The organism is Nonomuraea jiangxiensis (assembly GCF_900099965.1).
Classification (GTDB): Bacteria; Actinomycetota; Actinomycetes; order Streptosporangiales; family Streptosporangiaceae; genus Nonomuraea; species Nonomuraea jiangxiensis.
The window spans coordinates 56,175-112,282 of the sequence record NZ_FNDJ01000030.1 but is presented as its reverse complement, the minus strand read 5'-3'; the positions used below and the strand labels follow the sequence as shown (position 1 = coordinate 112,282).

The window sequence follows — 56,108 nt, the reverse complement described above, 5'->3', positions numbered from 1 at the left end:
GCTTCGCCACCAAGTCCGGCAAGAACCCCGATCCCCTCAACAACGGCCACCTGGCCGAGCCCAACCCGATCTACGACGGCCTCCGCCGGCGCCTCGCGGGACTCATGGGAAAGCAGCCCGCCGGCGACCCCGCCGCTGCCGCCCAGGCCCTCCTGAAGATCGTCGACTCCGGCAATCCGCCCCTGCGGGTGCTCTTCGGCCAGGGCTTCTACCCGATGCTCCAGCAGGTCTACGCCGACCGGCTCAAGACCTGGGCCGACTGGCAGGACCTTTCGGCACAGGCCCATGGCCAGCTCGGCCAAGAAGATCGGTGACCCTGCGCCGGGTCTATCCGCACACTCAACGTCGCCAGAGGTCCCCCTGGTCCACATGGACGTTGAGGCCAGTGGCCCAGTCCAGCAAGACCGGCGTTGAACAGTAACGGATCGCCGCGGCAGTTGTCGCGGATCGATCTCACCAACCTGAGCGCCCACCGGTACTCTCGGCAGCCCGACCGAGGTCGACAGGATGTCGCGAGTGAGCGTCGGCACGTCGACCTCGATGCGGAGCAGCTGCGGCACTGAGGCCGGCGGGCTGCTGGCGTGCGACCGCATTGCCTGGGCGGCGCTGTGCTGCAGGCGCTCGTGTGCCTTGTCGTCGCCGCTGGCCAGCACGGCCGTGGATGGTCATGTCCCGGGCGGTCGTGCTCTTGCCGCGGACCGGGAAACGCCGGCCGTCCGAGCTGGACATGGTGCCGCCGCCGAACACCTTATGCGCGCTGGTGTGGCATGACGTGCTGTCGATCGTGCTGGTCGGGTTCTTCGTCACCAACACGCTGCACGCGGTGAACCATCGCGGCCGATCTGGACCGCGGCGGCAGCCCGGACAACTGGTGGCAGCTCGATCTCGTCTCGCTGCTGGCTTTGGCCGGCCTCGTGGTGCACCGCAGGCAGCTCCGCCGCCGGTCACGGGCTCACGTGTAGCCAGGTCAGGACCAGCCCGCTCCAGTGGAGCTCAACCTGGAAGACGCCGGGTACGTGCCGATGCTCAGCGTCGACGGCCGCCCGTCGGCGAGCTGCGCCTCGCGGTCGTAGCCGTGCACTTGCAGCGTGTCGGCGGCGACGACGGTGGCGCCCAGCCGGCACTTCACGCGCTCGCCGGGCGCACGTGCCGCAGGCCGTCCCGGCAACTCGGATACTCCGGCCGCCAGCCCAGCTCTCGCTTGGCCTTCTCGTTGGACAGCCGGATCCGGGTGCCCGCCATGAGCGCGTACATGTAGGGCGCCGGCCGCAGCAGCCCGCTCGGCACGGTGATCGGCGCCGGCGCCCCAGCCGCCTCCGCCACGGCGGCCACGAAGTCCGCGAACGTCACCGGGGTGTCGTCTACGACGTTGTACGCCTGCCCGGCCCGCCCACGGTCGAGGGCCGCGACCGTGGCCTCCGCCGCGTCGGCGATGTGGATGGGCGAGGTGACCCCGGATGGCCTCGGCGCCGGCAGCATGCGCTTCGAGGCCATCGCCATCAGCTTGCGGGTGCCCGGCTCGGGGCCGTAGAAGAGCCCGTAGCGCAGCGCGATCCCGTCGACCCCCGGTGTGCCGAACGCCAGCCGCTCGTTGGCCCGCATCGAGCGCAGGTGCCGCTCGAAGGCGCCGCGGCCGGTCGGCGCGAACGGGTGGTCCTCGGTCAGCTCCGCCTCGCCGTGATCGCGGTAGCCGTAGCCCAGGAAGAACGACTGCGTGACGAACCGGTGCGCGCCGACCAGCTCGACCGCCCGCAGCAGGTTCGCCGTCCCCTGCTCGCGCAGGTCGTCGGTGGCCTGCAGGTCCCGGTGCCGCAGCGGCGTGCCGGTGATCGCGGTCGCCTGGTGGATCACCGCGTCGGCGCGATGTCCGCGCAACGCGTCCAGCAGCCGCCGCTCGTCCATCACGTCGACCACCCGTGTCTCGACGCCGGCGTCCTCCAGCAGGCGCGCCTTGCCGGGGGAGCGCGTCAGGCCAAGCACCGAATGGCCGGCGGCGAGCAGTCTCGGCACGAGTTCGCCGCCGAGGGTGCCCGTCGCTCCTGCGAGCACGACCTTCATGTGCGGCCTCCTTCTGGCTGGTGGTGTGTCATCGAGCACGTTCCCTTCCCACGGCCACGGCCACGGCCGGAGTGCCTGGCCGCTCTACGATCAGACGCTGGAGCGCCGCGCACTGTGACACGGTGTTTCGCCGCGGTCGACCAGTTCCGCAAGGTGCGCAGGCTGCGTGCGGACTACATCGGCCCGTGGCTGCCGAAACCGCTGTGGACCGAGGAGAGCGCCGACGGGCGGGAGGATCGCTGTGGCGCCGCGTTACCGACGGGACAGTGGAGCTGGCCGACGCCCATCGCTCCCGCCGCCGGGTGCGGGCGGCCATCATCCCGTCCGGCCGGACGGCTATGTGGCGGTCCGCCCAGGTCACGATGGGCCGGGCGTTGGTGTTGAGAAGGGCGATGACCAACTCTTCGGCGACCAGGATGTCGTGTGGATCTCGGGCGTCGGTGTCCCCTCGGGGTGGGCTCGTTCGTCGTTGGGGTGACAATGAACACGGCAGAGGAGATCATCATGGAAGCGCGACTCAACACCTCCGAGAACCCGGTCCGAGCAAGCTGGCGAAGTACATCATCTCCGCGAACAAGGTCGTGCACGACTCCGCTTTGCCCGCGGTGACGCAGGAGTCGGTGGCCTTGCGTGTGAGCCAGATCAACGGCTGCGCCGCCTGCGTCGATATGCACCCAAGGACGCCGCGCACGCGGGGGAAACGTCAGTGCGGGTCAATCTGGTCGCGGTGTGGCGGGAGGCGACGGTCTTCATGTCCCGCATCGCCCTCATGAACAACTGGAACTGTCTGAACGTCATCACCCAGCAGCCCCCCATGACCGACTACCAGCCGGGACAGTGGGGATAGCGGGGTAGCGGCGGCGTTTCGCGCCCAAGTCGGATGAGGGACGCGCGCTCCGCAGTAGGTCTCATCCGGCCTTCCGCGACCGACCCCATCCCCGCTGCCGTCGGCCAGTGGCTTTGGTCGGCTTGGCGGGGGCCGGGGGGTGGCTGGGGTTCCTACATGCACCTCTGAGGAGGGGAGATCATGGGCGTCCTTCACCACCTCATGCACCTGGTGCTCAACCGATGTGACGCCCTCTCAGGCATCGGCCGGCAGAGCCATGACCCATATCACACGCCGGGCATGTCACGTTCCCGGCAGCTCATCTCGTTCGCGTAGTGCGCAACCGGCCTATCACTCGCACGGACAAGGGGACCATTCGTGTTCGCCGTCTACCTCGTGAGCAGTGTCAGCGCCGTCACCGAAACCGGTGCCCTCGTGGTTCCCTCGGTCAGCGGAAGCCAGCTGCCCGCCTACTCCGGCGACGCCGCTCACGCGATCTGGATCGCCGGCGCGCAGAAGCTGGTGCCCGACCTGAGCGCCACCCTGCGCCGTGTGGAAGAGCATGCCCTCCCCTCGAAAGCGACCCCAGCGCAGAAGGTCTACGGGCAGCCCAGTGCCGTCAACCGCATCCTCAACGCGCAACCCCACCCGGGCGCGGCACCGTTCTGCTGCTGCGCCAAGCCATCGGATTCTGACACCACCAGCAGAACACGCCGCCCATCCCCCTCCACACCACCGACATCCATCACCTCAGGCCCTTTTAGATACAGCCACCAGACCTAGACGTTCAGTGAAGCGCTGCTGGTGCGGACGCACCCTGCAGCACCCTCTGGCAGGAGCCCGATGCCGTCATCCATCACGTTCGCAGGAGAGAGGAAACCGATGAGAGATCTGCAGACTATCGCCGACCGCGTCGAGATCGAGGCGCTGCGCGGCGAACACGTCGACGCGGCAATGGTCGGCGACTACGACCGTTTCGCGTCGCTGTTTACCAGAGACGCGGTGTGGCGGATCCCTCCCGCCAACGTCGAGTTCACCGGGCGGAAGGAGATCCGTGCCGGTATCGAACGGCTGCAGGGTGCGTGGGAGTTCTGGGTGCAGACCGTGCACCCGGGCACGATCCAACTCGATGGTGACACCGCCACCGGCCGGGAATCCATCTTCGAGATCGGTCGCCAGCGCGACGGCAGGTCGGTCGTCATGTACGGCCTGTTCCACGACCGCTACCAGCGCACCCCGGATGGCTGGAAGTTCACCGAGCGCGTCCTCGAACCCAGGTACCTCGACACCACTGCGCTGACGGGTTCGCCTCATGTGACCTGGGACCCCGTCGGCCCAGAGGCCGGCAACACCTCCTCTGCCGAAGAAACCCGATAACCGCGGCTAAACCGATCTCCCGACGCCCTTCCGCATCTGGACGAGCCGCATCAGGGATGTGATCCCGCTGGCTGATCCGGCAACGCAACATCTCGGAAGGTGAGGCGACCTGTGGGGCGACGCGCCAGCCTCACAGGTTCGCTCCACTGTCCTGTCGAACTGCCCGCTGGTATGCCATGTCCCGGCAGCAGCGGGACGCCATCGCATCCCCCGGCGGCTGGTTGACCACGGTCGCCGGTCGTACCTGCATGGACCTGCTCTCCTCGCCACGCGTCCGGTGCGAGACTCACGTGGGCGAATGGATCCCCAGCCGCTACCCGAGCCCGGGGAGTGGATCAGCGGCCGGTCGGACGGCATCACCGTCGACCGGGCCGACCGGGTCACCTTGGATGAGTCGGTCAACATGGCTTTCCTCGTGATGCTCGAATCAAATGCCCTCTGAGAGTAGATCAGAGGTTGAGGATATGCTGCTGGACGGTCGGCCATTCCATCCCAAGAGCTTCTTTGGCAAGCTGAAGCGAAGACAATTTGGGGTCGCTCTGTTCGATCTCTCTAAGCGCAACTCGGATGGCAATCCCAGCCCTCCATCGCAACCTCATGAACTCAGAGTTCGCAGCGGACGATTCATATTCATTGGTAGCCTCCAGCCAATCTCGACCGAGGCGAAGTGTGCGGTCCATGACCTCTGTGTGGAGCGCCTCCTCGGGGACATGCCCTGAGCCGTAAGCGCTACGAGCCTCTGAAATTTCCGGCCATTCAAAGCCGAATTTCGTGACAAGCAGGTCAATAATCCACAAGAGAAGTCCACACTTCTTGCTGTGCGGCCACGCATCCGGAGAATTCGGAATAGTTGGTTGTGAAGCGATGGCACCACTGTGTGCCGAATCGCCGTCGCCGACCGGAACGTCGACGTAGACGACTTCGTGGGTTGAATTCAGCCACTCTTCGGTTATGCGGAGTCCTGACCGAGCTTCCAGGATTGCCAGCGCCGCCGCCTTTTGCGCGACGACGCCAGCAGGAGCGTCCTCGGAAAATTGGTGGATGAATTGCAGCTCTTGGCTAAGTGCTTCCGGATTGGTGCCGCCAGCGAGCTCGCGCGAGAAACCTTCGGGGAAATGCGCGACGATATCCCCATCCTCGGCATACGTAATTGCCTCCCAAGTTTTGCCGCCCCACTCGATTCCCAGCACCGACGCACCGCTGCTCAGAGCGCGGCAATAGCCTCTCAGAGAGGTGGATTCAGAGGATAGGTTGAGGATCGATACCGTCCCATCTCCTGCGGATCGATGGACAAAGAATGCCACTATCGGACAGTGCAGCGTTATTGGAAGTTCGTATCCGTCTTCTTGGCGAACCTCTGGCGGAGTCCCACCTGCGAGAACTTCGTGGATATCGTCGATCTCAATCGATTGATGAGCTTTTGGCGTGACAGAGATCCACCACATTCGATCGGATAGCCACTGAACAGAGCTGGAACGCAGCAAAGGCAGGTAGTAGTTGATTGCAGCAAGATCGTACATGATGCCCGGATACTACTCCTCGATAAGTCGATTGGGAACATGGTTCACGTCGAGCCGGCCCGGGAGCGCTGAAGCTTCCATTTTGGGCACCCGGGCCAGCTAAAACAGGGTGTGCTTATCGCTTGACGCTAGAGGGCGTCGCCCGATGCTCTACCGTCTGCGATCATCCCAATCCTGGTATGCCGGCTCTTCGAAGTTTGGCGGGGTTGAGGTGCCCGCGGCTGCGTCGGGTGGTGGCGCAGCGGGTGCGTAGCCGTTGGTTTTCGGGGTTGCGGAAGCCGTAGGCGTCACGGGCGACGGTCTTGATGACACGGTTGGTGCCCTCGGAGCCGGAGTTGGTAATGCCGGTCCGCAGGAAGGCCAAGATCTCGGGCCACCAGGTCTCAATGGTGGTCGCCAAGCGTTCGAGTTCGGGCAGGCCGGAGGCGGCGCAGCGGTCGTAGAAGCGAAACAGCCGATCGGCGATCACGCTGCGGTCGGGGTGGGTGCGGGCCAGGGCGAGCAGGTCCAGCAGGTCTTCCTTGGCGTTCCAGGCGGCCAGGATCGGCCGACCCAGCCGAGCCGGCAGCGCGTGCAGGTCATCGACCATCGGATCGAGCTGGGTGCCGTGCATCCGGGCGGCGGAGCGGGTCAGCCGGTTGCGCAGTTCCCACTCGCGGTTGCCTTTGCGGCCGCGCCGTCCGCGTACCTGGACGGTGAGGCGGCGGCGGACCTCGGTCAGGGCCTGGTTGGCCAGCTGCACGATGTGGAAGTGGTCGACTACCAGCACAGCGGGCGGCAGCACCTGCCGTACGGCGGCCTTGAAGATGGTGCACATGTCGATGGCGACGAAGGCCACCCGTGCCCGCCAGGACGCCTCCCGCCGGGCGAGCCAGCCGGTGACAGCGGCGATGGTACGGCCCTCCACCTGCCCGAGCAGCCCCTGATCGCCGGACAGATCGACGAAGCCATGAGGTGAACCGCCTCAACGACGTTGACACCTCGCGCACGGAAGGCGTCGCGTCTGTTCCCTCGCCTGCGCGAACAGGAGCAACGTGGCGGGTCACCGCGGTCGGTGTACGAGCAGTCCGGCCTCTTGCGTCGTCGGCCGATGCGTCCGCGTAACGGCGGGATGGCCTCGCCCAGATAGTCGCCTTTCATCGACGCTCATCGCGAGGAGTTCGGCGTCGAGCCGATCTGCCGGGCGTTCGCGGAACTCATTGAAGGGCATCTCAGCCCCATCTCGGAATTGGCCCCCGTGGTCCGCCGTTTCGTGCTTGTTCGGGTGTCGCCGTTCTCCTTGGTGGTCTGTTCGGTTGCGCACCAGTCGGAGGATCCAGGTGGCCGCGGCCGCCCGTCCGTGGAGGGCACGCGGTCTTGACCGTCGCAACCATCCATGTCTAGATCGAACAGATTTGGCTCGCCCATTACACCCCGGAAGGACACCACATGGCCGCAGCAGCGACTCTCGCGCAGTGATGACCAGCCGCGATGATGCGACCACCCAGCGGCGTCACCACCGCGACCAGTCGTTACGGATTTCCACGGTCTTGGCCGGGGTTCTCCACCTCGTCCTCGCCGCCCTTCTGATCGGCGTTCCCGCCAGCTCTCCCACCCTCGATGAGGTGCCTGTCCCCGAGGACGACCACGCCGCATCCCCTCCGGCGGCGCTCTCCAGAGATCCCGTCGTCACACCGGTCCGGAGCGCCGCACCAGTTCAGGGCGCCACACCTTCGCGCCCGTCCGGTGCCTCCGTCACTACGCCGACGAGACGTCCACGGCCGACGCCCATCACCCGCCGCACCCGCGCCACACCGCCCGCAACCGCCCGGATCACGCCTCCACGGCAGCAGCCGACCGTCGCGGCCGCGTTCGATGGCCTTCCCAGAGCAACGACACGCGCCATCCGGCCTACCAAGACCGCGACACGACCCCCACGGCCAAACCCGTCACGCGAACCGACCCCTCGACACACCCCACCCGGCCAGACCAGGGAACCACCGGGCCAAGCGGCCAAGTCAGCACGCGGGCTCAGGGACGAACACCCGGCCCGGCGGCCGGACATCCCACCCGGGCAGCTGCGCAAAATGGACATCACCGCAGCATCACCAGAGATGCCCGCGGCGTCGCATCCGGCATCGCACGGGGTGGGCCGCGGCAGAGCTCGTTGACGGTCGTTGGCCAGGCCGTCCCGTCGTCGAGCGTCGGGCCCCCGGCAATTGCCGGAGGTCCGACGCTCGACCGGCTACCGCGACCCGGGGACCTTGTCCACGCGGTTCACGCGGCGCCGCTCGCTACCCGGCTACTGGGTCTCCGGGATGTCGTCGTACCGGGTGGGGTCGATCTGGTTCACCGCACCGGTGCCCACGGCTTCGATGATGGCGTCCAAGCCCTTCTCGACCGTCTGGATCAGCTGGCCGCGCTGCTTGGCGCCCCAGGTCTGGGTCTGTCCTCGTACCTCGAACAGCACGGTGCCAGAGCCGTTGAGCGCGAAGGAGCCGAGCCCGGTACCTGGCAGGTCGATGTCCTGCGGGTAGAGGGTCAACGATCCGAACGGCGACTGGCCGCGTACCGACAGGCCGTCGTACGCCGCCAGGGTCAGCTGCTTGGAGTAGTCGAGCCGGTAGCCCTTGTTGTACTCCTGGTGGTTCTCCACGTCGACGAACTTGCCCGACAGCGACATGGTCACCTGGTTCTCACCGCTCTCGTCCAGGTCGCAGGGGCCCTGGTGGTGCAGATCGACGTAGGTGTCCACGGCGCCGAACTCCGCCCTCAGCGACTTGTACAGGTCCCTGACGGCCCGCGACTCCGGATGGATGTACCAGCCGGCCTCGGAAGAGGAGCCGGGGAAGTCTTCGGCTCGCGGAACGTAGTCGAGGTCCGGGTGGTAGTCCCGGTTGACGTCGAAGCCCGGGCGGGTCGCGTAGTCGTCTCCCGTCCGCGGCTGGTTGTAGTAGTTCCACGCCGGCCGCGCCCCGGCGAGCTGCGGGAACTCCGCGACGACCTCGGCCCAGGTACGGTCGTTGCCACGCCGGTCGAGCTCCGCCGCGTCCGGGTTCATCTTGGGCACGGCGACCAGCGTGACGAGCGAGCGCAGGCGCTCGGCGGCCGGTGTGCCGGCCGTCATGTCGCGCAGCAGGGAGAGCACGGCGTCGGTGCCGGTCTTCTCATTGCCGTGGATCTCGCTGGTGACCAGCACGACCTTGGGGCCGGTACCGGTCCGTGCGGCCCAGATCTCCCGCCCCCGGTTCGACGTGCCGATCTGCGTCACGTCGAGAACGTCGGAGCGCTGCGCCTGGAGGCGCCGCAGTTCCTGGCCCAGCTCGGCATGGCTGGTCCACGAAGACGAGCCGGTGTCCCCGGTGGACGTGCCGCAGTGGGCGTTCGCGGGCTGGGCGGCCGCGGGCGTCGCCACCGGCAGGGACGCGACGAGCAGGGCCGCCACTGCCAGGCCCACTCCGGCCAGCTTCGGCGTTGCGGCACCGTACGCGGTTCGGTTCCTTCTCGTCATGGCGTTCGTCACTCCTCGTCGTCCTGGTCGATCGGCTCGCCACGGTCCGGGATGGTGTCGGCCAGCGCCGGGTCGACGGCGGCGAGGCTGCCGTCGGCGGCGGCCTGAAGCAACGCGGCCATGGAGGCGTAGGCCGTGCGGATCAGGTAGCCGCCGGACTTCTGGCCGAGGTCACCGCGCAGCTCGACCAGCAGGCTCGCGCTGCCTTGCAGACCGAAGGAGTTACGCGCGATGCCCGGGAGGGAGTCGCCCGGGTAGAGGCTGACGTTGGCGAAGCCGTACTCTTCCAGCGAGGTGTACACCAGGGCGGCGACCCGCTTACTGTCGGCGATGACCTGCGGCGCCACTCCGGCGTTGGTGGGCCACAGGATCGACGTGGTGTCCATGGAGCCGTCCGGCTGGCGGTAGCTGCCCTGGTGGTGGTAGTCCACGGTGATGTCCGGCCGCCACGAGCGCACCATCCGCTGGATCGCGGCCGATTCCGGCACCGGGTTGGCCTCGGGGGACATCGCGGGGTCGTGGTAGCGGTTGATGTCGAATCCCACTCCGGCCCGGCAGAAGGCGCCGGAGCAGTCCGGGTCGACGTTCTGCCGCTGGAACCGTTCGGTGCCGTCGGGGTTGGCGCGCACGACGATCCGAAGCGTCACGTCGTCGAGCACGTCGGTGGCCCACTTGGCCTGTGAGGCGCCGATGCGCTGCAGGAGTTGCAGCGCCGCCTCCGTACCCAGGGGCTCGTTGCCGTGCTGCTGGGTGATGTAGAGGACCTTGGTCGGTCCGGTGCCGACCGTCGCGGTCCAAATGTCGCGGCCCTCGTGCGTCCTGCCGATCGACTCCACGTCGATCGCGCCCTTGGAGCGCTGCTCCAGGCGCTGCAGCGCGGTGGTGAGCTCATCGTAGGTGTGCAGTCGCTGGAGAGAGACCTGCTGCGAGTCCTGGACCCAGGGGCCACCCGGCTTCGTGGGTGCAGCGGACGCCGTGGCCGCTCCCCAGATCGTGAGGCTCATGACGGTGGCCAGAACGACAGCTGCCCGTCGTCTTGTGAACAAAACAGTCTCCTTCTCGGTGTACGTCAGCGGCGGCGGAACCATTTCAGGCCGCACTCCACCACCACTTGAGATTGCGAGGTCCCGGCGCACGAGAAAACCCGGTTCCCGATGCGCTGCGCCAACTGGAGAAGGCCCTCATGAAGGGCGGAAAGGGGTTATCGAAAGAACACTGCCTGCTCCTCGCGCCGCTGCCGTAGCCGGTGGCTGCCGAATGCGTATGAACCGGATAGGGCCGTGGGCGTCAGGGTCGCCCTGGTTAGGCGAGGCGGAATAAATCGTCCTTCCTTCGTTCCTGCAACAACACGACCGGCGCGGGTCGCAATGACTCTTGTAACAAACCCAAACGAGTCTGACAAGTGTCACAGTGAGTAGTCAATTGGCACCATGCCGTCATCTTCTTTGGGTATCTCGGGGTGTGCCGCGGGACATCATTGCAGATGAACGAGGTCATTGCGGCACGTGGCGCCGCGCCGGCGGAGGCTTCCGCGGCACTCTCCACGCAGTGGAAGCCCCGTAATCAGGGACCGGTCGCGGGCACCGTGAAGCGCCGGGACTCCCGAACACTCAGGAAACTGACAGCATTCCGGTCTTGTTCCGGGCGAGGACGCCATGGAAACGTCATTGGTAACTTGCCGCCAGGGGCGTCGGCAGGTCCTGGCGGTCCGGTTAATGAATGCAAGGAGCAGTAGTGCATCTGCGCAAAAAGCTTCCAGGAAAAGCCGAGGGGAATGCGGAAAGCCCGACGCCGAGGTACTTCAATGGCCGGACGAGCATGGTCGCCGCCGCAATAGCGATGGCTTTGACAGCGTCGATCGTCGCCGCCTCGCCCGCGCGAGCGCTGGACGAGGAAGGGCCGGGAAACTGCAAGACCCAGGAGGATCCCTCCTGGTCGGGCTGGTCCAACCACGAGCAGGTGGGCGACGCGCTGGCGCAGATCGAGCGGACCAGCAGCGGGCGTGTCGATGTGGAGGTCGTCGGCCATTCCTCACAAGGCCGGCCGCTGTGGGCAGCCCGCGTCGGGACCGGTGACCGTGTTCTGCTGGTCACATCGGCCATCCACGGCAACGAGCGCACCGGTACCGAGGCACTGCTGGCGATCCTCAAGGATCTCGGCAGCGGCGGCGACGCGCGGACGACGCAACTGCTTGAGGACATCACGCTGGTCGCGATGCCGATGGTCAACCCTGACGGCGGCGAGCTGAACCGGCGCATCAACGTACTGTCGTGGGACGACACGGTGGCCGCGTTCCCGCAGCTGCAAGGCGCGCCCAGGGCCTGGTACCACAGCCTGCGCGGGGACGGTATCGACCTTCCGGGCTACGACCTCAACCGGGACTTCAACCCCGATCTCGACTACGTGCCGCGGGCCGCGGACCTGCCCGGCGAGGACACCGACGCTGGATTCTTCCTGGCTCCGGAGTCGCGCGCGATCCGAGACGTGTACGTCGACCTGCGCCGGGAGAAGGGCGCTGTGGACGCCTATGTCGACCTGCACCACATGGGTCCGTGCGATCGCCTCACCGGCGGATCCCAGGACGGCGACCTCATCACCTTCTCGCTGGACTACCCGCCCCTCGGTGTACAGGACGGCGCCGCCTACAAGGCGGAATGGCCGGCTCTCGATCAGGAGAAATCCCGCCGTTACGCGCTTTCGGTCTACAACGGACTTATCGCCAGCTATGGCGCTCAGTCGCCGCTCACAGCCGTCGGCCGCTACTTCCACCCGGACACCCGCGAGTACGCCGGGCAGGGCCGATCGGCGTTCGCCCTGAACGGCACCGGCACCGTCCTTTTCGAAGTACGCGGCCAGCAGGACGATCTGGGCCAGAAGCACAAGGGCATGTTCGTCAAAGCCGTGCGCACCGGGATCGAGTCACTGATGAACGGGCTGGCCACCGGCAGCGCCGACACTCTGGACGGTGACGACTTCTTCGACCTTCCCGACTACGGCTGGGACACCACGGCCGACTGATCCGTCGTCAGCCCGGTACGACACCAGGCAGCCGCAGGACGAGACGTCCTGCGGCTGCCGCCTTTTGGGATGCCCCAAGGTGCCCGCGACAGCCCCATCTCCGACCGCCGGCCGGCCAGGGGTGACGGACTGCCGCACCGTTCGCGCCGCCGGTGGTCGAGGGGTCAGCTGACGAGTTGCCAGGGGCGCATCATGTCGTTGTCCTCGTGTTCCAGGATGTGGCAATGGTGGATGTAGTCGGCGGGGAACGTGGTGCCGGTGCCGTCGATCCCGGGTATCGGCGGCGCCTTGGTGTATTGGGCGATGATCCTGTTGACCATGCCCGGGTAGGCGATGAAGCTGTCCCGCCAGCCCTGTTGTTCGGGTTCTGGAGGGAGGGGCGGGCCGACGAGGTAACGCGCCAGTTGGGGCTTGTGGTCTTTGGGGCGGCCCTTCGCGAGCCACCGCCCGTAGTCGGCCCGGTATCGCTCCGCCTGGAACCGCTGCCGGTTGTGGATCTGGAACTGTACGAGGTGCACATGCATGGGATGGGCGTCCTCGGTGGTGTTGATGTACTCCCACATCTCCGTGGAGCCCTCGCGGATGAAGTCGTCCACCGGCTCGAAGAAGTAGCGGCCGTTGATCTGCAGGTGAATGGGGTTGTCGTGGCGGTCGGTCGTCTCGGTCAGCACCCGTTCGCGCCAGTACGTCCCGCTGTCCGGCCGCAGCCGCTCCAGCGGCGGCAGATCCAGCTCGTCGGGCGGCGTGGTCGTATCGCGGCGGCTCAATGGCTCCGTCACCCGGAACTGCATGATCTGCGGGATGGCCGGCCCGCCACCCCCGGCGGGGTACGGAGCGGGAGCGTCGTTCATCAGCGTGACGGTGTGGCCGCGGGGGACGGTCGAGAAGTCGACGATGACGTCCAGGCGGTCGGCCGGGGCCATCAGCAGGGTCGTGGTGCGCAGGGCGTCGCCCCGGAGCCCGCCGCCGAGCCCGATCAGCCACAACGGCAGCCGGATCCGGCCGTCGCCCAGCCACAGGTGGTAGAAGCGTGAGTTGGACCCGTTGAGGAGGCGCAGCCGGTAGCGGCGGGGCTCGACCGTCAGGAAGGGGTAGGCCTTGCCGTTGACCACGGGGGTGTCGCCGAAGAACTCCGGGGACCAGATCGGGTGATAGTCGGTCACTCCCTTGACCGGGTAGGAGAGGGATCCGTCCCGGTTGAACGTGCGGTCCTGCAGGACCAGGTGGATCTCGAAGCGGCCCCGCGGGAGACCGAGCGCCTCTTCCGCCTCGTCCCGGATCACGTAGAGCCCGGACAGGCCGGCGTAGTTGTTGAGGTGGGTGAGATCCATCGCGTGGTCGTGGTACCAGAGCATGGTGGCCCGCTGCCGATTCCCGTAGGCGTAGATCGCCTCATTGGGCGCGGCGCCGGGCAGGGTGGCGTACAGCGGGCCGTGCCGGCCCTGCGGGCTGAACCAGGCGACCGGGTTGCCGTCCGACTGCGGCGGGTTCCATCCGCCGTGCAGGTGCACGACGTTCCACACGGTGAGGTCGCTCGGCATGTCCATGTGACGGCCGCCGGGCGGATCGGGTGGCACGCCGGGTACGTGCCGCCACAGCGTCTGGTCGATCGCGCGGTGCAGCAGGTGCCGGGTCGGCAGTTCGTTGCGGTATCGCACGATCGACGGCCGGCCCCGCCGGGCCATCAGGATGGGGCCGAGGCAGCCGAGCCCGGCGGGAGCGGCGCGGCCGGACGGGTCGGAGGCCCAGTAGCCCCAGGCGGCGGTGGTGTTCAGGTCCGCGTGGAAACGCCATGGACGCTCCCGCATGGTCATCACATAGTGGTCGCGGCCCGGATGGCCGGACGTGTCGGGCACGGCCACCGGCAGGAGGGGCAAGGGGTCGACGTACTTGCGCAGACCGCGAGCCGTCGTCCCCGCTTCGCCCGCTCCGGCGACCGCGGTCACCGCCGCCAGGCGCATGAACTCCCGTCGGGTGAACATCACCGTGCCTCCGGGTGATCTCCGAGTGGCCTGCCTGTCCCTCTGCCCCACGCGGGGCGGCGCTCGGTCAACGCGCCGCAAAGTCCCGTTCGGCAATCGACGATTTCCTGCCCGGAGCCGGGGCAACGGGCACGGGGTGCGATCGACGGCGTACGGATGGCCGGAGGGTGCCTGCGGCGCCCTCCGGCCCCGGTCCCCGTCCCGTGCGGGTGCGGCCCTGTCAGGGCTGCAGCCGATCCAGCGCCTGCTGGAAGGCGCGGGCGTGCCCGGCCTCGTCCTCGGCGTTGTGCGAGAACCGGTCGGCTGCCTCGGTGTCGCCCGCCGCCGTGGCACGCTTGGCGAAGGTCGGGTACATGGTCTGGGACTCGTACCGCTCGCCGGCGATGGCCGTCTTCAGATTGTCGCTGGTCGTCCCGACGAACCCGGCCAGCTTGGCCTCCTCGGCGAGGTGCTCGCGCCGTTCCACGTCGGCGTTGCCGCGGAACAGGCGCGCCACCGCGGGATCCTTGGCGTTCTCGGCGTACAGCCGGTATTTGGCGTAGGCGAGCGCCTCGCCGTGCATGGCGGTGTCCAGGTCGCGCTTGGTCTGTTCGGCGCTGACCGCCGGCGGGCCCTGCGGCACCTCCTCCGGCTTGACCTGCGGTGACGCCGGGACGGTGCCCGTGCCGGATTCGACGGCCCGAAGCGCGGTCTCGAACGCCTGCGCGTGCGTTCCCTCGTCGCGGGCGATCTCGGCGAAGCGGTCGGCCGCCTCGGTGTCGCCGGCGGCCTTGGCCTGGTCGGCGAATCCGGGATACATCGTCTGGGACTCGTAGGTCTCTCCCTTGATCGCGTCCCGCAGGTGCTCCGCGTCGCCGCGTACCAGGCCGCTGAGTGCGGCCTCCTCCTTGAAGTGCTCGCCGAACTCCACCTCGGCGGTGCGCTCGAACAGCCGGGCCACCGACGGCAGGTTCTCCCGCTGGGCCTGGGCCGCGTAGAGCAGGTAGGAGGCATTGGCGAAGGCCTCGCCGCGCATCGACTGCTCCAGGTCTTTGCGGGTCTGCGGGTTCAGTTCCTCTGCCTTTCCGGCGGGCGGGGCCGCCGGTGTGGTCGCGGCGAGCGCGCCGCCGATGGGCGTGCTCAATGCGATCGTGAACGCACCGGTGACTAGTGCGCGTGCTGAGAAGCGGACCATGTCTCGACCTCCCCGGCCGGGGTTGGGCATCCACGGCCTTGCTGGAAGGGCTTACCTGGTCAGGTAGCCGGTAACTGTCCTACGGGCAAAGCCATGCTTGCCAGGTATTCGACATACTGAAGGGTGTCGTCGCGGTCAGAGCAGGGCTTCGGCTGTGATCGGGAGTTCGCGGACGCGGCGGCCGGTGGCGTGAAAGACGGCGTTGGCGATGGCGGGCGCCACGCCGATGTGCACCACCTCGCCGAGGCCCTTGACGCCGATGGGGTCTGCCTCGGGGTCCGCGCCCTCCAGAAAGATGGCCCGCAGGTCGGGAACGTCGGCGTTCACCGGGACGAGGTAGGAGGCGAGGTCGGCATTGACGATCATGCCGTCGCGGTGGTCCGTGATCGTACGCTCCAGCAGCGCGGCGCCGATGCCGCCCACCATGCCGCCGAGCGCCTGGCTCTCGGCGAGCTTGGGACTGATGATCCGCCCCGCGTCGTAGACGCCGAGCATGCGCAGCACCCTGACCAGGCCGAGCCGGTGGTCCACGGCGACCTCGGCGAACGTCGCGCCGTAGGCGGCCGTGGAGAAGCGGGACTCCCCCGGTTCGAAGAGGCCGAGTGTTTCCAGGCGGGCGCGGCCGTGCCGGGCCAGGAGCCGCTGGTAGGTCTCGCCGCGCGCGGGGTCGGCCGTGACGTGCAGCCGGCCGGCGCTGACCGTGACGTGACGGGCGTCGACGCCGTGCAGCGGCGATCGCCGGTCCCCGACGGCCAGCTCGATCGCCTGGCGCCGCAACTTGTCGCAGCCGTCCTGGACGGCGGACCCGACGCTCGCCGTGGTCTGCGAGGCTCCGTGCGCCGGGGTCCGCGGCATGCCGGAGTCTCCGAGCCGGAACTCCACGGCCCGCACCGCCAGGCCGAGGGCGTCGGCGGCGATCTGGGTCATGGAGGTGTACGTGCCGGGGCCCATGTCGCTGGTCGCCGCCTCGACCAGCGCGGTGCCGCGCGCGTCGAGCACGACCCGGGCCTGGGCCGGGTTCCGCACGGTGCCGTGGGCGCCGGCGGCCATGCCCATGCCGATCAGCCAGTCTCCGCGGCGCGTGGACCGCGGTTCGGGGGCGCGGCGCTCCCATCCGAACTCGCGGGCGCCGACGGTGTAGCACTCGCGCAACCGCCGGGTGGAGAACGGCATCCCGTTCGACTCGTCCTCGGCCGGTTCGTTGCGCCGGCGCAGCTCGATCGGGTCGATGCCGAGCTCGTGGGCGAGTTCGTCCACCGCCGACTCGATGACGTAGGCCGCCGTGACGTGACCGGGGCCGCGCATGTACAGCGGGGTGTTCACGTCCAGCGGCACCGTCCGGTACGTCTGCCGGACGTGGGGCATGCTGTAGAGCGTCTGCCCGGCCGCGAGGACGTTCTCCCTGAAATCCTCGTACGACGAGGTCTCCGCCCTGATGTCGTGGACCATCGCGGTCAGCCGGCCGCGCCGGTCGCTGCCCAGGCGCAGGCGATACTCGTACGCGGGCCGGTAACCCGTCCCCGAGTAGAGCTGCCCGCGGGTGAGGACGAGCTTGACGGGGCGGCCCACCATGCGCGCGGCCAGAGCCGCGATGGTGACGTGCGGCCAGGCCCGCAGGCCGCTGCCGAACGCCCCGCCCACGAACGGCGAGATCACCCGCACGGCGCTCAGCTCCACGCCGAACACGGCCGCGAGCTCCCGCTGAGTGCCGACGACCCACTGGGTCTTGTCCCAGACGGTGAGCCGGCCGCCGTCCCAGCGGGCGATGGTGGCGTGCGGCTCCATCGCGTTGTGGTGGTTGCGGGCGGTGCGGTAGGTCATCTCCAGCCGTACCGCGGCGGACCCCACGGCCAGGTCGGCGTCGCCGCGCGCGTAGGTCACGGGGGCGCTCGCGGGGGCCCCGGCCAGGTCCGTGGACGGCTGTTCGGCGTCGTAGCGGACCACGACCAGGCTCGCGCCGTGCCGGGCCGCCTCCGGCGTCGTGGCCACCACGACCGCGACCGGCTGCCCCCGGAAGCGGACCCTGTCGTCCTGGAAGACGCGCAGCCGCTCGCCGGTTTCCGGGTTGTTGGAGCTCGGATTGCGGTGGTAGGCCAGTCTGGGCGCGTTGCGGTGGCTGATCACCTTCAGGACGCCGGACAGGGCCGAGGCCGCGCGGGTGTCGACGGCGGTGATGCGCCCGCGGCTCACGGTGCTGCCGACGATGACGGCGTGCACGACCCCGTCGGCGGGGTGGTCGGCGGCGTACTTCGCCTGTCCGGTCACCTTCAGGCGCCCGTCCACCCGGGACAGCGGCGCCCCGACGGCTCGCCGGCTCATGCTGTGCCTCCTGCGAGATCCCCCACGACGCGCAGTTGGCGTTCGACGGTGCGCTTGAGCAGTTCGATTTTGAACCTGTTGTGTTCGAGCGGGCGAGCCCCGTCGGCCGCCCGCTCGGCGGCCTCGGCCCACAGCGCCTGTGATGGCCGTTCGCCGATGAGGAGGCGTTCGACGGCAGGCAGCTTCCACGGCACGGTGCCGACGCCTCCGGCGGCCACCTTCGCCTGGTGGATCACCCCGTCGCGCAGGTGCAGCGCGACCGCCGCCGAGGTCAGCGCGAACTCGTACGACTGCCGGTCGCGTACCTTGAGATACCCGGACCGGAGCGGGCGCGGATGGGCCGGGATCTCGACGGCGGTGATCAGCTCCCCTGGACGCGCGGCCTGTTCCCGCTGCGGGGTGCCGCCCGGCGGCAGCAGGAAGTCGGCCAGGGCGACGCTGCGCTCCCCGTCCGGGCCCAGCAGGTGGACGTTCGCCTCCAGCGCCGCGAACGCCACGGCGACGTCCGAGGGATGTGTGGCGGCGCAGTGCTCGGAGGCGCCGAGGATCGCATGGGCGCGGTTGAACCCGCCCAGCGCCGCGCACCCCGCGCCGGGTTCGCGCTTGTTGCAGGCCGCCGTCACGTCGCGGAAGTAGGGGCATCGGGTGCGCTGCATGATGTTGCCGCCGATGGTGGCCATGTTGCGGAGCTGGGCGGAGGCGCTCGACTCCAGTGCCTGCGAGATGACGGGAAAGGCGGCGCGTACCGAGGGGTGGGCGGCGGCCTCGGCCATCCGTACCAGTGCGCCGATGCGCAGCCCCCCGCCCGCCGTGGCGGTGATCTCACCCAGCGGCAGGGCACTGATGTCGACCAGGACGGAGGGACGCTCGACGCTCTCGCGCATCAGGTCGACCAGCATGGTGCCACCCGCGAGATAGCGTCCGCCACGACGCCCGGCGGCGAGCGCGCCGGCGAGGTCGGAGACCTTGGTGTAGGAGAAAGGATGCATCGGAGCCGGATCTCACGTCGTCCCGGCGGCCTGCTCGACCGCTTTGACGATGTTCACGTAGCAGCCGCAGCGGCAGATGTTCCCGCTCATCCACTCCCGGATCTCCCCCGGCGAGCGCGTGTGACCCTCCTGGATGCAGCCGATGCCGGACATGATCTGGCCAGGGGTGCAGTAGCCGCACTGGAAGGCGTCCTGCTCGATGAACGCCTGCTGCAACGGGTGCAGTTCGTCGTCCCCGCCCGGGGCGAGCCCTTCGATGGTGGTGACCTCGGCGCCCTCCAGCCGCACCGCCAGCGTCAGGCAGGCGTTGACCCGGCGGCCGTCCACCAGGACGGTGCACGCCCCGCAGGCGCCGGCATCGCAGCCCTTCTTGGTGCCCGTGAGCCCGAACCGCTCGCGTAGCAGGTCCAGCAGCGAGGTGCGGTTGTCGATCGTCGCGGTGCGCCCCTCGCCGTTGACGACCAGCGAGACGCGACCGCTGACCGGCGCCCCGGTCGCCTGCGGAGACGGCTCCGGCACCACATCGCTCGCCACGGCCACCCCGCCGACGGTCACCGCGGTCGCCGTCGCGATGAACGTACGCCGGGAGAACAGCGAGGCGGGCTCCGCCCCGAGCGGAACACGGGAGCCCGGCGGTTCGGAGGCCATGTGCACCCCTCTCGATGCGGCGAAGGACGAGCATTCTCTCACGGCGGCTACCCATAAAACCGCTGGTTAACGGCTTGCGGCAGGGAACCCGCCGAACACCCGCATACGTTCGCCGGGCATTGTCCTGATACCGGCGAAGGAAAGCTGTCGGTCGTGTACGCCATCATCGACGGCGTTCATCCCGTACGTCCCCTCAAGGAGTGAGCATGATGGCCACCGGCGGCACGACCTGGTCCGGCATCGGCCGGAACGGCTGGTCCGACCTCCGCCTGATCCGCCGCCACCTCGACGCCGGCGCGGACACCCACGCGGGCGTCCTCGCCCTGCTGGCCGCCGGTGCCGACCCGTGGCGGCCGATGATGTCCGGCTGGACGCCCGGACGGCTCAGCCTGGCCACCCCCACTCCCGGCCGCTTCGGCCTCCCGCCGGGACGACCCGGTCTGTCCACCGCCGAGACCGCGGCCGTGGCGGAGGCCAGGCGCCTGATCGACGCGCTGGGCGAACTGGAGTACGAGGGGCTGGGCCTGGTGTGTGTCGCCGGGATCAGCATGGCCGAGGCCGTACGGCGGCTGGAGGCCGAGCAGGCGTACGAGGACGGCGCCGAAGATCTGTGGTCCAGCATGGATTCCCGCACCACCGTCGGCATCACCGAAGTGCCCGGCGGATGCGTTGTCAGCCAGCCATGGGGGTCGCTCCCGTGCGGCAACCGCGTCCTGGAGCGCCTGTCGGCCGGCACCGTCTGCCACGCGCTGTACGCCAACCCCCGCAGCGGCAACCAGGGAAGCGTCGCCCGCGACGGCGTCATCGAGCGACGGGACACGCACCCGGGCGGCGGCATCGTCTCTCCGGACGGCTCCGCCGAGGACATCCTCGCCGCCTACCTCTATCAAGGCCAGGCCGTGGCCTACTGCTGCGCCGCCGCGGGACTGCGCATGACCAGCGGCCGGGCGATCACCGGGATGCCCGACGACTGGATGCGAGTCCCCGTACACCTGCGCTGATCACCGGCATCCGCAGGAACGACATAAGCGGCGCTTCATGGCATCCCAAGAAGTATTAAATGGATCAAATCGATCATTGGTGGCAGGGTCGGGAGGGGTTCACCTTGTGCGCCTCTTCAACAGGAGATCCATGAACACGACGGCCCATGGCGGCACCCCGCCAAAACTGCTGTTGCCCTTCGACCTCGCCGCGCTGGACGTATCCCCCATCCGGACCGCTCGCCTCGTCCTTCGGCCGATCCGCGCGCGGGACGCCGACGACATCCATGCCTACCAGCGGCTGCCGGAGGTCGTGGCCTACCTGCCCTGGCCCCTGCGCGACCGGGAAGCCAGCCATGAGCACACCGAGCTGCGCACGAAGCAGCGCGCCCTGGCCGCCGACGGGGACGGGGTGGCCCTGGCGATCGTGCTGCCCGGCGAACCGGGCATCGGCGGCGGAGGGGAGGGCCGGGTCATCGGCGATCTCACCCTCATCCTCACCAGTGCCGCCCACGCCCAGGTCGCGGTGGGGTGGGTCCTGCACCCGGACTTCCAGGGACAGGGGTATGCCCGTGAGGCGGCCACCGCACTTCTCGACCTCGCCACGGGCCTTGGCGCACACCGGATCGCCGCGTCGGTGGACACGGCCAACGAGCCGTCCCAGGCTCTCTGCGAACGACTCGGCCTGCGCAAAGAAGCGACGTTCCATCATGACCGCCACGACGGGACAGGCTGGCGCGACACCGTGATCTACGCCCTCACCGATGCCGAATGGCTCGCCCGCCGAACTCCCGGGGCGGACACCACCGCACCCCCGGGCGCGCACTGAGACGGGCCTCAGCACGCCAAGGTTCGCGGTCGAGGACCATGCCCGTCCCGCGCCGGTGGATCGGGGTCGCGGTGCAGGATCCGGTCCAGTCGGGCGGCGGCGTAGCCGAGGACCGACAGGGCGGCCACGATGAGCAGGTCACCGGCGGGCAGCGGCCGGGTGCCGAGCAACTCGCGCAGCGGCGGCACGTACAGGCCCGCGAGCTGCAGAACGAGCGCCCCCGCCACGGCGATCAGCAGCATGGGGTTGGCCGACGAGCCGGGCCGGGCGCGCGAGCCGAGCGCCACGCCGAGCTGGGTGGCGCCCAGGGCGAAGAAGGCCATGCTCTGCCACGGGCGTCCGGTGTGCGCAGCCCACACGGCGACGCCGAGGGTCACGGCGGTCAGGACGACGGCGATGCGGACGACCCGCTGCCACAGGCCCGCCCGCAGGATGCTCTGGTCCGGCGGGCGGGGTGGGCGGCTCATCGCGGCCGGGTCGGCGGGCTCGCCGCCGAGGGCCACGCCGGGCAGGCCGTGGGTGAGCAGGTTGATCCACAGGATCTGGGCGGGCAGCAGCGGCAGCGCGAGCCCGAACAGCGGGCCGAGCAGCATGACGGCGATCTCGGCGGCGCCGCCGGACAGGCCGTAGACGAGGAAGCGGCGGATGTTGGCGTACACGCGCCGGCCCTCCTCGACGGCGGCCACGACGGTGTCCAGGTTGTCGTCGGCCAGGACCAGGTCGGCGGCCTGGCGGGCGACCTCGGTGCCGCGCCCGCCCATGGCCACGCCGATGTCGGCGCGTCGCAGGGCCGGGCCGTCGTTGACGCCGTCACCGGTCATCGCCACCACGTCGCCGTCGGCGCGCATGCGTTCGATGAGGTGGAGTTTCTGCTCGGGGGTGGCCCGCGCGTAGACGGCCGTCCCGTCCAGGGACGGCACAGTACGGCAATCCGTGATCGCGGCGCCGGGGGCGATGATGCCGAGCTCGGTGGCGATGGCGCGGGCCGTGCCCGGATGGTCTCCCGAGATGAGCACCGGCCGGATCCCGGCCCGGAGACAGGCGGCCACGGCTCCGGCGGCGGCCTGGCGTGGCGGATCGAGGATGGCGACCAGCCCGAGCAGGCTCAGCCCGCTCTCCGGCACCTCCCCGGGCGTGGCCGCGAGGTCGGTCTGGGCGATGGCCAGCACCCGGTAGCCCGCCTGGGCGAATCGCTCGGCCTGTTCGGCGGCCCGGGTACGGAGTGCGGGGTCGTCCGCGAGCACCGCCGGACGCAGCAGGGACTCCGGCGCGCCCTTGCAGACCGCTCTGGCTCGGCCATCGGGCAGCCGGTGCAGGGTGCTCATGCGCTTGCGGGCGCTGTCGAAGGGGTGTTCGGCCAGGCGCGGGTAGCGGTGGTCCAAATCGGCGCGATCGAGGCCGAGTTTGGCAGCGGCGGCCAGCAGGGCGGCCTCGGTGGGGTCACCGAGGGCCTGCCACCGGCCGTCCTCGCCATGCGGGAGCCGGGCGTCGTTGCACAGGGCGCCGCCGGTAAGCAGGTCGGCGAACGCTTCGGGCGGGCCGCCCTCAAGCCGTCCGCAGGGGGCGTATCCGGTGCCGGTGAGCGTGGCCTGGGCGGTGGGGGTCCACAGGTGGCGGACGACCATGCGGCCTTCGGTCAGCGTTCCGGTCTTGTCGGTGGCCAGGACCGTGACCGAGCCGAGCGTCTCGACGGCGTGCAGGCGGCGTACGAGGGCGTGGCGGGCGGCCATCCGCCGGGCGCCCAGCGCCAGGCTCAGGGTGACCACGGCCGGCAGCGACTCGGGCACGGCCGCCACCACCAGGCTGATCGCGGTCACCACCATCAGCTCGACCGGCTGGCCCCGTACCAGCCCGAGAGCCCCGACCACGACGCACAGGAACACGGTGACCGCCGCCAGCAGCCGCCCCACCCCGACCAGGCGCCGTTGCAGCGGCGTCAGGCCGGGGCCCGTCGCCATCAACGCGGCGATGCGCCCGGCCGAGCCGGCCGAGCCGGTCGCCGTGACCTCGGCCCGGCCACGCCCGCGTACCACGACCGTGCCGGCCGACACCTGCTCGCCGGGGCCCTTGTCCACCGAGATCGACTCGCCGGTCAGTGCCGATTCGTCCACCAGCAGCGCCGCCGCCTCTCTCACGCGGGCGTCGGCCGGCACGATGTCGCCCTCGGCAAGCACCAGCAGGTCGCCGACCACCACGCCGGCCGCCGGGATCCGCCGCTGCGCGCCGTCCCGGACGACCCTGGCCACGGGCGCGGTGAGCTCGTTCAGCGCGGTGATCGCCCGGTCGGCGCGTACCTCCTGCGCCACGCCGACGCTCGTGTTGACCACGATCACCAGCAGGATCACGACCATGTCCGCCCAGTCGCCGGTGAGCGCGGTCAGTGCCGTGGCCACCAGCAGCACGATGATCAGCGGATCACGGATCTGCCCGGCCACGCGGCGCCACACCGGCACCGGCGGGCGGCCCGGCAGGAGATTCGGACCGTCCTGTTCGAGCCGCGCGGCCGCCTGCTCGGATGACAACCCCGGCCGGAGAACGGCCTCAGGCTCGCCCATCTCCTCCTCCATCTTCGCTGGTCACCGGCTTGTTCCCAGGGTCGAAGGTCTCGGCGAGCGGCTCGTGTCGGCCTACGCGGCCCCGTTAGTCGTCGGTGGCGGGCGCACGTTCAGTCGGACGCCGGTTGTGGTCTACGGAAGCGCCACGACACGTCGAGGTGGGGAGGGTGAACGGCGGCCAGCGCGCAGGGCAGCGCCTTCCCCGGCGACTCTCCCGTGTCGATCTCGGTCACGCCCGGCCACGGTGCCATGGCCGCGGTCATGGCGGCGGCGACGCTCTCGTCCGCATCGGAGAGTCCCGGCTCGCGGGCGGCCGGCCGCTCAGCGGCGGCCTGCGGAATGACCGTGCACCGCAAGCCGACCAGGCGGCTGAAGGTCCGGGCGGCCATGGCCTCGGCCGCCGCCCGGTGCCGCTGGTCGGCCCAGGAGGCGTCCAGCACCACCGACTCGCCGTGGCCGAGGAGGCGCTCGGCGCGCGACAGCAGCTCGGCGTAGGTCCGGTCGGTGTGCTCGGGCGTGTGGATCTCCGGCGGGCACGGCGTGCTCGCGGGCTGCTTCGGGTCGAGACCGGCGAGCTCCCTCCTGATGCGATCGCTGCCCAGCAGCGTGTAGCCGAGCCTGTCGGCCAGCGTGCCACCGAGCATCGACTTGCCGCTTCCCGGCGGGCCGCCGGTCAGGACCACGGTGACCGTTCCCGCGCGGAGGTGGTGGAGCGAGAGCTCGGCCAGCCGCCGCGCCTGCCAGCCGGCGTCCGCGTCGCCCTGCCGGTGCCGCAGGCAGGCGGCCTTGGCGCGGACGAAGGCCCGGTAGGCGACGTAGTGGTGCCACAGCGCCGTCGGCGCGGGATCTCCGCTGAACTCGACATACCAGTGCAGGAACAGCTCGGCCAGCCGCGGCGCTCCCAGGCGTTCCAGGTCCATGGCGAGGAAGGCGGCGTCGTCCACCCCGTCGACGAAGCGCAGACGCTCGTCGAACTCCAGGCAGTCCAGGATGCGCGGCCCGTCGTCCAGGCAGAAGATGTCCTCGGCCAGCAGGTCGCCATGCCCGTCCACGATGCGGCCGGCCGCGATGCGGGCCTGGAACAGGGAGTGCCTGCCGTGCAGGAAGTCCCGCACGTGCTGCTCGATCTCCTCCAGCGCGCCCGGCTCGATCGCGGCGCCGGGCAGGCCGCGCACCTGCGCGAAACCGGCGCTCCACCGGGCCCGCAGCGCCTGCGGCCCGCCCTCCCTGTCGATCTCGGGGCCGTGACCGCTCTTCGCGTGCAGCCCCGCCACCCGGCGCGCGATCTCGCGTAGCGGCTCCTCCACCGGCTTCCCCAGGTGGACCAGCGTCGCCAGGCGCCGCTCGGGCGGCATGCGGCGCATCACCACGAGGTGATCGCGGACCGCGCCGTCCGGACCGTGCACGTCGGCCACGCCTTCGTACACGTCGGGGGCGAGCCTGCGGTTGAGCTCCACTTCCCGGTGGCACGCGGCGCGGCGCGCAAGCGGGGTGCCGTAGTCGAGGCATACCGGTTTCTTCAGCTTGTAGGCATGTTCGCCGAGCAGGAACACCACGGCGGCATATGTCTCCGTGACCTGGGCGTACATAGCGTCACCTCCTACGTCCAGTCCAGGCCTGCTCACCGGCCGTCACCAGGGCCGAAAGGCCCTGGATCGCAGGACATCGGTCGGTGGGCGGGGTCGGCGCGGGGTGACGTCAGCGGAGTCGCGTATTTGACCAACCCAGCGAAAAGGCGCGGGATTTCCTATGAAGCGGACCGGATATTACAGACCGCACAGGATAATCACGACTGCCATCAAGGTAGGAAATCATGCGCAAGATGATCATAGCGACCGTTGCCGTCGCCGCCGCCGTCGCGCTTCTGGTGACGGGGTCAATGGCCCTTCGGGGCGGCTCGCGTCCGCGTAAAGCGCGCTCTTGACGCCAAACCGAACGCCGGCCACCATGTTCGCCTTCTGTTGCAGCCGGGCGAGGCGCGGTCGATGGACGCGGTTCGCTCTGCCCCTTCGCCGGCTCGCCGGCCGCTTGCGCGATTCCGCCATGTTTGTCTGGGCGCGGCTCGAAGCCATCGCGGGCCGCCACCGTTGCAGCGTACGGACCGCCATCCGGACCGATGCCGCCATCACCAGGCACCAGCGGCGCGTCCTGATCGACGTCTACGAGTCCTTTCTCAGGCAGGGCCTCCCGACCGGTACGCCCCTGGGCATGGCGCGCTCCACGGTGGACGCCCACGCAGGCCGGCAGGTGTAGCGCAGGCCGCACGGCCGCCGACCCTCGCGCTCATGCCCGGGCCGCTCCCGCTCCCGCGGCTCGGTGGGCAGGGACCTTCGGCCCGGAGGCGAGGGTCGTCCGGCCCTGTCCGCCCACCGGCTCGTCCACCAGTCTTGTCGCTGGAATCGGGGTTCCGGACCCGCGCGGCACATGACGAACGGGAGACGCGCCGTGGCCGAGGCATGTGATGTCCTGCTACGTGACGGCGGGATCGCCCACCTACGCCCGCTACGCCCCGCGGATCGCGAAGCCCTGCACGAACTGGTCGAGCGCTCGTCGGAGCGTTCGGCCTATCTGCGGTTCTTCACCGGTGGCCGCGCCACCGCCCACGCCCATGTCGATCGCATCACCGGTGACCGGTACGACGGCCGCGCGCTGGTGGCCGGGCTGCGCGATCGGCTGGTCGCGGTGGCCGAGTACGTCCCCTTCGACAACGGCCGCGCCGACCTGGGCATTCTGCTGGACGACGCCGTGCACGGGCACGGCCTGGGCACGCTGATGCTGGAGCACCTGGCCGTGGATGCCGCCGAGCACGGCGTACGCGAGTTGGTGGCCGAGGTGCTGGCCGAGAACCAGCCGATGATCAAGGTGCTGCGCGACCTCGGGCTGACGGTGCACCAGCGCTTCGAGAGCGGAACCCTGCACGTCAGCATCGCCGCCGAGCCCACGCCCGGCCTCCTGGCGGCCATCGAGGCACGCGACCACGAGGCGGGGCGGGCGTCGCTGGCCAGAGTGCTGGCGCCGCGCTCGGTGGCGGTGATCGGCGCGAGCCGGAACGAGGCGGCGGTCGGGCACAAGGTCCTGCGCAACCTCATCGACGGCGGCTTCTGCGGGCCGATCCATCCCGTCAACCCCTACGCCACCGAGATCGCCGGACTGGCCTGCCACGCGACGGTACCCGACGGCGTGGACCTGGTGGTGGTGGCGGTGCCCGCGCGGCAGGTCCTTCAGGTGGCGCGTGACTGCGCGGCGGCGGGAGTGGCCGGGCTGGTGGTGCTGTCGTCGGGATTCGCCGAAGCCGGGCAGGCCGGCTTGGAGTCACAGTTGCTGATGATCTGCCGGACCGCCGGGATGCGACTGATCGGACCGAACTGCCTGGGCGTGATCAATACGAGCGCCTGGCTCAACGCCAGCTTCCTGCCGCACTGTCCCGTCCGCGGGTGTGTGGCGTTGATGTCCCAGTCGGGCGCCGTGGGCGCGGCGCTGCTGGAACGCCTGGACGTCTCGTCGTTCGTCTCGGTCGGCAACAAGGCCGACGTCAGCGGGAACGACCTGCTCGAATACTGGGAGGACGACGACGACACCGACGTGATCGCACTGTATCTGGAGTCGTTCGGCAACCCGCGCAAGTTCGCCCGTATCGCCCGCCGGGTCGGCAGGCGCAAGCCCGTGTTGCTGGTCAAGAGCGGCCGCGGCGAATCGGGGGGCCGGGCGGTGCGCTCGCACACCGCCGCCGCGGCGACCCCCGACGTCGCGGTGGACGCGCTCACCCGTGCCGCCGGCGTCATCCGGCTGGACAGCGTCCACGAGTTGATCGACACCGCGAAGCTCCTGGCCCAGCAGCCCCTGCCCAACGGCCGCCGGGTGGCCATCGTCGGCAACTCGGGCGGCCCCCAGGCGATGGCCGCCGACGCCTGCGAGCAGCATGGCCTGACAGTGCCCGAACTGCCGCCCGGGCTGCTGACCGCCAGGGCCGCCGCCGCGCTCGGCAACCCGGTGGACCTGACCGCCGACGCCACCGCCACCGAGATCGGCGTCGCCGTCGAGGCCCTCGCGGCCTGTCCGGACGTCGATGCGGTCCTCATCGTCTACACCCCTCCGTTCGGTGACGGCCTGGAGGAGACCTGCCGGGCCATCGCCGGGGCCACGAAGACGGCGGCCAAGACGGTGCTGGCCTGCGTCGCCGGACACGACGACGTCATTGACGGCCGCGTGCCCACCTACGCCTTCCCCGAGCAGGCCGTACGGGCGCTGGCCCAGGTGGTGCATTACGCTGAATGGCGCCGTCTGCCCGGCAGGCCCGTTCCCGTCCCGCCGAGGGTCGAGGAGGGAAGGGCACGCGAGATCGTACAGGCATGGCTCAAGGCCCACCCGGACGGCGGCTGGCTCTCCCCCGCCGACACCGGCCGGCTGCTCGGCTGCTACGGAGTGACGCCGGTGGAGTCCATCGAGGTGGACGGGCCCGAGGGCGCCGCCGCGGCCGCCGAGCGGCTCGGACTGCCCGTCGTGCTCAAGGCCACGGGTCCCGTGCACAAGAGCGACGTCGGCGGTGTCCGGCTCAACCTTGCGACCCCGGACGAGGTACGGCGGGCCTACCTCGACATGGCGGCGCGGCTGGGCCCGGAGATGACCGGCGCGATCGTCCAGCGCATGCTGTCCGGCGGTGTGGAGATCATCATCGGGGGCGTCAACTATCCGGCGTTCGGACCGCTGGTCATGGTCGGAGCGGGCGGGGTGCCGGCCGACCTGCTGGCCGACCGCGCCTTCCGGGTGCCTCCCATCACCGACGCCCTCGACATGGTCGGCGAACTGCGCTGCGCCCCGCTGCTGCACGGCTACCGCGGCTCTCCGCCGGTCGACCTCTCCGCTCTGGTGGATCAGGTCGTACGCGTCGGCCGGTTGCTCGATGACCTCCCGCAGGTGGCCGAACTCGACCTCAACCCGATCATCGTCACCCCGGAAGGCGCGGCCACGGTGGATGCCCGGATCAGGGTGGCGCCCTGTGAGAAGCCACCGTCACCACTGCTGCGGCGGCTGCGCTGACCCCATCAGGTCCGTTCGCTCTCTTCGGCCGGTTGGTGGTGCAGGTCGCGGTCCTCGAACATGCTGATCAGCAGGCGTACGGGCAGGCCGGCTTCAGTCGGGTAGCGGAAGTGCTGGTCGAGATTGAGGCTGTAGCGGTTGCGGCGGCCGATTCGTTCCCGCGTCACGTAGTCGGCCTGGTAAAGGTCGGTCACGATGCTCTGCACGGCCCGCTCGGTGATGCCGATGCTGGCGGCGATGTCACGCAGCCGCGCCTCGGGATCGCGGGCCAACTCCACCAGGACGCGCGCGTGATGGGTGAGGAAGGTCCAGGTAGAGGAACGTTCTTCGGATGAGTTCACGCTCTTGTCGCCTTCTCCGCTTCGAAGCCTCTCGGCTTCCGTGGCGGACGGATCCTGCCCGCCCGAAGATCCTATGACGAATTTCCTTTCCTGTAACCGTCTTCAGCTTTACTCTTATGGTGGAAGTTCGACGTCCCCGCGGTCAGCCCAGGCCGCCGCCGAGGATCCACAGTCCACCACGCCCTCCAGCTGAACAGGACGATCCAAAGCGCCATGTCTCCCCTGAACCTGAAGTCCCAGCCGCTACCCGCCGGTGTGCTCATCACGGTGACGGGCGAAATCGACAAGACGAACACCGAACAGCTCGAGACCCAGATCGGCCTCAGCCACCGGCACGGCCAGCCGCTGGTGCTCGACCTGAGCGGCACGACCTTCATGGACAGCCGTGGGCTCCACCTCCTGCTGCGCCTGCACGCCAGACTGTGCGAGCAGGCCATGTCCCTGCACCTGGCGGCCGTCCACAGCACACCCGCCCGGCTCATGAGCATCACCGGCGTAGACGATCTGTTCGCCGTCCACCCCACCCCGGCAGCAGCCATGGCCGCGGCCCTCAGTGAGCACGGGATCCGCAACGGAGAAGCCGAGTGAACCGCCGAGGCGCCTGAAGCCGCGGGCGCGGGCCACCGCGGACAGCAGACGACCGAGTAGTTCCCTCAAGCCGAGTCAGGATGCCCTTGTGATCACGTGGGACAGCGAAAACCCCCCGACAGCGACGCTGAGCCTGACCTCCACCAACGTGGACGACATCGCCGTCATCACGATCGACGGTTTCCTCGACGCCACCACCCGCGAGCAGTTCGCCGGCCTCCTCGCGCAGGCGGGCCCGGCCCTGATCCTCGACCTGGGCGGAGTCACCTTCATGGACTCACGCGCCCTCGGCCTGATCGTGCACCACTGGCAGACCACCCGCGCATCCGGCGGCAAGTTCGCCTTGATCGGCGCTGACTACTCGCGCTCCAAAGTCATGTGGATCACCGGCCTCGCCAAGCACCTCCCTCTCTACGACACTCTGGAGGACGCCCTCGCCGCCCTCGCCTGAGGACGGCAGCGAGCCGGATGAGGTCGGTCAACCGGGGTGAACGGCCGACGAAACGCACATCGACAGGCTCAGCCGGGAGCCGTGGCCGGTCTGGTCGAGCCGGACCTTGTCACACAGGCGCTGGATGACCCACAGCCCGAACCCATGCGAAGCCGTGGGATCGACCTGGGCCGAACGGAGATGGTCGGCCGACAACACCCCGGCGACATCCGTCACCTCTACCGTCACGACACCCGGGCAGACACGAACGGTGACCGTACCGTCCCCGCCGCCATGGTCGAGCACATTCGTGACCGCTTCGTTGACCGCGATTACCAGATCCTCTAACCGCTCTCCCTTCAGACCACCATGGCGGGCGTGGCTCCGCACCATGCCCCGGATTCCTTCAAGATCGGCGCTGATCCGACAGCGCAGCACTCGTTCCCCAGTCATCGCCTTCGCCAGTCCGCCCCGGCGATCGTTGCGATCGCGCGCGCAAACGTCTTCCTGGCTAACCTCCAGCAAGGCCATCAAACCAGCCATGCCGGATGGGGCCACAGGTTCTCGCTTCACGAACCGCGAACGCCTCCGGCAGCGCCCGGCGTTCGGCGGACGTGGACGGTGTGCTGCGGCAGAGCGCGCAGTCGCGCCATGGTGAACGAACGGGGATGGCCGACCTCGCCACGTACCTTGACCGCGCTGGGGGCGGTCCGCTGTGCGGAGGCGGCGGTGGCCGCGGTGGCGAGTGCGGACGTGGCGGCGATCTCTTGGATGCCATGCCAGGACGGTAGATCATGCCGCTACTGCGGCGGAAGGCGGGTATTCATCCTCGAAAGTGCGGCAGGTATGGTGAGGGCTTGTGACGACGTTTCGGATCAGCGAGGCCGCGGCGCTGCTCGGGGTCAGTGCCGACACCGTCCGCCGGTGGGCGGACGCCGGCCGGCTGGGAGCCGAGCGGGACGAGCACGGACATCGGCAGGTGAACGGCGCCGACCTGGCCGCCTTCGCCCGCTCGCAGATCGAGGAGCACGACGGCGGTGGTCGTTCCTCGGCGCGTAACCGATTTCGCGGCATTGTCACCGAGGTGATCCGCGATGCGGTGATGGCGCAGGTGGAGATCCCCGGCCACGAGCCCGTGGCCGGTTACTTGTGAGGAGCCCCCCTTGGTGTTCAGGCGTATATCCCGATGGGCGATCGCCCTGCCCGTCGCACTCGCGCTGGCGGGCGTGTCCGGTTGCGGCTCCGGAGAACCGGCCACGTCCACGACCTCCGCTTCGTCCTCGGCGTCCGCCGCGGGGGGCGCCAAGGAGGTGACGGTGTTCGCGGCGGCGTCGCTGACGGAGACGTTCACCGAGCTCGGCAGGACCTTCGAGGCCGCCCATCCGGGCACGACGGTGAGGTTCAACTTCGGCTCCAGCGCCACGCTGGCCCAGCAGATCACGCAGGGGGCGCCGGCCGACGTCTTCGCCGCCGCCAGCCCGGCCACCATGAAGACCGTCACCGACGCGTCGCTGGCTTCTTCGCCGACCACGTTCGTGCGGAACAAGCTGCAGATCGCGGTGCCCGCGGACAACCCGGCCAAGGTGGACGACCTGAAGGATCTGACCGATCCGAAGGTGAAGGTGGCGCTCTGCGCCGAGCAGGTGCCGTGCGGGGCGGCGGCGGTCAAGGCGCTGGACGCGGCCAAGCTGGAGGTCAAGCCGGTCACGCTGGAGCAGGACGTCAAGGCCACGCTGACCAAGGTGGAGCTGGGCGAGGTGGACGCGGCGCTGGTCTACAAGACCGACGTGATCGCCTCCGGCGGCAAGGTGCAGGGCATCGCGTTCCCCGAGGCGGACCAGGCGATCAACGACTACCCGATCGCCACCCTGGCCAAGGCCCCCGCCGGTGACACCGCCAAGCAGTTCGTGGACCTGGTGCTGTCGCAGCAGAGCAAGGACGTGCTGACCAAGGCCGGTTTCGAATCCCCCTGATAGCGGATGAGATCGTCCGCGCCGTAACGGTTCGACCCGGCGGGGCCGCGTGACGGCCCCGCCGGGCGGCCGGCGTGGATACCGGTCGCGCCCGCGCCGGCCGGGCCGCCGTTCCTGGCGCTGCCGGCTCGTCCGCCTACCTCCTCGTCGATCACACCGACGAGGAGCGGTTGTGCTACTACCGCCTGCTGGACGAGCTTCTCTGAGCCGGGGCGGCGACCATGCCCCAGACCTGATGGGCCGGGCGTGCGGAGGCAACACCCGCCCGGCCCATTGTGGGCTGTCGTGAAACGCCGTGTTCCGGGTAATACGGCAAATTCTTGAGATGTACATACTGCGTATGCATACTTAGTACTCATGCCAGTCAGACACGGCCTGCTCGCCCTACTCAGCAGTGGGCCCCGGCATGGCTACCAACTGAAGATCGAGTTCGAGGCGTCGATCGGAGCGACCTGGCCGCTCAACATCGGCCAGGTCTACACAACGCTGTCCCGCTTGGAGCGCGACGGCCTGGTCAAGCCGGGCGAGTCGGACGAGCAGGGCCGGGTCGTCTACACGATCACCGCGGCCGGCCAGGAGGAAATGGCGCGCTGGTTCGGCACCCCTGTGGCCCAGTCCGACCGGCCGCGGGACGAACTGGTCATCAAGCTGGCCATGGCCGTCGCCGCCGGGAAGGTGGACGTCGCCGAGGTCATTCACCGGCAGCGTACGGCGACCATGCGCACCCTCCAGCAGCTGACCAGGGCCAAGCGAGCCGCCACGGAAGGCGCGGCGCGACGGCTCGTACTCGATTCCATGATCTTCCAGGCCGAGGCCGAGCAACGGTGGCTGGACCACTGCGAGGCCGTTCTCAAGGAGGAAAGATGACAGTCGTACGGCTGGCCGAAGTGGCCAGGGTCCACGGCGAAGGGGCGACAGCCGTACACGCTCTGAAGGGGGTGAGCCTCGAGGTCGACGCGGGAGAGCTGGTCGCGGTCATGGGCCCGTCCGGGTCCGGCAAGTCGACCCTGCTCAACCTCGCCGGCGGGCTCGACCGGCCCACGTCGGGAACCGTGCACATCGGCGAACATGACCTGGCCACCACGCGCGACCTCGCGGCACTACGCCGCCGCGAAGTCGGCTACGTCTTCCAGGACCTCAACCTGATCACATCACTGACAGCCGTGGAGAACGTGATGCTGCCCCGCGAGCTCGACGGTGTGCGCCCACGCGCGGCCCGGGAGGAGGCGATGGCCGTACTGGCAGAGATCGATGCGGCCGACCTGGCCGACCGCTTCCCCGAGGAGTTGTCGGGCGGCCAGCGCCAGCGGATCGCCATCGCCCGCGCCCTGGTGGGCGGGCGTTGTCTGCTGCTGGCCGACGAGCCGACCGGCGCGCTCGACACCCGCACCGGCGACGACATCCTGCGATTACTGCGCGAGCGCTGCGACTCGGGCGCGGCGGTTCTGCTGGTCACCCACGAGCCGCGCTACGCCGCCTGGGCCGATCGGGTGGTGTTCCTCCGTGACGGGATGATCGCGGACACCACGGACGCGTCGTTGGTGAGCGCCCGATGAGCGTCGTCCTGGCCGTACTGCGCCTGGCCCGCCGAAACGCGTGGCGTTCCCGAGGACGAAGCGCGCTCATCATGGTGATGATCGGCTTACCCGTCCTGGTGATCACGGGGATGTTCACCCTCTCCGAGACCATGAACGTCACCCCACGCGAGGGCCTGGCGGCCGAGCTCGGCACGGCCGACGCCCGCCTCGTCCAGACCCCTGAGGGCACGGTGCTCCAGCAGCAGCCGAACGGGACGAGCTGGAACACGGGCGACGGCGACGGAGCCGCCGCTCCCGAGCTCAGTGCCGCCGAGGTGGCGGCCCTGCTCGGACCGGGCACCCGGTTGATCCCCTTCGACACCGGCACGCTCCGGCTGGGCACCGACCAGGTCGACGCGCTGGAGACCGACCTTCGCGATCCCCTCACCAGAGGGATGCTGACGTTGGGCGAGGGCAGGTTCCCCGCCGCCGGCGAGGTCGCGGTGACACCCGCGCTCGGCCTGCGGCCCGGCGAGATGTTGCGACCGTCCGGCTCGCCGCCGCTGAGGGTGGTGGGCGTGGTGGAGCACCCGCACCGGCCCTCGCTGCGCGAGGTCGTGGGTCCGGATCTGCCGCTGGCGCCGCCGGACGCCTTCCGAGGTCCGGACATGCAAGGCCCCGGCTGGCTCGCCCGTACCGCGAAGCCCGTCTCCTGGAGCGACGTGCCCGCGCTGAACAGGGCCGGTCTGTACGTCACCTCCCGCACCGCGCTCCTGGCCTTGCCGCCCGCCCCGGATCGGCTCTCCCCCTTGAACGTCCGGCACACGATCGGGCTCGGCGCCATGGTGATCATGGTCGTCCTGGAAACCGTGCTGCTGGCCGGGCCCGCCTTCGCGGTCGGGCTCAGGAGACGACGCCGGGAACTGGCCGAGATCGCGGCGCAGGGCGGCTCGGCCGGGCACCTGCGGATGATCGTACTGGCCGACGGACTGCTCCTCGGCGGCGCGGCCACCCTCGTGGCGACGGTGCTCGGCATCGCGACCGGAGCGCTGGGCGCCCCTGTCGTCGCGCGCTGGGGAGGACAGGTCGGCCCGGCGGACGTGCCGTGGACGCCGGTTCTGAGCGTCGCCGCGCTGGGCCTGATCGCCGGGATCGCGGCGGCGTTGGTGCCCGCCGTACAAGCGGCTCGGCAGGACCCCGCGACCGTGCTGGCCGGCCGCGCGCCCGCAGCCGCCGATCGGCGGGGATGGCCCCTGGCCGGAGCCGTGCTGGTGCTGGCCGGGCTGGGAGCGACCGTGGTGGCCCGGCGCCAGCCGGACGCGGTGTGGGTGTGGTCCTCCGCGGTGTTGATCATGATCGGGATGGTGGTGTTGACGCCGTGGCTGATCCGCTTCACGGGCCGGCCGGCCGGGCGGTTGACGCTCGCGCTGCGGGTCTCCGTCCGTGACGCGGTCCGCCACCGATCCCGTACGGCGAGCGCCGTCGCGGCCGTCATGGCGGTCACGGCGACGGTCGTGGCGATGGGCATCGGCGCCTACAGCGAACACATGGACCGGCGTAAGGCCTACACCTCGGCGCGCCCGACCGGCATGCTGGCGATCTGGGGCGGCACCATGAGCGACGCGACCTGGAGCAAGCTCCGCGCCGAAACGGTCCGCCGGTTGCCGGGCGTGCCGCTGGCCTCCGGTTACCAGGCGAGTGACGCCCAGGGCCACCGCTACGCGCTGCGGTACACGGTGCGATGGAACGGGACGCGGACGCGCCGTTCGGTGGCCATCGGAGACCAGGCCCTGCTCAAGCTCCTGCAGGGACGCCACGACCCACGGGCGGCCGCGGCGCTGGCGAGCGGCAAGGCCGTGGTCTTCGACCCGGCCGCGGTACGGGACGGCAAGCTGACGCTGCGGGCGAGCTCCACGTCCGCCCCCGCGCGCCAGCTCATCGTGCCGGCGGTCGTGGCCACGCCCGCCGAGGAATACCAGGGCGGGGCCCTGCTGCCGCGTACCCTGGTCGAGCGGGCCGACTTCACGACGGCGGAACGCCAGCTCTACGCCATGCACCGGCTGCCCGCAGGTTCGACGCTGCCGCGTGATCTGGCCGAGGTGACCTACCGCGTCACGGTCGCCGCCGAGGAGGGCTACAACAACATGCCCGACCCCGGCCTGTGGGGCTGGCTCGTGGGCGCCCTCGTCCTCGTCGTCGGCGGCACGCTGGCCGCCACCCGCCTGGCGGCGGCCGACATGCGGCCCGAGCGGGCGACGATGACGGCGATCGGCGCGCCGCCGGGGACGATGCGGCTCGTCGTGGCCGGCCAGGCCCTCTACATCTCCGGGCTCGGCGCGCTGGTGGGGCTGGCCGTGGGAACGGTGACGGGCGTGGCGCTGAGCCGGCCGATGACGACGCACGGCGCCGGAGACCCCGCCACGATCGCCGTACCGTGGCCATTCGTCATCGCCGTGGTGGTGGGACTGCCCGTACTGGCGACCGTGGCGGCGCTGATCACCCGGACCAGACTGCCCCTCGCCCGCCGGCTCCTGTGACACCGATCCCGTCCTGCCGGCGACCCTCTGCGCTTCGACCGGTCACTGCCGCCTCCGTGGACACGTGCTGATCATTCGTTGGCGGGAAGCCCAAGAGAGTCGCCGGTCGCCGGGGCAGGCCGACAGGCCCCGACGACCGTGACGGGCGTGCGGCGGCGTGTCAGGCGAAGGCTCGCGCCGCCGCGACCAAGGCGACCTCGGCCTCGCGGATGAGCCGGGAGACGATCTGGCCGACGGGAAGGATCTCGTCGATGAGACCGGCCGACTGGCCCGTGAACGGGATGTACTCGTGGCCCCGGCCGTCCATGAGCGCCTCGACGATGCGGGGCACGATCTCGGCCGGGTCCACGCTGGCGGGCGCGTCGCGGAGCTGGTCGATCAGCGGCGTGCGCAACGCCCGGGGCTCGGCGGGGCCGCCAGGACGGTTGAAAGGAGGCAGGATCCGCTCGCTTCCCGTGACCTTGACGGCGTCCAGGGCGTCGGACATGAGGATGCGCCGCTTCCACTCCTCGTCGATGCGCATCTCGGTGGAGGCCAGGAACCGTGTGCCCATGCTCACGCCCTGCGCGCCCAGCGTGAGCGCGGCGGCGATGCCCCGGCCGTCGGCGATGCCGCCCGCGGCCACCACCGGGATCTGGCCCGCGACGTCGACCACCTGCGGCACCAGGACCGTGGTGGCGACCCACCCGCCGTTCCCGCCGGCCTCCCCGCCCTGGGCGATGACGACGTCGGCCCCCGCGGCGACGGCCTGTTCGGCCTGCTCGCGGTTCATCACCTGCTGAATCCAGAGGATCCCCGCGTCGTGGGCGCGGGCGATGAGGTCGTCGGGGACCGCCAGGTGGAACGAGATCGCGGCGGGCCGGAACCGCAGCGTCGCCGCGAAGGCGTCCTTGTCCAGCGGCCGGGCGGTGTGGTTGATGGCGAACGGCTTGTCGGTGAGCTCGCGCAGCCGCTCCCACTGCGCCTTCAGGTCGGGCAGGGGTCGCAGGGCGGTCCCCAGGCTGCCGAGCCCTCCGGCGTTGGACACCGCCGCCGCCAGCTCGACCTGCTCCCACGGCCCGAACGGCGCGCAGATGATCGGGACATCGATGTCCAGCAGGTCGCACATCGGCGTACGCAACATGGCTCCCCCTCCTATCTGCGACCTTCCCCCTCGTGCCGAGGCTTACGCCGGCGGTTGCTCTTGGTGACACCCCCGGTGCTCCCGCGACGGACTAACGCCATAACAGGTCGTCGGCGTACACCCGGAGGTCGGTGACCTGGCTGATGTGCCGCGCGCCGCAGCGGTCCCCCGGCATCACCAGGTGCGGTCCCTGCTCGTCGAGCGGCCGGCAGTCCATGCTGACGGCCAGCAGCGCCGGGGTGTTGCCGAACTCGGGGTCGATCTCGCCCCACGACAGCACCGTCCGGTGGCCGTCCCGTCCCAGGACCGTGATCAGGAAGCGCAGGCGGTCCTTGCGCTCGCCCGGGTCGAACAGCGGCTCCGCCGCCCGCAGCACATCGATGAGCAGCGGCCCGGTGAAGTAGTGGCGCCGCAGTCCGGAGGTGCGGCACTCGAATCTCACCGTCATCTCCCGCTGCGGCATTGAGTGCAGCGTCGCGAAGTTCAGCCAGGAAGGTACGCACACGTTGCCCGACAGTGCTACCAGGCCGTCCGTCGGAATGGGAGCCACCGGAACGACTGTTCCTTCCCTTCGGTCCCGAAGGCAACGGGCGGGACCGAAGGGAGAGGACGGGTCCGTCAACTCCTGGAGGAGTGGGAACGGGCGCCGGTGCGAGCCAGGCCGCCACCCCGGACGATCACACTCTTCACCGAGGCGTTCCGCCGGTCAAAGCGATTCTTTCGATGGCTTGATAGGCGTCGCCTATGTCAGCTGTTCACCGGCCAGCCGGTCGAACACCTCGCGCATGTCCAGGTCGCGGGCGATGTCCAGCACGGCCCGCGCCATCGCCGACTCCGGGCCCGCGGTGGATACGACCAGGCCCACCCGCGGCTCCCGGGCCGGACGCTCCAACCGGACCACCCGCATGCCGTCCGGCACCTCGAACATGTGCAGCCACGCATGCGCGATCACCGTCGACCAGTGGTTCGTCCCGACGTGGGCGAACAGCGCGGAGACGGTGTCGGCCTCGATCGCGGGCACGGGGACCGCCCCGGCGTGGCGGAAGATGGCATCCAGGATGCGGCGATTGCGCATCTGCGGCGTGAGCAGGCACAGCGGCAGCGCGGCCACCTCCGCCCAGCCCACCACCCGCCGACCGGCCAGTTCGCCATCGGACGGGGTCAGCAGCAGGTAGCGCTCGTCGTACAGCGCGATGGTGCGCACGTCGCCGAACCCCTCCTCGTCGTCGAGATACGTCATCGCCAGGTCGATCTCGTACTCGGTGAGCCGCCGCGCGATCTCCCTGGACGACAACGCCGTCAGCAGCACCCGTACGTGCGGGTACCGCTCGCAGAACGGCGTGGTGAGCAGCGGCACGGCGGTCAGCGCGGTCGGGATCACCCCCAGCCGGAGCGTGCCCGACAGCCCTTCACGCATCCTGGACACGTCCTGGCGCAGGGCGTCGGTGTCGGCGAGGATGCGGTGCGCCCACAGCACGACCCGCTCCCCTTCCGGCGTCAGCCCCGCGAACTGCGGGCCGCGGCGGACCAGGGACACGTTCAGCTCGCGTTCCAGCTTGCGGATGGCCGCCGACAAGGAGGGCTGGGAGACGCTGCAGGACGCGGCGGCCCGAGCGAAATGCCGCTCACGGGCCAGGGCGACGAGGTACTCCAACTGACGCAAGATCACGCCACAGAATGTCGCGTACGCACCTGTCGCGTCCATCCCCGTCCGTGCCGGTCGCGGTCAGTGGCGCTCGCCGTCCGCCTGGTCGTCGCCGACCCAGCGCAGCACGACGAACGGGTGGCTGCATGACGGATGATGGACACGACCTGCGGTGATCCGATAGCGAGCGCTCGGTGACCGGTCATCCGGCCGTAAGTGGACCTGTACGATGCCGACGTCCTGATCGATGCGGGCGAGCATGCCGTCGTACGGCCCGCCGGCGCAGATGGCGTTGGGCGTCGGCCTGCTGCCGGGCCGCTCCCCTTGGGTCGCACTCACAGAGTGTTCCTCCGACGCCTTGGCTAGTCCCATCGAGACTACCCGTGAGCCTCCGGACCGGTTCCACGGGCCCTACCCTTGACCACGTGGACTCGCGTGCGTTGTCACTCACCGAGTGGGTCGTGCTCGCGCTCGTGGCCGAGACACCCACCCACGGTTTCGCCGTCTCCCGGCTCACCGGTGACACCGGCCCTGTCGGGGCGATCTGGCAGATCCGGCGCCCGCACGTCTATCGTGCGCTCGACCGGCTCGCCCACCTGTCCCTGGTCGAGCAGTCAGGGAGGCAACCGGGGCGGGGCGGTCCGCAGCGTACGGTGTTCGCCGTCACGGCATCGGGGCGAGCCGCTGTCGACGACTGGTTGATGCGGCCGGTCGAGCACATTCGCGACATCCGCACCGAATTTCTGATCAAGCTAGCCGTTCTCGAACGGGCCAGGACCGACCCGCGTCCGCTCTTGGACGCGCAGGCCGAGCGCATCGAGCCGATCGTCGCCGCCCTGCGCAAGCAGCGTGACGAGGCACGCGGCTTCGAACACGCGGTGATCTCGTGGAGGTATGAGACGGCCGAGGCCGCCCTGCGCCTGACACAGACGGCCAGGCGGTGACCGAGCCCCCAGTCGCGCGGTCGTCGCCATGGACGCCGCCGTCCGTGGGCCGGAAGCGTCAATCGAGCGCGCGACTCACGTGGCGGCTGGGGTCCATGCGCATGGTCAGCACCGAGCCTCCGGCAGCCTGCTCCAGACCGACTTCGTCGCACAGGTGCTGGATGATCCAGAGGCCGAACCCCCTGGAGCCGGTCAGGTCGAGCTTCGCGCCGGCCAGATGAGCGGGCGTCAGCAGGCCGGCCGCATCGGCCACCTCCACGGTGACCCCGGTCGAGACGCAACGAACGGTGAGCGTGCCGCCCGCACCACCGTGTTCCAGCACGTTGGAGATCGCCTCGTTGGCCGCCAGCACCAGATCCTCCAAGCGCGGTCCACGTAATCCGCCGTGGCGGGCCTGCGTGCGTATCAGGCAGCGCAAATGGTCAAGATCAGTACTGATGCGACAGCGCAACACGGACTCGCTCATGATCGCCTTAGCGCATCTCCGGGGATCGGGGTCACGGTGACGGGGACTGCGCAGCATTCCCGTCTGTGAATCGGCTAACGATAGGGATGGTACATGTGGGCGTCACACTCGGCTGATGCCCGGGTTCCTGATCACGCGGGCGGGGTAAAGGCAATATTTCCTACTGGCTATGCATGAAATTTCCGAATCCCTATTGCATCTGTCGGGAATGTTGCGGAAGATCGGGGCTGTGAAGAGCAGCGAGCTTCTGGTGGCTCGCCTCCACGTCGATCTCAGGCGGCAGGCGAGCGCGCTCTGTGCCATGCGGTGACCTCCGGGTCCCGCCATCCCCGTTTCCGCTCGAACACCCGTCACAGCTTGAGGGAGCACTTCACCATGTCCACCATCACCGTCAGACGCGTCGCCGGGCACATCGGCGCCGAGATCACGGACGTCGACCTGGCCCATCCCCTCGATCCCGCCACGGTCGAGGAGATCCGCCACGCCCTGTACGCCCACAAGGTGGTCTTCTTCCGCGGCCAGGACCTCGACCATGCCGCGCAGATCGCCTTCGCCCGCCAGTTCGGCGAGCTGACCCACGCCCACCCCCATGAGGACGCCCCGCCTGAGGAGCACCCGCAGATCCTCACCATCGATCCGCGCCGCTACGAGGAGCGCTACGGCGCGAACTACCGCGAGCTCTACCGCAAGCGGAAGTACTCCTACTACTCCGGCTGGCACACCGACGTCACCGCCGCCGTCAACCCGCCCGCCGCCTCGATCCTGCGGGCCGAGACCGTCCCCGAGTACGGCGGCGACACGACCTGGACCAACCTGGTGGCCGCCTACGAGGGCCTGTCGGCGCCGCTGCGCCGCTTCGTGGACGGCCTGCGTGCCGAGCACCGCTTCCTCGCCGGCTACCGGCCGGCCGAGGAGGACGGCAAGCTGCTCAAGCGGGTCAACGACAACCTGCTGGTCTCCGTGCATCCGGTGGTACGGGTGCATCCCGAGACCGGCGAGCGGGCGCTGTTCGTCAACCCCGGCTTCACCGACCACATCGTCGGCCTGTCCGCGCTGGAGAGCCGCCGTGTCCTGGAGCTGCTGTACGAGCAGATCACCCGTCCTGAATATACCGTCCGCTTCCGCTGGCACCCCGGCAGCGTCGCCTTCTGGGACAACCGGGCCACCGCCCACCTGGCACCGACCGACCTCGACCATCTCGACGTCCAGCGCACTCTGCACCGGGTGACCCTGATCGGGGAGCGTCCCGTCGGCCCCGACGGCTTCGTCTCCGAGATCGTCGCCGGGCGCGAGTTCCGGGCCGAGTCGCTCGTCGTGGCCTGACAACGAGCAACCGTGCGAGCGGGGCTGGGGGGCTCGCCCGCACGGTGGGTCCCGGCCGCTCACCCGCGGGCGGCCTCGCCAGGGGGCGGTCCATGCCCCCTAAGAGCGGCTGAACCTCCTTCACCTCGAGAACAGGAAGACCTGCCGATGAGCCTCCGGTTCCTCTGGTACATCCCCAACCAAGTGCAGCCCGGGCACCGCGGCGACGACGTCGTCACCGGCCACAACAGCCTGGAGACCCTCACCAGCCACGCCAGGGCCCTGGAGCGGCACGGGTGGAGCGGGGCGCTCATCGGCACCGGCTGGGGACGGCCCGACACCTTCACGGTCGCCACCGCACTGGCCGCGCAGACGACGACGTTCCAGCCGTTGATCGCGATCCGGCCCGGTTACTGGCATCCGGCCAACTTCGCCTCCGCCGCCGCGACCCTGGACCATCTCACCGAAGGGCGGGTGCTGGTCAACATCGTGTCGGGGAAGGACAACCTGGCCGCGTACGGCGACAGCGAAGGCGACCGCGCCCACCGCTACGCCCGTACCAGGGAGTTCCTCCAGATCGTGCGCAAGCTGTGGACCGAGGAGCACGTCACCTACCACGGCGAGCACTTCAGCGTCACCGACTCCACCGTGGCGCCGCGTACGGTCGTCCGGGGCGAGCGCAGGCACCCCCGGCTCTACTTCGGCGGCGCCTCCGAAGCCGCGGAAAGGGTGGCCGCCACCGAGGCGGACGTCCAGCTCTTCTGGGGCGAGCCCCTCGACGGCGTCGGCGAGCGGATCGAGCGGCTCAAGCAGCTCAGCGACAAGCTCGGGCGCGAGCACCCCCCGCTGGAGTTCGGGCTGCGCATCACCACCCTGGTACGCGACACCACCGAACAGGCCTGGGCCGACGCCGAGGCCAAGGTGGAGCGGATGGCGAACGGCAACGCCCGGCGTGACGCGAACTGGCAGGCCGCCGTCGGTCAGCAGCGGCTGCTCGACCTGGTCGCGCGGGGGGAGGTGCTCGACGACAACCTCTACACCACCCCCGCCAAGTTCGGCGGTGGCGGCGCGGGCACCACCTGGCTGGTCGGCTCGGCCGAGGACGTGGCGAAGTCGCTGCGCCGGTATCAATCCCTCGGCATCACCCACTTCGTGCTGTCCGACACCCCCTACCTGCCGGAGCTCAAGCGCCAGGGCGAGCAGCTCCTGCCCCTGCTGCGCGGATGAGTCCACCCCCCGCCGCCGTGGGAACGGCGTGCGGGGGGTGTCCTCAGCTCTCCGGAACGACGGTTGTCCCTCTCACTCTCCCGTCACGCCGAGCGCCCGCAGCAGCGCGGCCCGGATCTCGGTGGTGTCCCTGCCCGCGTCGAGCCGCTGCTCGGCGGCGATCCTGCCGTGGTCGAGCACGAGGACCCGGTCGGCCAGCGCGATGGCCTCGTCCACGTCGTGGGTGACCAGGAGCACCGCGGGCCGGTGCTGCTCGACCAGCCGGCGCAGCAGGGCGTGCATCTTGAGCCTGGTCAGCGCGTCGAGCGCGCCGAACGGCTCGTCGGCCAGCAGCAGCCGGGGCTCGCGGACGAGGGAGCGCGCCAGCGCCACCCGCTGCTGCTCGCCGCCGGACAGCTCGTTGGGCCAGGCGCGTTCCCGCCCGGCCAGCCCCACCTCCGACAGGCTCTCCCGGCCCCGCTCCGCGGCTCCGTCGAGGCCGAGGACCACGTTGTCGAGCACCCGCTGCCAGGGCAGCAGCCGGGCGTCCTGGAAGACCACCGACACCTGCCCCGGCACCTCGACGGAACCGTCCCCCGCCACGTCTCCGTCCAGCCCTGCCATGGCCCGCAGGAGCGTGCTCTTCCCCGACCCGCTCTGCCCGAGCAGGGCCACGAACTCGCCCGGCGCGATCTCCAGGTCCAGGCGGTCCAGGATGGTACGGGAGCCGTACCGGCGGGTCAGGGCCTGGACCCGGATCAGCTCGCCAACGTCCGTCGCCACGACAGCGCCCTCCTCTCCACCAGCCGGACCGCGGCATCGGAGAAGAGGCCGAGCAGGCCGTACAGGACGATGCCGACGAGGATCACCTCGGTCTGCCCGTACGTACGCGCCAGGTCCATCATGTAGCCGATGCCGGTGGTGGAGTTGATGAGCTCGGCCACGACCAGGAACAGCCAGGCCGTGGTCACCGCGAAGCGCATGCCGAGCAGGAACCCGGGCAGCGCCCCCGGCAGCACCACCTTCCTGATGAACGTGCCGCGCCGCAGGCCGACGGTTTCGGCCAGCTCGACGTAGCGGCTGTCGATGGTGCGCAGCCCGTTGTGCGTGTGGATGTAGATCGGCACGAGCACGCCGACGGCGATGACGGTCACCTTCATCACCTCGCCGATGCCCAGCCAGAGGATCAGCAGCGGCATCAGCGCGAGCGACGGGACGGCTCGCTTGATCTGGATGGGCCCGTCGATCACCGCCTCGCCCCAGCGGCTCATTCCCGAGACCAGCGCGAGCAGGGTGCCGAGCGGCACGCCGATGGCCAGCCCCAGCGCGACCCGCTGAACGGAGGCGAGCAGGTTCTCCTGAAGGCGGCCGGACTCGATCAGCTCGGCCGCCGTGCCGATCACGGTCCACGGCGCGGACAGGAAGCGGGGGTCCAGCAGGCCGCTCGCCGAGGCGGCCGCCCAGAGCGCGAGCAGCAGGAACGGGCCGACGAGGAAGCCGAACCTGATCCGGGCTCCCGGCCGCAGGCGGTGGGTGCGCGGGCGGGTGGTCACGGCCGGGCGGGAGGCGACGAGGGTCATCAGGCACCGTCCTTGATCGCGTCCGCGCCCACCGCCTGGTAGCGCAGGTCGTACAGGTCCCGGGCCTGCAGCACCGGGTTGCCGGTCTCCTCGGCCAGGATGTCGATGGTCTCCTGGTGCCTGGCGATGGCCTCGGACCAGTCGGCGGGGATGTCCGGTTCGCCCGCCAGGTCGACCAGATACCGGCCGTCGGCGGCGCTGAGGCCCTGGTCCTTGACGTAGTAGCCGGCGATCCACTCCTCGGGATGCTCGTAGACCCAGATCGAGGCGCGGGCCCAGGCGGCGGCGTACTCGCGGATCGCGGCGGCCTTGGCCGGGTCCTTGAGCGTGGCCGCCCGCACGTACAGGTGGCTCGGGTCGTCGCGCAGCCCGTGCGGGATGGTCGTGGCGCCGTCCCGGCCGAACTTGGTCGTGTACCGCCGGATGTTGACGCCGCCGATCGGGGCCACGTCGACCTGCTTGGAGGCCAGCGCGTTGGGGTAGACGTCGCCGGTGCTCGGCAGCTCGACCAGGGTGACATCGGCCTTGGTCAGCCCGGCCTTCTTGAGCACCTTGAGCATGAGCGCGCCCTGCGCCTGACCCGGGCTGTACGCGATCCGCTTCCCGCGCAGGTCGGCGAGGGTCCGTACGTTCACGCCCGGCGCGATGCCGAGCTCGTAGGTCGGGTGCCGGAGCGCATCCTTGCGGAACTTCGAGGCGACGATCTTGACCGGCAGGCCGGTCCAGGTGGCGTGGATGGCCGGGATCTCCGCGACGGCGCCGACGTCCAGCGCGTCGGCGCGGAACGCCTCGGTGGTCTGCGGGCCGCCGCTGATGTTGGCCCATTCGACGGCGAACGAGAACTTGTCGATCTCGCCGGAGAGCTCCAGCGCCACCTTGGTGGACGGGTCTCCGATGATCAGTTTGGTGCCCTTGGGGACGGAGGTGGGCAGCGGGGCCTCCGCCGCCAGCTCCGCCGCGCTTTGTGCGGGCTCGCCGCCCGGCGCGCAGGCGGCCAGGGCGGTCAGCAGGAGCGCGGCGAGCGCGGGTCGTAACAGGGATGAGACAGGCATATGTCATGGCCCTTCACATGCGGATTGGAGTTCCTTGACGAGGGGAGCGCGCCGGCCGACGCAGCGGATGGCGGGCCCTGGTCAGCGACATCGCGCGCTGGCGACGTGGCCGTGGTCCACGTGCGGGCGTCGGGTCAGGTTCGCGGCCTGGCTCATGACCACGAAGCTATGAGCCCGTCGCCACAAAGTCAACATTTCCTACCAGGTATATATGTATTTCTATGCGGCAGGCTTCCACGCAGGTCATACGGCGGTCGTCGGAACGGCGGCGACCAGCGCCTGGGTGTAGGGGTGGCGCGGCCGGGTGAACACCTCCTCGACGTCGCCCTCCTCCACGACGCGGCCGTCCTTCATGACCAGCACGCGGTCGGCGACGTGGTGGACCACGCCCAGGTCGTGGGAGATGAACAGCATCGCCGTGCCGTACTCGGCCTGGAGGTCGGCCAGCAGGTCGAGCACCTGGGCCTGGATGGAGACGTCGAGCGCGGAGACCGGCTCGTCGCACACCAGCACGTCGGGGCGCGGGCCGAGGGCGCGCGCGATGGCGACGCGGCCGTGGCCGGGTTCGAGCAGGCCGAGGGCCAGGCGGGCGAGCGTGGTCTTGCCCGAGCCCGACTCGCCGACGACGCCGAGGGTCTCGCCCTCGTGCAGGGTGAAGGAGACGTCGTCCACGACGCGGCGAGGGCCGTACGCGTGGCCGAGCGCGGTTCCGGCGAGGACCTGGGCGGACGGGTTCGGGGCGGAACGGATCCGCCGGGCGCCGGTGGCGAGCCGGGTGCCGCGGGAGGCCGCGGAGGGGACCGCGGCCAGGAGCGCGCGGGTGTAGGGGTGCGCGGGCGTGGACAGCACGTGCCGGGCGGGGCCCTCCTCGACGATCCGGCCCTCGCGCATGACGAGGATGCGGTCGGCGATCGAGGCGACCACGGCCAGGTCGTGGCTGATCAGCAGCAGCGCGGCGCCCGCGGCCTTGCGCTCGGCGAGCAGCCGCAGAACCTGTGCCTGGACGGTGACGTCGAGCGCGGTGGTGGGCTCGTCGGCGATGATCAGCTCGGGGTCGGCGGCGATGGCGGAGGCGATGAGCGCGCGCTGCCGCAGCCCGCCCGACAGCTCGTGCGGGTGCTGCCCGGCCCGCAGCTCCGGCTCCGGAACGCCCACCGACTCCAGCAGCTCCAGCACCCGGTCCGCCCGCCGGGGCCGCGGAACGACCTCGTGGACCGCCAGCACTTCGGCGATCTCCGCGCCCACCGTGCGCAGGGGGTCGAGCGAGACGAGCGCGTCCTGGAGCACGAGCCCGGCGAACCTGCCCCGCAGCGCCCGCCATTCGCGCGGCCCGAAGCCGAGCGCGTCCCGTCCCGCGATCGTGAACCGGGACGCCCGCACGAGGGAGCCGGGACCGGCCAGCCCGAGCAGGGTCCGCGCCGTGACGCTCTTGCCGGAGCCGGACTCCCCGACGATCGCCACGCACTCGCCGGGGGCGATCGAGAGCGAGATCCCCCGCACGACCTCGCTCCCGCCGAAGCTCACCCGCAGGTCCGCCACGGCGGCGAGAGGGACGGTGGAGACGTTCTCACCGCCACCGGCGGCAGACGTCGGTACGGCTTCGCCGTGGGTGGTGGTCATGGGGTCCTTCCTTCGAAACGGCGTTGCAGGCGGCGTCCGACGACGGTCAGGCAGGCGACGGTCAGCGTGATCGCCAGGCCCGGGAAGAACGCCTCCCACCAGGCCACCCGCAGATAGTTGCGGGCCTCGGAGAGCATCGCGCCCCACTCGGCGGCCGGGGGTTGCGGCCCCATGCCGAGGAAGCTGAGCCCCGAGCCGGCGATGACCGCCTGGCCGATGCCGATCGTGGCCAGTACGGGGATCGGCCCGAGCACGTTCGGCAGGATGTGCCTGGCGGTGATCGCCAGGCGGGAGCGGCCGAAGGTGACGGCCTGCTCGACGTAGCCCGAGCGGCGCACGACGAACGTCTGGGCGCGGATCACCCGGGCGTAGTTCGGGATCTGCGCGACGGCGATGGCGAAGATCACGTTCCCGGTCCCCGGGCCGGTGATCGCCACGACGAGGAGGGCGAGCAGCAGTTCGGGCAGGGTGGACAGCACGTCGAACGAGCGGGCCAGCGCCTCGTCCAGCCACTTCGGCGACAGCCCGGCGGCCAGACCGAGCAGCACGCCCAAGGTGACCGCCAGGCCCGTGGCCGCGACGCCGATGCTGATGGAGTGGCGGGCGCCGTAGACGACCCTGGCCAGCACGTCACGGCCGAGGTGGTCGGTGCCGAACCAGTGGCCGGCGCCGGGAGCGGCCAGCGCGTTCAGCGGGTCGGCGGTCAGGGGGTCCGCGCCGGCGGTGAGCAGCCCCGGCGCGGCCAGGGCCACCGCGAGCAGGACGAGGAAGGCCGGCGGCACGAGCCGGCCGGGAAGCTCGGCCGCTGTGGGCCGCACCAGGGCCGCGGGGACGGGCAGGGGTTCGCGGGACTCGCCGCGGGTGAGCGCGCTCATCTGCCGGTCAGCCCCGGATCCGGGGGTCGATGGCGCGGTAGGCCAGGTCCAGCAGCGTGCTGATGGTGACGTACGCGAGGGCCGACAGCAGGACGACGGCCATGACGACGGGCATGTCCCTGCCGGTCACGGCCTGCATCGCCACCTGGCCGAGTCCTGGCCGGCCGAACAGCACCTCGGTGATGACCGCGCCGCCGAGCAGGGTCCCGGTGAACCAGCCGGCCAGCGTCACGGCGGGGATCAGCGCGTGCCGCAGGGCATGCCGGGCGACCAGGGCGCGCTCGGTCAGCCCGCGCGCCCGCGCCGTCACCGCGAAGGGCTGTTCCAGCGCCCGCTCCAGCCCGCCGCGCAGGACCTGGCCCAGCACGCCCGCAATGGGCAGGCCGAGGGCGAGCGCGGGCAGCACCAGCGCCCCCGGCCCCTGCGCCCCCGAGACGGGGAACCAGCCGAGCGTGAACGAGAACAGCGACAGCAGCACGATCCCGATGAGGAACGGCGGGACCGACACCGACGCCAGCTCGGCGGCCGAGGCCGCGCCGCGCAGCCACCTCCCCCGGCCCGCGGTGACCAGCGCGATGATCCCGGCCAGCGCCACCCCGGTCCCGGCCGCGGCCAGGGTGAGCTGCGCGGTCGGCCCGATCTGGGTGGCCAGGACGTCGCCCACGCCACGCTGGAGCTGGTAGGAGCGGCCGAGGTCGCCGTGCAGCAGCCGCCACAGGTAGGACAGGTACTGCACGATCTCCGGCCGGTCGAGACCCCAGTCGGCGATGATGTCCGCCCGGATCTCGGGAGTGTCGGGGCCGTCGCCGACCAGGATGTCCACGGTGTCGCCCGGGGCGAGCAGCAGGGCCGCGTACGCGGCGGTGGCGGCGGCCCAGAGCACGGCCAGCCCGGCCCCCAGTCGCCTGATCATGTGCCGATCCGCACGTCGTACGCGCCCGCCGGGGTGCCGGAGGCCGGGTCGAAGCCGAGGCCCTGCACGCTCTTGGCCGCGGCGATCTGGTCGGCGGGCACGTAGAGCGGGAACACGATGGCGTTGTCCACCACGGCCGCCCGCTGGACCTTGGCGTAGAGCTTGGCGCGCTCGGCCGGGTCGGAGACGGCCGAGGCCGCCGCGAGCCACTCGTCCACTCGGGGATCGGTGAAGTTGGTGCGGTTGATGGAGGCCTTGTCCGGCAGGATCAGGTTGAGCGCGGCGCCCGCGTCGGAGTCGCCGCGGGAGTTGCCGAAGATCTCGTACTGGTCCTGGTCCAGGGCCTGCTGCGCGCTGCCCTGGTCGACGATCCTGACCTGAAGGTCGATGCCGGCGTTCTGCTTGACCTGGGCCTGGATGGCCTGGCTGAGGATGTCCCTGCGGTCGCGGACGAACGGCGCCGAGGCGACCTCGCGTACGGTGAGCCGCTTGCCGGCCTTGACCCGGAAGCCCTCGGCGTCGCGTTCCCGCCACCCGGCCGCGTCGAGTAAGGCGTTGGCCCTGGCCACGTCGCCGCCGTAGGTTCTCTCCAGCGTGGCGTCGTAGAAGGGGCTGCGCTTGCCGACGATGCTCCATGCCCGGGTGGCGGTGTCCTGGTAGACCGAGCGCAGCACGGCGTCCACGTCCACGGCCTCGCGGAACGCCTCGCGTACGCGCCGGTCGTCGAAGGGGGCGTGGGAGGTGTTGAAGTAGTAGGAGTAGGCGGTGCCGGAGTTGAGCGCCGTGTGCAGGGCCAGGTTCGGGTCCTTCTTGATGAGGCCGACCTCGGTGGCGGGCACGCCCTCGATCACCTGGACCTGGCCGGAGGTGAGCGCCCCGACCCGGACCGCGGCCTCGGGGAGGAACCGGTAGGTGATCTCGGACAGGTGCGCGGGTCCCTGGTGCGCGGCCCCGGCCGGTGGCCACTTGTAGGCGGGGTTGCGGCGGTAATGGATCTCCTGGCCCTGCACGTACCGGTCGAGGATGAACGGCCCCGTGCCGACCAGGTCGAGCCCGCCGAACTCGAGGTCCTTGGCGTTCTTCAGCGACTTCGGCGAGACCTGCCCGGCGTAGGGCGAGGCGAGGAAGTCGAGGAACAGCGCGTCCGGCTCCTTGAGCGTGATCTCCAGCGTGGTCGGCGAGAGCACCTTCGCCTCCTTGAACGCCCGCAGCTGGATCGAGGCCACGGCCGGGTTGTAGCCGGGCGTCCGGAACTGGTCGAGGTTGGCCTTGACCGCGGCGGCGTCGAACCTGGTGCCGTCGTGGAAGGTGACGTCGTCACGGAGGTCGAGCGTGTAGGTCAGCCCGTCGTCCGACACCTGCCACGACCTGGCCAGCCACGGCTGGAAGGAGCCGTCCTCGCCACGCGAGATGAGCGCGTCGAACTGGTTGAACACCAGCAGCCTGACCTTGTTCTGCGACCAGAGCTGCGGGTTCAGGGTGATCGGCTGCGTCTCGATGGCCCAGGTCAGCGTGGTCGCCCGGGCATCCTGGGCGGCCGGCGCGCCGCACGCGGTGAGCGCCAGGAGCAGGGCCGGGATCAGGCGCTTCACGGGCGGTTCCAGGCTTCGGCGAGCAGCTCGTAGGAGCGCACGCGGGCTCGGTGGTCGTGGGTGATGGTGGTGATGAGCAGTTCGTCGGCCCCGGTCACGCGGCGCAGCACGCGCAGCCCCTCGGCCACCTCCTCGGGGGTGCCGACGAAGCGCGTGTCGATCCGGTCCTTGACCAGCTCCAGGTCGGCGTCGGTCCACACGTGGGCGTCGGCCTCCTCCGGCGTGGGGTACGGCATCGCGCCCGCGCCCGTCCTGATGCTCCGGACCCACAGGTCGTATCCCTTGGCCAGGTCGCGGGCGCGCGCCCCGTCCGCGGCCACGACGGCGTCCGCCGAGACGACCACGTACGGCTCGTCCAGCGTGTCCGAGGGCTTGAACGCCTCCCGGTAGGCCTCCACCGCCTCCAGCACACTGGACGGGCTGACGTGGTAGTTCGCCGCGAACGGCAGCCCCCGCTCCCCCGCGACCCGGGCGCTCTGCCCGCCGCTGCTGCCCAGGATCCACACCTGCACGTCGGCCCCCTCGCCGGGCACGGCCCGCGCCTCGTGCGTGCCGTGCAGGAAGGCGAGCACGTCGCCGATCTGGTCGTTGAAGTCCGGCGTTTGCGCGCCGGGCTGCTGCAACAGCGAGGCGTAGTGGAGGAGGTGCGGGTGCGCGGCGAGCTTGGAGAAGTCGAACGGCGCCGGGATGAGCAGCCCGTCCACCGTCCGGGCCGCCGGCGGGTCGCCCGCGGCCGACGCGGCGGGGCCCTTGGCGGCCAGTTCGGCGCGGCGCTGGCCCGACCGGCCTATCCCGAGGTCGATGCGCCCCGGGTGCAGCGCGTCGATGAGCCCGAACTGCTCGACCACCGACAGCGGTGTCTGGTGCCCGAGCTGCACGGCGCCCGACCCGACCCTGATCGTCGACGTGGCCGCCGCCACCAGCGCGATCAGCACGGCCGGGGCCGAGCTCGCCACGCCCGGCGCGAAATGGTGCTCGGCCAGCCAGTAGCGGCGGTAGCCGAACTCCTCCGCCCGCTGGGCCAGGTCAAGGGTGTTGCGCAACGCCTCGGCGGCGGTGCCGCCCGACAGGATGGGGGCGAGGTCCAGGATGGACAGCGTCACGCGGCACCTCCGGGGAACGGTCTGCTGGGGATCTCCGCGCGCAGCACCGGTGCGATCTCGGCCTGGAACAGCTCCAGCGCGTCCCGGTGCTGTTTCGGCGTGAGCCCGTCGGCGTCGGCGTGCAGGTGCATGACCTCGTGCCCGAACCGCTTGTGGTAGCTCAGCACCTTGTCGATGACCTGCTGCGGACTGCCCACCAGGATCGAACTGCGCTCAATGGCGTCCTCCAGTGTCGGGAAGACGATCGGCAGGCCGAGCCGCCGCTGGAACGCCACCCTGGCGTCGTAGACCGGCCGGTACGTCGCGATCGCCTCCTGCGAGGTGCGGGCCGCGTAGTAACCCGCCGTTCCGGCGCCGATCAGGGCGTCGGCCGGGTCGTGACCGTAGTGCGCCCAGCGTTCGCGGTAGTGGTCGATGAGCTCGGCGTAGGGGTCGATGGGGTTGGTGACGTTGGCGGAGAACAGCGGATCGCCGTAGCGGGCGGCCAGGTCCACCGACTCCTTGCTGGTGGCGCTGCCGTGCCAGACCCGGATCGGCCGCTGCAGCGGGCGTGGCCAGGTCTCGGCGTCGGTCAGCGACGGCCGGAACCTGCCCTGCCAGGTGACCTTGTCCTCCCGCCAGAGGCGGCGGAACAGCTCGTACCCCTCGCGGTTGCGCTCCCACTGGTCGTCGGCCGTGACGTGGAACAGCTGGGCCTGCGCGGCTCCGTTGCCCTTACCGATGATCAGCTCCAGCCGGCCCTCCGACAGGTGGTCGAGCGTGGCGTAGTCCTCGTAGGCCCGCACCGGGTCCAGCAGGCTCAGCGTGGTGACCGCGGTGAACAGCCGGATCCTGGAGGTTTTCGCCGCGATGTGGCTGAGCACGACCGGCGGCGAGGAGGAGATGAACGGCCGCTCGTGCCGCTCCCCCACGCCGAACCCGTCGAAACCGAGCTCCTCGGCCAGCACGGCGTTCCCGACGACCTCGCGGAAGCGTTCGGTGGGTGACCGGTCGTCGTTGTGAACGATCAGCGTGATAGCAAGAAATTTCATGACACCTCCGCGTAGCGGCTGGCCGGACGCGGCAGGCCGAGCAGCCCGCGCAGCGTGGCGGCCTCGTACCTGCTCCTGAACGCCCCGCGTGCCCGCAGCTCGGCCGTCAGGTCGCGGGTGATCCGCTCCAGGTCGTACGGCAGCGTGCCGGGCCGCAGCCGGAACCCCTGGATTCCGGCCCGCCGCCACTCCAGCAGCAGCTCGGCCAGCTCACCGGCGGTCCCCGCGAAGACGGCGGCGTCGGAGGAGAGCTCGGCCCCGTCCAGCTCGTCCAGCCGGGCCCTGCGCCCGGCCGCGCCCTCCCCCAGGAACACCACAAGGTCGGCGAAGATCATCAACCGCTCCGACAACCCTCTGACCTCCCCCGCCACGGCACGCGCCTCCTCCGCCGACCCCGGCGTGACGAACACGACGTCGGCGCTCCCCGCGGCGAACTCGTACGGCAACCGGGCATGCGCGAGCGCCGTCACCACCGGCTGCCCCTGCGGCGACCGAGGCGTGATCGACGGCCCCCTGACCGAGAAGAACCGCCCGGCGAAGTCGACGTAATGAAGCCTGTCCCGATCGATGAACCGGCCGGTGGCCACATCCCGGATCTCGGCGTCGTCCTCCCAGCTGTCCCACAGCCGTCGTGCCACCTCCACCACATCGGTAGCCTCCGCGAACAGCTCTTCCGCGTGCGACGACAGCCCGCCGGGCCCGTCCGGCAATCGATCAAGCGACGGGAACTCCCTGCGACCGAAATGCCGCGCCTCCTGGGCCTGCGGGGACACCCGCACCCGCCACCCCGCCCGGCCGCCACTGACGTGATCCAGCGTGGCGATCCCGATCGCCACGTGGAACGGCTCGGTGTGCGTGGTGGTGCCCGTCGGCACCAGGCCGATCCGGGTGGTGAGCGGAGCCAGCCGGGCCGCCAGCAGCACCGCGTCGAACCGGCCGCGTACCTGGTCCGTCCGGTCGTCCGGCCTGTCGGGCAGCACGGACTGCAGACTGAGGTTGTCCTCGATGGTGACGAAGTCGAGCAGCCCGCGCTCGGCCTCGGCCACGAGAGCCGCCCAGTAGTCGGCCGAGAAGATCGCCTCGGGTGTGGCGGCCGGGTCGCGCCAGGCGGCCGGGTGCCAGCCCGTGCCGTCCAGCGCCACGGCCAGGTGCAAGGTCATGTGAGCTCCAGATATCGCGGGGTCGATGTAGGCGGGCGTGAACGTCGGCGGTTCAGGAGTCGGGATGGGCCAGGAAGCGGCCGAAGCGGCCCTGGTGGTAGAGGAGCGGCCGGCCAGGGTCGTGCGTCTCGGCCTCGGCGACCAGGCCGACGACGAGGATGTGGTCGCCGACCTCGACCCGCTCGTACGGCAGGCACACCAGGTGCGCGGAGACGTCGTGCAGCAGCGGGGCGCCGAGCGGTCCGGGCCGCCAGCCGGTGGGCGGGGCGAACCGGTCGATGCCCTTACGGGCGAACCGGGCGGCGAGGTCGGCCTGGTCACCGGCGAGGATGTTGACCGCGAAGTGGTCGGCGGCGCCGAGTCGCGGCCAGGTGGTGGAGGAACGGTCCACGTAGAAGGAGACCAGGGGCGGTTCGAGGCTGACCGAGGAGAACGACGTGGCGGTCAGCCCGACGGGGACACCGTCGCTCTGCGCGGTGATGACCACGACGCCGCTGGCGTGTACGGCGAGCGCCTGCCGGAAGGAGTCGGCGCCGACGGCTCGGTCGGGAAGCGTGTCGGTCACGCGGTCACTCCCGTCCTGTCGGGGTGGCCGGAGGTCACTGATGGCACGAACACGAGAAGGTTCCTCACGAGAGAAGGGCACGCTCACGCGGCGCCCCGGCGGCTTTCCGGGTCGCGAAGCGGGGGTGGGGGGCGTGGACGGCGTCGGCCACGCCGGGAACGTGGAGGGAAAGCGGTGGTGGCCGGCCCCGGCCGCTAGTCCGTGATCAACGACATTGAGCGCTGGCGACGTGGCCGAAGTCCACGTGGGAGCGCCTGGTCAGCAGAAGATCCTGCCTCATATGTCCGACGTTAGGACGACATTCCGGACAAGTCAACATTCCCTACTGGTTTAAACGGGAATTCGGTCGGGTCCGACCGGTGGCGGGTCAGGCGACGTGCCGGAAGACCAGTGTGCCCGGTACTCGCGCGGAGACATGCCCGTCCGCTCCCGGAAACGCCGGTTGAAGGTGGACAGGTTGGCGTAGCCGCAGTCGGCGGCGATGGCGGAGACGGCGCGATCGGTCTCCCGCAACAGCCGGCAGGCGGCGCTGATCCGCAGCATGGTGAGATAGCCGGTGATGGTGGCGCCGGTGGTGCGGCGGAAGAAGCGGCTGACCGAGGCCGGGGCGACGAGCACGCCGACCAGGGCGAGGGTGCGCTCGGGCGGCGGCATCGTCCCGCCCGCCGCGAGGGCTCGCAGCGCGCCCGGTTCCACGGCGGACGGGGGGAAGCTCAGCCCGCGTGCCGAGCGTTCGGGGAGGGCGGCCACGCCGGTGAACTCGGGGCGGTCGAAGAAGCCCGCTCCCAGGAAGTCCCGGCGGAACTGGACGACGATCGCCTCATTCCGGATGGTCCCGGGAACCGACTGGTAGGTGTGCGGCGTCTCCGGGCCGATCAGGGTCAGGTCCGCGGGAGCGTACTCCTCGACGCGGTCGCCCACGAAGCGGGTGCCGGTGCCGTGGGTGATCAGGGTCAGTTCGAATTCCCGGTGGAAGTGCCAGGCGAAGCGGAAGCGCGAGGCCCGCCGGACGTACAGCTTCCAGGAGAGCTGGGGGTGGCCTCGATGTGTTCGAAGGTCGCGCGCACGGTCCTCCGCCGTCCGAATGTGGTCACGCTGTCCCGGCGATCATCACGAAAGTACCGGAACCGGTCATCCATCGCGTGGCAGGGCGGCAGGGGATGCGGGGAAGCTGGCGGTATGACGGATCTGCAGTCCCGCTACGCCCTCGACGCCGCCGCGCTGCGGCACTTCACCGACCACGGCTTCGTCCGGCTGCCCGGCGTGCTGGACGCCGGGACGATCGCGGCGTACGAGCCCGAGATCACCGGCAAGGTCATCGAGCTGAACACCCAGCACCTGCCCCTGGAGCAGCGCGACACGTACGGCAAGGCCTTCCTCCAGGTCACCAACCTGTGGCGGCACAGCGACCTCGTACGCGCGTTCGTCTTCTCCCGGCGGCTGGCCCGCATCGCGGCCGAGTTGCTCGGCGTCGCCGCCGTCCGCCTCTATCACGACCAGGCGCTGTACAAGGAGCCGGGCGGCGGGTTCACCCCCTGGCACGCCGACCAGTACTACTGGCCGCTGGCCACCGACCGCACCGTGACGGCCTGGATCCCGCTGCAGGACACGCCGGCCGAGATGGGGCCGCTGGCCTTCGCCGCCGGCAGCCACCGCTTCGAGTACGGCCGTGACCTGCCCATCAGCGACGAGTCCGAGCGGGCGTTGCAGCGGGCGCTGGCCGAGCGGGACTTCCCGGTCGTC

Annotated in this window: 56 protein-coding genes and 1 pseudogene (2 of these 57 cut by a window edge); 25 read left to right on the top strand and 32 right to left on the bottom strand. The window is 70.4% G+C overall.

Translation table 11 applies throughout. From position 1 onward, the window contains the following. Positions 1-314, top strand: the 3' end of a protein-coding gene (locus tag BLS95_RS43965) for an SDR family NAD(P)-dependent oxidoreductase (RefSeq protein ID WP_245765658.1). Its footprint begins 706 nt before the window's first position; 314 of the gene's 1,020 nt are visible here — the last part of the coding sequence; its start codon lies beyond the left edge, outside the window; it ends in the stop codon at positions 312-314. Positions 315-967: 653 nt separating this feature from the next. On the opposite strand, the gene BLS95_RS56290 is transcribed toward BLS95_RS43965, so the two are convergent. Together BLS95_RS56290 and BLS95_RS43960 are read right to left on the bottom strand one after the other, a co-directional pair. Continuing rightward, on the bottom strand, positions 968-1,129 hold the full coding sequence (locus BLS95_RS56290; protein WP_176993704.1) for a hypothetical protein: 162 nt from the start codon (positions 1,127-1,129) through the stop codon (positions 968-970). Next, on the bottom strand, positions 1,126-2,058 hold the full coding sequence (locus BLS95_RS43960; protein ID WP_090945549.1) for an NAD-dependent epimerase/dehydratase family protein: 933 nt from the start codon (positions 2,056-2,058) through the stop codon (positions 1,126-1,128). The genes BLS95_RS56290 and BLS95_RS43960 overlap by 4 nt, the downstream gene beginning before the upstream one ends. A 338-nt stretch (positions 2,059-2,396) precedes the next feature. Between BLS95_RS43960 and BLS95_RS60025 the strand changes: the two genes are divergently transcribed. From BLS95_RS60025 to BLS95_RS57250, 6 genes are all read left to right on the top strand, one after another. Further along, positions 2,397-2,831: a carboxymuconolactone decarboxylase family protein gene (locus tag BLS95_RS60025; RefSeq protein WP_425434793.1), complete on the top strand. Its 435-nt coding sequence runs from the start codon at positions 2,397-2,399 to the stop codon at positions 2,829-2,831. Continuing rightward, entirely contained in the window at positions 2,765-2,905 is a 141-nt protein-coding gene (locus tag BLS95_RS58555) for a hypothetical protein (protein WP_245765664.1), read from the top strand. Before BLS95_RS60025 ends, BLS95_RS58555 begins: the two co-directional genes overlap by 67 nt. A 180-nt stretch (positions 2,906-3,085) precedes the next feature. Beyond that, positions 3,086-3,220, top strand: coding sequence for a hypothetical protein (locus BLS95_RS59355; RefSeq protein ID WP_281250106.1), 135 nt, complete (start codon positions 3,086-3,088; stop codon positions 3,218-3,220). A 42-nt stretch (positions 3,221-3,262) separates the two neighbouring features. After that, complete coding sequence (locus BLS95_RS43950; protein WP_218136273.1) at positions 3,263-3,667, top strand: LUD domain-containing protein; 405 nt, start codon at positions 3,263-3,265, stop codon at positions 3,665-3,667. 99 nt (positions 3,668-3,766) lie between these two features. After that, positions 3,767-4,261, top strand: a complete 495-nt coding sequence (locus BLS95_RS43945; RefSeq protein WP_090945548.1) for a nuclear transport factor 2 family protein — start codon at positions 3,767-3,769, stop codon at positions 4,259-4,261. Between the two features lie 298 nt (positions 4,262-4,559). After that, the gene (locus BLS95_RS57250) at positions 4,560-4,703 is read left to right on the top strand and encodes a hypothetical protein (protein WP_218136272.1); all 144 of its coding nucleotides are present in this window, start codon (positions 4,560-4,562) and stop codon (positions 4,701-4,703) included. 7 nt (positions 4,704-4,710) lie between these two features. On the opposite strand, the gene BLS95_RS54905 is transcribed toward BLS95_RS57250, so the two are convergent. The 4 genes from BLS95_RS54905 to BLS95_RS43925 form a co-directional block, all read right to left on the bottom strand. Next, entirely contained in the window at positions 4,711-5,781 is a 1,071-nt protein-coding gene (locus tag BLS95_RS54905) for a DUF6461 domain-containing protein (RefSeq protein WP_143044131.1), read from the bottom strand. A 163-nt stretch (positions 5,782-5,944) separates the two neighbouring features. Next, a complete protein-coding gene (locus BLS95_RS43935; protein WP_281250108.1) occupies positions 5,945-6,700 on the bottom strand; it encodes a transposase in 756 nt (251 codons plus the stop codon). Between the two features lie 1,362 nt (positions 6,701-8,062). Continuing rightward, entirely contained in the window at positions 8,063-9,271 is a 1,209-nt protein-coding gene (locus BLS95_RS43930) for a M14 family zinc carboxypeptidase (RefSeq protein WP_090945575.1), read from the bottom strand. Between the two features lie 8 nt (positions 9,272-9,279). After that, positions 9,280-10,317 (bottom strand): M14 family zinc carboxypeptidase, encoded by a 1,038-nt coding sequence (locus BLS95_RS43925; RefSeq protein WP_176993703.1) that lies wholly within the window; start codon positions 10,315-10,317, stop codon positions 9,280-9,282. A gap of 793 nt (positions 10,318-11,110) precedes the next feature. Between BLS95_RS43925 and BLS95_RS43920 the strand changes: the two genes are divergently transcribed. Then, the gene (locus BLS95_RS43920) at positions 11,111-12,289 is read left to right on the top strand and encodes a M14 family zinc carboxypeptidase (RefSeq protein WP_218136270.1); all 1,179 of its coding nucleotides are present in this window, start codon (positions 11,111-11,113) and stop codon (positions 12,287-12,289) included. 164 nt (positions 12,290-12,453) lie between these two features. Here BLS95_RS43920 and BLS95_RS43915 read toward each other — a convergent pair whose 3' ends face one another. The 5 genes from BLS95_RS43915 to BLS95_RS43895 form a co-directional block, all read right to left on the bottom strand. Continuing rightward, positions 12,454-14,271 (bottom strand): multicopper oxidase family protein, encoded by a 1,818-nt coding sequence (locus tag BLS95_RS43915; protein ID WP_245765662.1) that lies wholly within the window; start codon positions 14,269-14,271, stop codon positions 12,454-12,456. A 220-nt stretch (positions 14,272-14,491) separates the two neighbouring features. After that, positions 14,492-15,445 carry a rubrerythrin family protein gene (locus BLS95_RS43910; RefSeq protein WP_176993702.1) on the bottom strand — a complete coding sequence of 318 codons (954 nt, stop codon included), beginning with the start codon at positions 15,443-15,445 and terminating at the stop codon, positions 14,492-14,494. Positions 15,446-15,580: 135 nt separating this feature from the next. Continuing rightward, entirely contained in the window at positions 15,581-17,764 is a 2,184-nt protein-coding gene (locus tag BLS95_RS43905; RefSeq protein WP_090945545.1) for a xanthine dehydrogenase family protein molybdopterin-binding subunit, read from the bottom strand. Further along, positions 17,761-18,753 carry an FAD binding domain-containing protein gene (locus BLS95_RS43900; protein ID WP_090945544.1) on the bottom strand — a complete coding sequence of 331 codons (993 nt, stop codon included), beginning with the start codon at positions 18,751-18,753 and terminating at the stop codon, positions 17,761-17,763. The genes BLS95_RS43905 and BLS95_RS43900 overlap by 4 nt, the downstream gene beginning before the upstream one ends. 12 nt (positions 18,754-18,765) lie before the next feature. Next, positions 18,766-19,401, bottom strand: coding sequence for a (2Fe-2S)-binding protein (locus BLS95_RS43895; protein WP_090945543.1), 636 nt, complete (start codon positions 19,399-19,401; stop codon positions 18,766-18,768). A 206-nt stretch (positions 19,402-19,607) separates the two neighbouring features. Here BLS95_RS43895 and BLS95_RS43890 point away from each other — a divergent pair, with 206 nt between their 5' ends. Continuing rightward, positions 19,608-20,402 (top strand): ankyrin repeat domain-containing protein, encoded by a 795-nt coding sequence (locus BLS95_RS43890; RefSeq protein WP_143044129.1) that lies wholly within the window; start codon positions 19,608-19,610, stop codon positions 20,400-20,402. A 130-nt stretch (positions 20,403-20,532) separates the two neighbouring features. Continuing rightward, the gene (locus BLS95_RS43885; RefSeq protein WP_176993701.1) at positions 20,533-21,210 is read left to right on the top strand and encodes a GNAT family N-acetyltransferase; all 678 of its coding nucleotides are present in this window, start codon (positions 20,533-20,535) and stop codon (positions 21,208-21,210) included. Positions 21,211-21,218: 8 nt separating this feature from the next. On the opposite strand, the gene BLS95_RS43880 is transcribed toward BLS95_RS43885, so the two are convergent. Together BLS95_RS43880 and BLS95_RS43875 are read right to left on the bottom strand one after the other, a co-directional pair. Beyond that, on the bottom strand, positions 21,219-23,765 hold the full coding sequence (locus BLS95_RS43880) for a cation-translocating P-type ATPase (RefSeq protein WP_245765657.1): 2,547 nt from the start codon (positions 23,763-23,765) through the stop codon (positions 21,219-21,221). A gap of 110 nt (positions 23,766-23,875) precedes the next feature. Beyond that, positions 23,876-25,354, bottom strand: coding sequence for a bifunctional aminoglycoside phosphotransferase/ATP-binding protein (locus BLS95_RS43875; RefSeq protein WP_090945540.1), 1,479 nt, complete (start codon positions 25,352-25,354; stop codon positions 23,876-23,878). Between the two features lie 454 nt (positions 25,355-25,808). On the opposite strand from BLS95_RS43875, the gene BLS95_RS43870 reads away from it, so the two are divergent. After that, positions 25,809-26,018 (top strand): hypothetical protein, encoded by a 210-nt coding sequence (locus tag BLS95_RS43870; protein ID WP_143044128.1) that lies wholly within the window; start codon positions 25,809-25,811, stop codon positions 26,016-26,018. A gap of 192 nt (positions 26,019-26,210) precedes the next feature. Further along, a complete protein-coding gene (locus BLS95_RS43865; RefSeq protein ID WP_090945538.1) occupies positions 26,211-28,802 on the top strand; it encodes a GNAT family N-acetyltransferase in 2,592 nt (863 codons plus the stop codon). A 5-nt stretch (positions 28,803-28,807) separates the two neighbouring features. Here BLS95_RS43865 and BLS95_RS43860 read toward each other — a convergent pair whose 3' ends face one another. After that, the gene (locus BLS95_RS43860; RefSeq protein WP_090945537.1) at positions 28,808-29,143 is read right to left on the bottom strand and encodes a helix-turn-helix transcriptional regulator; all 336 of its coding nucleotides are present in this window, start codon (positions 29,141-29,143) and stop codon (positions 28,808-28,810) included. A 213-nt stretch (positions 29,144-29,356) separates the two neighbouring features. Between BLS95_RS43860 and BLS95_RS43855 the strand changes: the two genes are divergently transcribed. Then, positions 29,357-29,731: an STAS domain-containing protein gene (locus tag BLS95_RS43855; RefSeq protein ID WP_090945536.1), complete on the top strand. Its 375-nt coding sequence runs from the start codon at positions 29,357-29,359 to the stop codon at positions 29,729-29,731. A gap of 88 nt (positions 29,732-29,819) precedes the next feature. After that, positions 29,820-30,182, top strand: a complete 363-nt coding sequence (locus BLS95_RS43850) for an STAS domain-containing protein (RefSeq protein WP_245765656.1) — start codon at positions 29,820-29,822, stop codon at positions 30,180-30,182. A gap of 27 nt (positions 30,183-30,209) precedes the next feature. On the opposite strand, the gene BLS95_RS43845 is transcribed toward BLS95_RS43850, so the two are convergent. Continuing rightward, positions 30,210-30,692, bottom strand: coding sequence for an ATP-binding protein (locus BLS95_RS43845; RefSeq protein WP_176993699.1), 483 nt, complete (start codon positions 30,690-30,692; stop codon positions 30,210-30,212). Positions 30,693-31,020: 328 nt separating this feature from the next. On the opposite strand from BLS95_RS43845, the pseudogene BLS95_RS43840 reads away from it, so the two are divergent. The 6 genes and pseudogenes from BLS95_RS43840 to BLS95_RS43820 all read left to right on the top strand — a co-directional run. Further along, a pseudogene (locus BLS95_RS43840) lies at positions 31,021-31,281 on the top strand (helix-turn-helix transcriptional regulator); the annotation flags it as partial. 46 nt (positions 31,282-31,327) lie between these two features. Beyond that, positions 31,328-32,134 (top strand): molybdate ABC transporter substrate-binding protein, encoded by an 807-nt coding sequence (modA, locus tag BLS95_RS43835; RefSeq protein WP_176993698.1) that lies wholly within the window; start codon positions 31,328-31,330, stop codon positions 32,132-32,134. 74 nt (positions 32,135-32,208) lie between these two features. Further along, positions 32,209-32,340: a hypothetical protein gene (locus tag BLS95_RS59350; protein WP_281250105.1), complete on the top strand. Its 132-nt coding sequence runs from the start codon at positions 32,209-32,211 to the stop codon at positions 32,338-32,340. A 151-nt stretch (positions 32,341-32,491) separates the two neighbouring features. After that, complete coding sequence (locus BLS95_RS43830; protein WP_090945533.1) at positions 32,492-33,001, top strand: PadR family transcriptional regulator; 510 nt, start codon at positions 32,492-32,494, stop codon at positions 32,999-33,001. Then, on the top strand, positions 32,998-33,690 hold the full coding sequence (locus BLS95_RS43825; RefSeq protein WP_090945532.1) for an ABC transporter ATP-binding protein: 693 nt from the start codon (positions 32,998-33,000) through the stop codon (positions 33,688-33,690). The genes BLS95_RS43830 and BLS95_RS43825 overlap by 4 nt, the downstream gene beginning before the upstream one ends. Then, the gene (locus tag BLS95_RS43820) at positions 33,687-36,188 is read left to right on the top strand and encodes an ABC transporter permease (RefSeq protein WP_090945531.1); all 2,502 of its coding nucleotides are present in this window, start codon (positions 33,687-33,689) and stop codon (positions 36,186-36,188) included. Before BLS95_RS43825 ends, BLS95_RS43820 begins: the two co-directional genes overlap by 4 nt. Before the next feature lie 160 nt (positions 36,189-36,348). On the opposite strand, the gene BLS95_RS43815 is transcribed toward BLS95_RS43820, so the two are convergent. The 4 genes from BLS95_RS43815 to BLS95_RS43800 form a co-directional block, all read right to left on the bottom strand. Further along, entirely contained in the window at positions 36,349-37,311 is a 963-nt protein-coding gene (locus BLS95_RS43815; RefSeq protein WP_090945530.1) for an NAD(P)H-dependent flavin oxidoreductase, read from the bottom strand. Between the two features lie 91 nt (positions 37,312-37,402). Next, positions 37,403-37,861, bottom strand: a complete 459-nt coding sequence (locus BLS95_RS43810; RefSeq protein ID WP_090945529.1) for a molybdopterin-binding protein — start codon at positions 37,859-37,861, stop codon at positions 37,403-37,405. Positions 37,862-38,053: 192 nt separating this feature from the next. Beyond that, positions 38,054-38,980, bottom strand: a complete 927-nt coding sequence (locus tag BLS95_RS43805; protein ID WP_090945528.1) for a LysR family transcriptional regulator — start codon at positions 38,978-38,980, stop codon at positions 38,054-38,056. Between the two features lie 57 nt (positions 38,981-39,037). Further along, on the bottom strand, positions 39,038-39,295 hold the full coding sequence (locus BLS95_RS43800; protein ID WP_090945527.1) for a hypothetical protein: 258 nt from the start codon (positions 39,293-39,295) through the stop codon (positions 39,038-39,040). 86 nt (positions 39,296-39,381) lie between these two features. Here BLS95_RS43800 and BLS95_RS43795 point away from each other — a divergent pair, with 86 nt between their 5' ends. Beyond that, complete coding sequence (locus BLS95_RS43795; RefSeq protein ID WP_090945526.1) at positions 39,382-39,900, top strand: PadR family transcriptional regulator; 519 nt, start codon at positions 39,382-39,384, stop codon at positions 39,898-39,900. A gap of 58 nt (positions 39,901-39,958) precedes the next feature. Here BLS95_RS43795 and BLS95_RS43790 read toward each other — a convergent pair whose 3' ends face one another. Next, positions 39,959-40,366, bottom strand: a complete 408-nt coding sequence (locus tag BLS95_RS43790) for an ATP-binding protein (RefSeq protein ID WP_176993697.1) — start codon at positions 40,364-40,366, stop codon at positions 39,959-39,961. Between the two features lie 169 nt (positions 40,367-40,535). Between BLS95_RS43790 and BLS95_RS60020 the strand changes: the two genes are divergently transcribed. The 3 genes from BLS95_RS60020 (at position 40,536) to BLS95_RS43780 (ending at position 42,895) form a co-directional block, all read left to right on the top strand. Beyond that, positions 40,536-40,676: a putative leader peptide gene (locus BLS95_RS60020; RefSeq protein WP_425434790.1), complete on the top strand. Its 141-nt coding sequence runs from the start codon at positions 40,536-40,538 to the stop codon at positions 40,674-40,676. A gap of 65 nt (positions 40,677-40,741) precedes the next feature. Continuing rightward, positions 40,742-41,689: a TauD/TfdA dioxygenase family protein gene (locus BLS95_RS43785; protein ID WP_090945524.1), complete on the top strand. Its 948-nt coding sequence runs from the start codon at positions 40,742-40,744 to the stop codon at positions 41,687-41,689. Positions 41,690-41,836: 147 nt separating this feature from the next. After that, complete coding sequence (locus tag BLS95_RS43780; RefSeq protein WP_090945523.1) at positions 41,837-42,895, top strand: LLM class flavin-dependent oxidoreductase; 1,059 nt, start codon at positions 41,837-41,839, stop codon at positions 42,893-42,895. A 72-nt stretch (positions 42,896-42,967) separates the two neighbouring features. Here the strand turns inward: BLS95_RS43780 and BLS95_RS43775 are convergent, their stop codons facing one another. From BLS95_RS43775 to BLS95_RS43720, 12 genes are all read right to left on the bottom strand, one after another. Further along, on the bottom strand, positions 42,968-43,657 hold the full coding sequence (locus BLS95_RS43775) for an ABC transporter ATP-binding protein (RefSeq protein ID WP_090945522.1): 690 nt from the start codon (positions 43,655-43,657) through the stop codon (positions 42,968-42,970). Beyond that, positions 43,633-44,454: an ABC transporter permease gene (locus BLS95_RS43770; RefSeq protein WP_090945521.1), complete on the bottom strand. Its 822-nt coding sequence runs from the start codon at positions 44,452-44,454 to the stop codon at positions 43,633-43,635. Before BLS95_RS43770 ends, BLS95_RS43775 begins: the two co-directional genes overlap by 25 nt. Beyond that, on the bottom strand, positions 44,454-45,506 hold the full coding sequence (locus BLS95_RS43765; protein WP_090945520.1) for an ABC transporter substrate-binding protein: 1,053 nt from the start codon (positions 45,504-45,506) through the stop codon (positions 44,454-44,456). Before BLS95_RS43765 ends, BLS95_RS43770 begins: the two co-directional genes overlap by 1 nt. A gap of 243 nt (positions 45,507-45,749) precedes the next feature. Next, entirely contained in the window at positions 45,750-47,126 is a 1,377-nt protein-coding gene (locus tag BLS95_RS43760; RefSeq protein ID WP_090945519.1) for an ATP-binding cassette domain-containing protein, read from the bottom strand. Then, positions 47,123-48,001: an ABC transporter permease gene (locus BLS95_RS43755; RefSeq protein WP_090945518.1), complete on the bottom strand. Its 879-nt coding sequence runs from the start codon at positions 47,999-48,001 to the stop codon at positions 47,123-47,125. The genes BLS95_RS43760 and BLS95_RS43755 overlap by 4 nt, the downstream gene beginning before the upstream one ends. A 7-nt stretch (positions 48,002-48,008) precedes the next feature. Continuing rightward, a complete protein-coding gene (locus BLS95_RS43750; protein WP_090945517.1) occupies positions 48,009-48,914 on the bottom strand; it encodes an ABC transporter permease in 906 nt (301 codons plus the stop codon). Further along, positions 48,911-50,506 (bottom strand): ABC transporter substrate-binding protein, encoded by a 1,596-nt coding sequence (locus BLS95_RS43745; protein ID WP_245765654.1) that lies wholly within the window; start codon positions 50,504-50,506, stop codon positions 48,911-48,913. The genes BLS95_RS43750 and BLS95_RS43745 overlap by 4 nt, the downstream gene beginning before the upstream one ends. Beyond that, the gene (locus tag BLS95_RS43740) at positions 50,503-51,609 is read right to left on the bottom strand and encodes an LLM class flavin-dependent oxidoreductase (RefSeq protein WP_090945516.1); all 1,107 of its coding nucleotides are present in this window, start codon (positions 51,607-51,609) and stop codon (positions 50,503-50,505) included. Before BLS95_RS43740 ends, BLS95_RS43745 begins: the two co-directional genes overlap by 4 nt. Beyond that, positions 51,606-52,640 (bottom strand): LLM class flavin-dependent oxidoreductase, encoded by a 1,035-nt coding sequence (locus tag BLS95_RS43735; protein WP_090945515.1) that lies wholly within the window; start codon positions 52,638-52,640, stop codon positions 51,606-51,608. Before BLS95_RS43735 ends, BLS95_RS43740 begins: the two co-directional genes overlap by 4 nt. After that, complete coding sequence (locus BLS95_RS43730; protein ID WP_090945514.1) at positions 52,637-53,800, bottom strand: LLM class flavin-dependent oxidoreductase; 1,164 nt, start codon at positions 53,798-53,800, stop codon at positions 52,637-52,639. Before BLS95_RS43730 ends, BLS95_RS43735 begins: the two co-directional genes overlap by 4 nt. A 52-nt stretch (positions 53,801-53,852) precedes the next feature. Continuing rightward, the gene (locus BLS95_RS43725; protein ID WP_090945513.1) at positions 53,853-54,365 is read right to left on the bottom strand and encodes a flavin reductase family protein; all 513 of its coding nucleotides are present in this window, start codon (positions 54,363-54,365) and stop codon (positions 53,853-53,855) included. A gap of 330 nt (positions 54,366-54,695) precedes the next feature. Next, positions 54,696-55,382, bottom strand: a complete 687-nt coding sequence (locus BLS95_RS43720; RefSeq protein WP_281250107.1) for an AraC family transcriptional regulator — start codon at positions 55,380-55,382, stop codon at positions 54,696-54,698. A gap of 162 nt (positions 55,383-55,544) precedes the next feature. On the opposite strand from BLS95_RS43720, the gene BLS95_RS43715 reads away from it, so the two are divergent. Next, positions 55,545-56,108: the 5' portion of a phytanoyl-CoA dioxygenase family protein gene (locus tag BLS95_RS43715; RefSeq protein WP_090945511.1), read on the top strand. 246 nt of this gene lie beyond the right edge of the window; 564 of the gene's 810 nt are visible here — the first part of the coding sequence; the start codon lies at positions 55,545-55,547; the stop codon falls past the right edge of the window.

What these genes read in the sequence shown, in the direction of transcription:
- BLS95_RS43755 (WP_090945518.1), bottom strand. Translation starts at nt 48,001, where the DNA reads ATGAGCGCGCTCACCCGCGGCGAGTCCCGCGAACCCCTGCCCGTCCCC.
- BLS95_RS43785 (WP_090945524.1), top strand. Translation starts at nt 40,742, where the DNA reads ATGTCCACCATCACCGTCAGACGCGTCGCCGGGCACATCGGCGCCGAG.
- BLS95_RS43945 (WP_090945548.1), top strand. Translation starts at nt 3,767, where the DNA reads ATGAGAGATCTGCAGACTATCGCCGACCGCGTCGAGATCGAGGCGCTG.
- BLS95_RS43790 (WP_176993697.1), bottom strand. Translation starts at nt 40,366, where the DNA reads ATGAGCGAGTCCGTGTTGCGCTGTCGCATCAGTACTGATCTTGACCAT.
- BLS95_RS43870 (WP_143044128.1), top strand. Translation starts at nt 25,809, where the DNA reads ATGTTTGTCTGGGCGCGGCTCGAAGCCATCGCGGGCCGCCACCGTTGC.
- BLS95_RS43815 (WP_090945530.1), bottom strand. Translation starts at nt 37,311, where the DNA reads ATGTTGCGTACGCCGATGTGCGACCTGCTGGACATCGATGTCCCGATC.
- BLS95_RS43960 (WP_090945549.1), bottom strand. Translation starts at nt 2,058, where the DNA reads ATGAAGGTCGTGCTCGCAGGAGCGACGGGCACCCTCGGCGGCGAACTC.
- BLS95_RS43905 (WP_090945545.1), bottom strand. Translation starts at nt 17,764, where the DNA reads ATGAGCCGGCGAGCCGTCGGGGCGCCGCTGTCCCGGGTGGACGGGCGC.
- BLS95_RS43880 (WP_245765657.1), bottom strand. Translation starts at nt 23,765, where the DNA reads ATGGGCGAGCCTGAGGCCGTTCTCCGGCCGGGGTTGTCATCCGAGCAG.
- BLS95_RS57250 (WP_218136272.1), top strand. Translation starts at nt 4,560, where the DNA reads ATGGATCCCCAGCCGCTACCCGAGCCCGGGGAGTGGATCAGCGGCCGG.
- BLS95_RS43855 (WP_090945536.1), top strand. Translation starts at nt 29,357, where the DNA reads ATGTCTCCCCTGAACCTGAAGTCCCAGCCGCTACCCGCCGGTGTGCTC.
- BLS95_RS43915 (WP_245765662.1), bottom strand. Translation starts at nt 14,271, where the DNA reads ATGTTCACCCGACGGGAGTTCATGCGCCTGGCGGCGGTGACCGCGGTC.
- BLS95_RS43920 (WP_218136270.1), top strand. Translation starts at nt 11,111, where the DNA reads ATGGCTTTGACAGCGTCGATCGTCGCCGCCTCGCCCGCGCGAGCGCTG.
- BLS95_RS43875 (WP_090945540.1), bottom strand. Translation starts at nt 25,354, where the DNA reads ATGTACGCCCAGGTCACGGAGACATATGCCGCCGTGGTGTTCCTGCTC.
- BLS95_RS60025 (WP_425434793.1), top strand. Translation starts at nt 2,397, where the DNA reads ATGTGGCGGTCCGCCCAGGTCACGATGGGCCGGGCGTTGGTGTTGAGA.
- BLS95_RS43750 (WP_090945517.1), bottom strand. Translation starts at nt 48,914, where the DNA reads ATGATCAGGCGACTGGGGGCCGGGCTGGCCGTGCTCTGGGCCGCCGCC.
- BLS95_RS43820 (WP_090945531.1), top strand. Translation starts at nt 33,687, where the DNA reads ATGAGCGTCGTCCTGGCCGTACTGCGCCTGGCCCGCCGAAACGCGTGG.
- BLS95_RS43885 (WP_176993701.1), top strand. Translation starts at nt 20,533, where the DNA reads ATGAACACGACGGCCCATGGCGGCACCCCGCCAAAACTGCTGTTGCCC.
- BLS95_RS43770 (WP_090945521.1), bottom strand. Translation starts at nt 44,454, where the DNA reads ATGACCCTCGTCGCCTCCCGCCCGGCCGTGACCACCCGCCCGCGCACC.
- BLS95_RS43890 (WP_143044129.1), top strand. Translation starts at nt 19,608, where the DNA reads ATGATGGCCACCGGCGGCACGACCTGGTCCGGCATCGGCCGGAACGGC.
- BLS95_RS43900 (WP_090945544.1), bottom strand. Translation starts at nt 18,753, where the DNA reads ATGCATCCTTTCTCCTACACCAAGGTCTCCGACCTCGCCGGCGCGCTC.
- BLS95_RS43930 (WP_090945575.1), bottom strand. Translation starts at nt 9,271, where the DNA reads ATGACGAGAAGGAACCGAACCGCGTACGGTGCCGCAACGCCGAAGCTG.
- BLS95_RS43895 (WP_090945543.1), bottom strand. Translation starts at nt 19,401, where the DNA reads ATGGCCTCCGAACCGCCGGGCTCCCGTGTTCCGCTCGGGGCGGAGCCC.
- BLS95_RS43760 (WP_090945519.1), bottom strand. Translation starts at nt 47,126, where the DNA reads ATGACCACCACCCACGGCGAAGCCGTACCGACGTCTGCCGCCGGTGGC.
- BLS95_RS43780 (WP_090945523.1), top strand. Translation starts at nt 41,837, where the DNA reads ATGAGCCTCCGGTTCCTCTGGTACATCCCCAACCAAGTGCAGCCCGGG.
- BLS95_RS43910 (WP_176993702.1), bottom strand. Translation starts at nt 15,445, where the DNA reads ATGGTCCGCTTCTCAGCACGCGCACTAGTCACCGGTGCGTTCACGATC.
- BLS95_RS54905 (WP_143044131.1), bottom strand. Translation starts at nt 5,781, where the DNA reads ATGTACGATCTTGCTGCAATCAACTACTACCTGCCTTTGCTGCGTTCC.
- BLS95_RS43765 (WP_090945520.1), bottom strand. Translation starts at nt 45,506, where the DNA reads ATGCCTGTCTCATCCCTGTTACGACCCGCGCTCGCCGCGCTCCTGCTG.
- BLS95_RS43845 (WP_176993699.1), bottom strand. Translation starts at nt 30,692, where the DNA reads ATGGCCTTGCTGGAGGTTAGCCAGGAAGACGTTTGCGCGCGCGATCGC.
- BLS95_RS60020 (WP_425434790.1), top strand. Translation starts at nt 40,536, where the DNA reads ATGCATGAAATTTCCGAATCCCTATTGCATCTGTCGGGAATGTTGCGG.
- BLS95_RS43825 (WP_090945532.1), top strand. Translation starts at nt 32,998, where the DNA reads ATGACAGTCGTACGGCTGGCCGAAGTGGCCAGGGTCCACGGCGAAGGG.
- BLS95_RS59355 (WP_281250106.1), top strand. Translation starts at nt 3,086, where the DNA reads ATGGGCGTCCTTCACCACCTCATGCACCTGGTGCTCAACCGATGTGAC.
- BLS95_RS43830 (WP_090945533.1), top strand. Translation starts at nt 32,492, where the DNA reads ATGCCAGTCAGACACGGCCTGCTCGCCCTACTCAGCAGTGGGCCCCGG.
- BLS95_RS43735 (WP_090945515.1), bottom strand. Translation starts at nt 52,640, where the DNA reads ATGAAATTTCTTGCTATCACGCTGATCGTTCACAACGACGACCGGTCA.
- BLS95_RS43730 (WP_090945514.1), bottom strand. Translation starts at nt 53,800, where the DNA reads ATGACCTTGCACCTGGCCGTGGCGCTGGACGGCACGGGCTGGCACCCG.